47 protein-coding genes, 1 tRNA gene and 1 pseudogene (2 of these 49 cut by a window edge) are annotated in these 57,671 nt (G+C 60.4%); 35 read left to right on the top strand and 14 right to left on the bottom strand.

Annotated elements, in window-relative coordinates:
* A protein-coding gene (locus POF45_RS03525) for an amino acid deaminase (RefSeq protein ID WP_259502694.1) crosses the window boundary here: on the top strand, positions 1-609 show its end. It extends 609 nt beyond the left edge of the window; the window shows 609 of its 1,218 coding nt (coding positions 610-1,218); its start codon lies off the left edge, out of view; its stop codon occupies positions 607-609.
* Positions 610-741: 132 nt separating this feature from the next.
* Entirely contained in the window at positions 742-1,659 is a 918-nt protein-coding gene (locus POF45_RS03520; protein ID WP_282315081.1) for a sugar kinase, read from the top strand.
* Between the two features lie 821 nt (positions 1,660-2,480).
* On the opposite strand, the gene POF45_RS03515 is transcribed toward POF45_RS03520, so the two are convergent.
* Positions 2,481-2,756 (bottom strand): peptidylprolyl isomerase, encoded by a 276-nt coding sequence (locus POF45_RS03515; RefSeq protein WP_007898282.1) that lies wholly within the window; start codon positions 2,754-2,756, stop codon positions 2,481-2,483.
* A 49-nt stretch (positions 2,757-2,805) separates the two neighbouring features.
* Positions 2,806-5,343 (bottom strand): PAS domain-containing hybrid sensor histidine kinase/response regulator, encoded by a 2,538-nt coding sequence (locus POF45_RS03510; RefSeq protein ID WP_259502696.1) that lies wholly within the window; start codon positions 5,341-5,343, stop codon positions 2,806-2,808.
* Between the two features lie 131 nt (positions 5,344-5,474).
* On the opposite strand from POF45_RS03510, the gene POF45_RS03505 reads away from it, so the two are divergent.
* Positions 5,475-6,584 carry a PilT/PilU family type 4a pilus ATPase gene (locus POF45_RS03505; protein ID WP_282315993.1) on the top strand — a complete coding sequence of 370 codons (1,110 nt, stop codon included), beginning with the start codon at positions 5,475-5,477 and terminating at the stop codon, positions 6,582-6,584.
* A 45-nt stretch (positions 6,585-6,629) separates the two neighbouring features.
* Here the strand turns inward: POF45_RS03505 and POF45_RS03500 are convergent, their stop codons facing one another.
* From POF45_RS03500 to POF45_RS03445, 12 genes are all read right to left on the bottom strand, one after another.
* Positions 6,630-8,585, bottom strand: coding sequence for an acetoacetate--CoA ligase (locus tag POF45_RS03500; protein ID WP_282315079.1), 1,956 nt, complete (start codon positions 8,583-8,585; stop codon positions 6,630-6,632).
* A gap of 180 nt (positions 8,586-8,765) precedes the next feature.
* On the bottom strand, positions 8,766-9,539 hold the full coding sequence (gene hbdH / locus POF45_RS03495; protein WP_282315078.1) for a 3-hydroxybutyrate dehydrogenase: 774 nt from the start codon (positions 9,537-9,539) through the stop codon (positions 8,766-8,768).
* Between the two features lie 7 nt (positions 9,540-9,546).
* Complete coding sequence (locus POF45_RS03490) at positions 9,547-10,938, bottom strand: GntP family permease (protein ID WP_282315077.1); 1,392 nt, start codon at positions 10,936-10,938, stop codon at positions 9,547-9,549.
* Positions 10,939-11,225: 287 nt separating this feature from the next.
* The gene (locus tag POF45_RS03485) at positions 11,226-12,641 is read right to left on the bottom strand and encodes a sigma-54 interaction domain-containing protein (RefSeq protein ID WP_282315076.1); all 1,416 of its coding nucleotides are present in this window, start codon (positions 12,639-12,641) and stop codon (positions 11,226-11,228) included.
* A 152-nt stretch (positions 12,642-12,793) separates the two neighbouring features.
* A complete protein-coding gene (locus POF45_RS03480; RefSeq protein ID WP_259502700.1) occupies positions 12,794-14,368 on the bottom strand; it encodes an ABC transporter ATP-binding protein in 1,575 nt (524 codons plus the stop codon).
* A gap of 14 nt (positions 14,369-14,382) precedes the next feature.
* The gene (locus POF45_RS03475) at positions 14,383-15,405 is read right to left on the bottom strand and encodes an ABC transporter permease (protein ID WP_259502701.1); all 1,023 of its coding nucleotides are present in this window, start codon (positions 15,403-15,405) and stop codon (positions 14,383-14,385) included.
* The gene (locus POF45_RS03470) at positions 15,405-16,466 is read right to left on the bottom strand and encodes a microcin C ABC transporter permease YejB (protein WP_282315075.1); all 1,062 of its coding nucleotides are present in this window, start codon (positions 16,464-16,466) and stop codon (positions 15,405-15,407) included. Before POF45_RS03470 ends, POF45_RS03475 begins: the two co-directional genes overlap by 1 nt.
* A complete protein-coding gene (locus POF45_RS03465; RefSeq protein WP_259502703.1) occupies positions 16,466-18,334 on the bottom strand; it encodes an extracellular solute-binding protein in 1,869 nt (622 codons plus the stop codon). The genes POF45_RS03470 and POF45_RS03465 overlap by 1 nt, the downstream gene beginning before the upstream one ends.
* A gap of 136 nt (positions 18,335-18,470) precedes the next feature.
* Positions 18,471-18,752: a peptidylprolyl isomerase gene (locus POF45_RS03460; RefSeq protein ID WP_095058119.1), complete on the bottom strand. Its 282-nt coding sequence runs from the start codon at positions 18,750-18,752 to the stop codon at positions 18,471-18,473.
* Positions 18,753-18,866: 114 nt separating this feature from the next.
* Positions 18,867-19,748, bottom strand: a complete 882-nt coding sequence (locus tag POF45_RS03455; RefSeq protein ID WP_259502704.1) for an esterase/lipase family protein — start codon at positions 19,746-19,748, stop codon at positions 18,867-18,869.
* A 306-nt stretch (positions 19,749-20,054) separates the two neighbouring features.
* A complete protein-coding gene (locus tag POF45_RS03450; RefSeq protein ID WP_282315073.1) occupies positions 20,055-21,143 on the bottom strand; it encodes a 3-deoxy-7-phosphoheptulonate synthase in 1,089 nt (362 codons plus the stop codon).
* Between the two features lie 337 nt (positions 21,144-21,480).
* Entirely contained in the window at positions 21,481-21,609 is a 129-nt protein-coding gene (locus POF45_RS03445; RefSeq protein WP_259502706.1) for a hypothetical protein, read from the bottom strand.
* A gap of 161 nt (positions 21,610-21,770) precedes the next feature.
* Here POF45_RS03445 and POF45_RS03440 point away from each other — a divergent pair, with 161 nt between their 5' ends.
* From POF45_RS03440 to tssE, 32 genes and pseudogenes are all read left to right on the top strand, one after another.
* On the top strand, positions 21,771-22,529 hold the full coding sequence (locus tag POF45_RS03440) for a carbon-nitrogen hydrolase family protein (RefSeq protein ID WP_282315072.1): 759 nt from the start codon (positions 21,771-21,773) through the stop codon (positions 22,527-22,529).
* On the top strand, positions 22,530-22,970 hold the full coding sequence (locus POF45_RS03435) for a GNAT family N-acetyltransferase (protein WP_282315071.1): 441 nt from the start codon (positions 22,530-22,532) through the stop codon (positions 22,968-22,970).
* A 131-nt stretch (positions 22,971-23,101) separates the two neighbouring features.
* Entirely contained in the window at positions 23,102-23,743 is a 642-nt protein-coding gene (gacA, locus tag POF45_RS03430; RefSeq protein ID WP_008015884.1) for a response regulator transcription factor GacA, read from the top strand.
* A gap of 2 nt (positions 23,744-23,745) precedes the next feature.
* Positions 23,746-25,569 (top strand): excinuclease ABC subunit UvrC, encoded by a 1,824-nt coding sequence (uvrC, locus tag POF45_RS03425; RefSeq protein ID WP_259502709.1) that lies wholly within the window; start codon positions 23,746-23,748, stop codon positions 25,567-25,569.
* A 33-nt stretch (positions 25,570-25,602) separates the two neighbouring features.
* Entirely contained in the window at positions 25,603-26,163 is a 561-nt protein-coding gene (gene pgsA / locus POF45_RS03420) for a CDP-diacylglycerol--glycerol-3-phosphate 3-phosphatidyltransferase (RefSeq protein ID WP_259502710.1), read from the top strand.
* 63 nt (positions 26,164-26,226) lie between these two features.
* Positions 26,227-26,302: transfer RNA gene (locus tag POF45_RS03415), tRNA-Gly, on the top strand.
* 753 nt (positions 26,303-27,055) lie between these two features.
* Positions 27,056-27,559 (top strand): type VI secretion system contractile sheath small subunit, encoded by a 504-nt coding sequence (gene tssB, locus POF45_RS03410; RefSeq protein WP_282315069.1) that lies wholly within the window; start codon positions 27,056-27,058, stop codon positions 27,557-27,559.
* 32 nt (positions 27,560-27,591) lie between these two features.
* Complete coding sequence (gene tssC / locus POF45_RS03405; protein WP_282315068.1) at positions 27,592-29,130, top strand: type VI secretion system contractile sheath large subunit; 1,539 nt, start codon at positions 27,592-27,594, stop codon at positions 29,128-29,130.
* A gap of 22 nt (positions 29,131-29,152) precedes the next feature.
* The gene (tssK, locus tag POF45_RS03400) at positions 29,153-30,508 is read left to right on the top strand and encodes a type VI secretion system baseplate subunit TssK (protein WP_282315067.1); all 1,356 of its coding nucleotides are present in this window, start codon (positions 29,153-29,155) and stop codon (positions 30,506-30,508) included.
* Entirely contained in the window at positions 30,505-31,188 is a 684-nt protein-coding gene (gene tssL, locus POF45_RS03395; RefSeq protein WP_282315066.1) for a type VI secretion system protein TssL, short form, read from the top strand. The genes tssK and tssL overlap by 4 nt, the downstream gene beginning before the upstream one ends.
* Before the next feature lie 7 nt (positions 31,189-31,195).
* Positions 31,196-32,911, top strand: a complete 1,716-nt coding sequence (locus POF45_RS03390; protein WP_282315065.1) for an OmpA family protein — start codon at positions 31,196-31,198, stop codon at positions 32,909-32,911.
* A gap of 23 nt (positions 32,912-32,934) precedes the next feature.
* Positions 32,935-33,426 (top strand): Hcp family type VI secretion system effector, encoded by a 492-nt coding sequence (locus POF45_RS03385; protein WP_282315064.1) that lies wholly within the window; start codon positions 32,935-32,937, stop codon positions 33,424-33,426.
* A 155-nt stretch (positions 33,427-33,581) separates the two neighbouring features.
* Positions 33,582-36,248: a type VI secretion system ATPase TssH gene (tssH, locus tag POF45_RS03380; protein ID WP_282315063.1), complete on the top strand. Its 2,667-nt coding sequence runs from the start codon at positions 33,582-33,584 to the stop codon at positions 36,246-36,248.
* Positions 36,249-36,250: 2 nt separating this feature from the next.
* The gene (locus POF45_RS03375; RefSeq protein ID WP_282315062.1) at positions 36,251-38,647 is read left to right on the top strand and encodes a type VI secretion system Vgr family protein; all 2,397 of its coding nucleotides are present in this window, start codon (positions 36,251-36,253) and stop codon (positions 38,645-38,647) included.
* The gene (gene tla1, locus POF45_RS03370; protein WP_282315061.1) at positions 38,644-39,444 is read left to right on the top strand and encodes a toxin Tle1 chaperone Tla1; all 801 of its coding nucleotides are present in this window, start codon (positions 38,644-38,646) and stop codon (positions 39,442-39,444) included. The genes POF45_RS03375 and tla1 overlap by 4 nt, the downstream gene beginning before the upstream one ends.
* 5 nt (positions 39,445-39,449) lie before the next feature.
* Entirely contained in the window at positions 39,450-39,971 is a 522-nt protein-coding gene (gene tli1a / locus POF45_RS03365; protein ID WP_282315060.1) for a Tli1a family immunity protein, read from the top strand.
* Positions 39,959-41,365, top strand: a complete 1,407-nt coding sequence (locus POF45_RS03360; protein WP_282315058.1) for a T6SS phospholipase effector Tle1-like catalytic domain-containing protein — start codon at positions 39,959-39,961, stop codon at positions 41,363-41,365. The genes tli1a (POF45_RS03365) and POF45_RS03360 overlap by 13 nt, the downstream gene beginning before the upstream one ends.
* Before the next feature lie 56 nt (positions 41,366-41,421).
* Complete coding sequence (locus POF45_RS03355) at positions 41,422-42,276, top strand: T6SS phospholipase effector Tle1-like catalytic domain-containing protein (protein WP_282315057.1); 855 nt, start codon at positions 41,422-41,424, stop codon at positions 42,274-42,276.
* A 37-nt stretch (positions 42,277-42,313) separates the two neighbouring features.
* Positions 42,314-42,835, top strand: coding sequence for a Tli1a family immunity protein (gene tli1a, locus POF45_RS03350; protein WP_282315056.1), 522 nt, complete (start codon positions 42,314-42,316; stop codon positions 42,833-42,835).
* Positions 42,823-43,398 (top strand): T6SS phospholipase effector Tle1-like catalytic domain-containing protein, encoded by a 576-nt coding sequence (locus POF45_RS03345; protein WP_282315055.1) that lies wholly within the window; start codon positions 42,823-42,825, stop codon positions 43,396-43,398. Before tli1a (POF45_RS03350) ends, POF45_RS03345 begins: the two co-directional genes overlap by 13 nt.
* Positions 43,399-43,465: 67 nt before the next feature.
* Positions 43,466-43,957: a Tli1a family immunity protein gene (tli1a, locus tag POF45_RS03340; RefSeq protein ID WP_431978600.1), complete on the top strand. Its 492-nt coding sequence runs from the start codon at positions 43,466-43,468 to the stop codon at positions 43,955-43,957.
* A 493-nt stretch (positions 43,958-44,450) separates the two neighbouring features.
* Positions 44,451-44,963 (top strand): Tli1a family immunity protein, encoded by a 513-nt coding sequence (tli1a, locus tag POF45_RS03335; protein ID WP_282315053.1) that lies wholly within the window; start codon positions 44,451-44,453, stop codon positions 44,961-44,963.
* Positions 44,951-47,248, top strand: a complete 2,298-nt coding sequence (locus POF45_RS03330) for a T6SS phospholipase effector Tle1-like catalytic domain-containing protein (RefSeq protein WP_282315052.1) — start codon at positions 44,951-44,953, stop codon at positions 47,246-47,248. Before tli1a (POF45_RS03335) ends, POF45_RS03330 begins: the two co-directional genes overlap by 13 nt.
* A 109-nt stretch (positions 47,249-47,357) precedes the next feature.
* Positions 47,358-47,824 (top strand): annotated as a pseudogene (gene tli1a / locus POF45_RS03325) (Tli1a family immunity protein).
* A 28-nt stretch (positions 47,825-47,852) separates the two neighbouring features.
* Positions 47,853-48,110, top strand: coding sequence for a PAAR domain-containing protein (locus POF45_RS03320; protein WP_282315051.1), 258 nt, complete (start codon positions 47,853-47,855; stop codon positions 48,108-48,110).
* On the top strand, positions 48,107-49,240 hold the full coding sequence (locus POF45_RS03315; protein ID WP_282315049.1) for a hypothetical protein: 1,134 nt from the start codon (positions 48,107-48,109) through the stop codon (positions 49,238-49,240). The genes POF45_RS03320 and POF45_RS03315 overlap by 4 nt, the downstream gene beginning before the upstream one ends.
* Positions 49,224-52,592 carry an ImcF-related family protein gene (locus POF45_RS03310; protein WP_282315048.1) on the top strand — a complete coding sequence of 1,123 codons (3,369 nt, stop codon included), beginning with the start codon at positions 49,224-49,226 and terminating at the stop codon, positions 52,590-52,592. Before POF45_RS03315 ends, POF45_RS03310 begins: the two co-directional genes overlap by 17 nt.
* The gene (tssA, locus tag POF45_RS03305) at positions 52,589-54,175 is read left to right on the top strand and encodes a type VI secretion system protein TssA (protein ID WP_282315047.1); all 1,587 of its coding nucleotides are present in this window, start codon (positions 52,589-52,591) and stop codon (positions 54,173-54,175) included. The genes POF45_RS03310 and tssA overlap by 4 nt, the downstream gene beginning before the upstream one ends.
* A gap of 24 nt (positions 54,176-54,199) precedes the next feature.
* Entirely contained in the window at positions 54,200-55,969 is a 1,770-nt protein-coding gene (gene tssF / locus POF45_RS03300; protein WP_282315046.1) for a type VI secretion system baseplate subunit TssF, read from the top strand.
* Complete coding sequence (gene tssG / locus POF45_RS03295; RefSeq protein WP_282315045.1) at positions 55,933-57,030, top strand: type VI secretion system baseplate subunit TssG; 1,098 nt, start codon at positions 55,933-55,935, stop codon at positions 57,028-57,030. Before tssF ends, tssG begins: the two co-directional genes overlap by 37 nt.
* Complete coding sequence (gene tssJ, locus POF45_RS03290) at positions 57,011-57,547, top strand: type VI secretion system lipoprotein TssJ (protein ID WP_282315044.1); 537 nt, start codon at positions 57,011-57,013, stop codon at positions 57,545-57,547. Before tssG ends, tssJ begins: the two co-directional genes overlap by 20 nt.
* Positions 57,548-57,550: 3 nt before the next feature.
* Positions 57,551-57,671 carry the beginning of a type VI secretion system baseplate subunit TssE gene (gene tssE / locus POF45_RS03285; RefSeq protein WP_282315043.1) on the top strand. Its footprint extends 320 nt past the window's final position, so 121 of the gene's 441 nt are visible here — the first part of the coding sequence; it begins with the start codon at positions 57,551-57,553; its stop codon lies beyond the right edge, outside the window.

The raw sequence follows: 57,671 nt of genomic DNA, 5'->3' as shown, positions 1-57,671 counted from the left end.
CGTGAGTTCGCCTCGTCACTGGTGCGCCTGGCGGTGCAGTTGCAGGACAGCGGCGCCTTTGCGATTGCCAAGCCGATCATCACTGCCTCCGGTTCGGCCTGGTACGACCTGATCGCCGAATCCTTTGAAGCACAGAATGCCAGTGGGCGCTTCCTCAGCGTGCTGCGGCCGGGCAGCTATGTGGCCCATGACCACGGCATCTACAAGCAAGCGCAATGCTGCGTCCTTGATCGGCGCAGCGACCTGCACGAAGGTCTGCGTCCGGCACTGGAAGTCTGGGCGCATGTGCAGTCGTTGCCGGAGCCGGGGTTCGCGGTGATTGCCTTGGGCAAGCGCGATGTGGCGTACGACGCCGGTTTGCCGGTGCCGCTGCTGCGTTACAAGGCCGGCGTGGTGCCCGCCATTGGCGACGACGTGAGTGCCTGCAAGGTGACGGCGGTGATGGACCAGCATGCGTTCATGACCGTGGCGCCGGGGGTTGAGTTGCGGGTCGGGGACATTATCTCGTTCGGCACTTCGCATCCGTGCCTGACGTTCGACAAGTGGCGGGTCGGGTGCCTGGTGGATGAGCAGTTGCAGGTGATCGAGACCATGGATACCTGTTTCTAATCCTCAAGACCGAGGCGCGGCTATCGCGGGCAAGCCCGCTCCCACATTTGGAATGCGATTTTCCTGTGGGAGCGGGCTTGCCCGCGATGGCAACCTTCAGGACAGCATCGCAACACCAGAGACCCCACCACCATGAAAGCCGTAAAGACCCCAAGCATCGCCCTCATCGGCGAATGCATGATCGAGCTGCAACACCGTGCTGATGGCAGCCTGCAACAGAGTTTCGGCGGCGACACCCTGAACACTGCCGTCTACCTGTCCCGTGAACTGGGCGAAGGCGCAAAGGTGGACTACGTCACCGCGCTGGGTGACGACAGTTTCAGCGATGCCATGTGCCAGAGCTGGGCCGGCGAAAACATCGGCCTGAGCAGGGTCCAGCGCTTGCCCGGTCGTCTGCCGGGTTTGTACTGTATCCAGACTGACGCTGCCGGCGAGCGGCGCTTTCTCTACTGGCGCAATGAAGCGGCGGTGCGCGACTGCTTCACCACCCCGGCCGCCGCACCGATCCTCGCGGCGCTGCCGGCGTACGACGTGTTGTATTTCAGCGGCATCACCCTGGCCGTGCTCGGCGCGCTGGGTCGGGAAAAATTGCTCGAAACCCTGATCGCAGCCCGGCAGCGAGGGGCGCAGGTGGTGTTCGACAACAACTATCGGCCACGGCTGTGGGCGTCGGTGGAGGAGGCTCGGGCGGCGTATCGCAGCGTGTTGCCCCATGTCGATCTGGCGTTACTGACGGTGGATGACGAGCAGGCGCTGTTTCATTTCTCTGATTGTGATGCGGTGTTTGCCGCTTACGAGCAGGTTGGCACGCCTGAGGTGGTGCTCAAACGCGGCGCCGAGGCGTGTCTGATCCGCTGCAATGGCGAGGCGTTTGCTGTGCCGGCGCAGAAAGTCGAGCGTGTGGTGGACACTACGGCGGCGGGGGATTCGTTCAGTGCGGCGTATCTGGCGAGCCGGCTCAAGGGCGGCACCCCGGTCGAGGCGGCCGAGGCGGGGCATCGGCTGGCGAGCCGGGTGATTCAGGTGCCGGGGGCATTGATTCCAAGATAGGCAGTGGATGGCCGCTTGCTGCGCAATCGGTTCGCGAGCAGGCTCGCTCCCACAGTGGCCTTTGTGTGTCGCAGGATCTGTGGCAAACACAGGATCCCCGTGGGAACCGGGCTTGCCCGCGATGAGGCCCTCAAGCCAACCCATCAATCCCGATAAAACACCTCCACAGTGGCCTCTGTGTGTCGCAGGATCTGTGGCAAACATGGATCCATGTGGGAGCCGGGCTTGCCCGCGATGAGGCCCTCAAGCCAACCCATCAATCCCGGTAAAACACCTGCACAGTGGCCTTTGTGTGTCGCAGGATCTGTGGCAAACATGGATCCCTGTGGGAGCCGGGCTTGCCCGCGATGAGGCCCTCAAGCCAACCCGTCAATCCCGAAAAAACACCTCCACAGTGGCCTTTGTGTGTCGCAGAATCAGTGGCAAACACAGGATCCCTGTGGGAGCCGGGCTTGCCCGCGATGAGGCCCTCAAGCCACCCATCAATCCCGATAAAACACCTCCACAGTGGCCTTTGTGTGTCGCAGGATCTGTGGCAAACATGGATCCCTGTGGGAGCCGGGCTTGCCCGCGATGAGGCCCTCAAGCCAACCCGTCAATCCCGATAAAACACCTGCACAGTGGCCTTTGTGTGTCGCAGGATCTGTGGCAAACACAGGATCCCTGTGGGAGCCGGGCTTGCCCGCGATGAGGCCCTCAAGCCAACCCGTCAATCCCGGTAAAACACCTGCACAGTGGCCTTTGTGTGTCGCAGGATCTGTGGCAAACATGGATCCCTGTGGGAGCCGGGCTTGCCCGCGATGAGGCCCTCAAGCCACCCATCAATCCCGGTAAAACACCTGCACCAGGTGATAACCGAATTTGCTCTTGATCGGTCCATGCACCACCCGCAGTGGCTTCTTGAAGATCACGGCATCGATCACCCCGACCATCTGCCCCGGCCTTACTTCACCCAGGTCACCGCCGCGTTTGCCGGACGGGCAGGTGGAGTACTTCTTGGCCAGCACATCAAAGGCCTCGCCCTTGGCGATGCGTTGTTTGAGTTGCTCGGCTTCTTCCGAGGTTTTCACCAGAATATGGCGCGCTTGAGCTTTCATTTGAGGCAGACCTTGTAACGGTGGTGACAGCGGGGCGCGGGATTATGCCTCATTGGGCCTGACCGATCATCTCGCGAATCTTGTTGGCCAGCAGGTCGATGGAGAACGGCTTGGCGACCATGTCCATGCCTTCTTCCAGAAAACCCTGACGCTCGGCGGCCTTTTCCGCGTAACCGGTCATGAACAGCACCTTGAGGTCAGGCCGATGCTGGCGGGCAATTTCCGCCAATTGCCGGCCGTTCATCCCCGGCAGCCCGACGTCAGTCACCAGCAGATCGACCCGCAGGCTGGATTCGAGCAAGGGCAGGGCCGCCTTGGCGTCTTGCGCCTCGTGGGCCTGATAACCCAGCTCACTCAGCAGATTGAGCACCAGCATGCGTACCGCCGGATCATCCTCGACCAGCACCACGGTTTCACCGGCAATCGCCGCCGGCGCTTCGCTGGTGAGCGGCAGCAGGGTGTTTTGTGGTGCGCCGAAATACAGGCGCGGCAGGTAAAGACGCACGCTGGTGCCCTGGCCCGGTACGCTGTCGAGGCTGACATGACCACCCGATTGCTGGGCAAAACCATAGATCATCGACAACCCCAGGCCGGTGCCCTGGCCGATGGGTTTGGTGGTGAAGAACGGGTCGAACGCCTTGGCCCGCACCGACGGGCTCATGCCGGTGCCGTTGTCGCTGACGGCGATCATCAGGTAATCGCCAGCCTTGATCGATTCCAGCGTAGTGATGTCGCTGCCGTCGAGGTAGACGTTGGCGGTTTCAATCACCAGCTCGCCGCCGTCGGGCATGGCGTCGCGGGCGTTGATCACCAGGTTGAGCAGGGCGTTTTCCAGCTGGCTGACGTCGGTACTCACCGGCCAGACCTCATCGGCCAGTTGCAGCTTGAGTTCGATGTGATCGCCCTTGGTACGGCTGAGCAGGTCTTCCAGCGAATGCACCAGCTCATTGGCGTTCAGCGGTTTGCGATCCAGCGATTGGCGGCGCGAGAAGGCCAGCAAGCGATGGGTCAGGGAGGCGGCACGGTTGGCCGACGACACCGCCGCTTCCATGAAACGCTCGATCTCGGCGGTGCGGCCGTCGGCAATATAGCGCTGCATCAGGTCGAGGCTGCCGATGATCCCGGTCAGCATGTTGTTGAAGTCATGGGCGATGCCGCCCGTGAGCTGACCGACCGCTTCCATCTTCTGCGCGTGCCGCAGGGCGTCTTCGGCGCGCTCGCGCTCGAACATCTCGTTTTGCAGACGCTGGTTGGCTTCGGCCAGTTGCTGGGTGCGGGCAATCACCCGCTCTTCAAGGGTGTCATTGAGGTTGCGCAGGGCCTCTTCGGTTTGCGTGCGCTCGGTTTCATCAATCACAAAGATATAGAAACCGTTGACCGCGCCGTCCGCTCCGTGGCGCGGCAGGTAGTTCATCAAGGCGTGGCGGGTGCTGCCGTCACGATGCCGGGTATCGATGCTGAAACTGCACGGCTTGCCCGCCAGCGCCTGGGCGATGTACTCGGCGCGCGGCGCATACGCCTCGTCACCCAGCACGTCATGGATGGTGCGACCAAACAGCTCCTGAGGCGTCAGGCCGTACCAGTCCAGGTAGGCGGCGTTGTTCAGGCGAAAGCGTTCTTCGCGGTCCACGTAGCTGATCAGGATCGGCATGGCGTTGATGATCAGTTGCAGCTCGGTCTGGCTCTGGCGCAACGCCTGTTCGGTGTGTTTTCGCTCGGTCAGGTCCAGTGCGGCACCGAGAAAACGCATCGGCCGGCCATGGTGGTCCTTGTAGCAGCGACCCCGGGCAAACACCCAGCGCAACTGGCCGTCTGGTTGCAGCAGGCGGTATTCCTCGGCGTATTCGGTGCCGTGGGTGATGCAGTGCTTGATGCTGCGGGCAACCATCGCCCGGTCTTCCGGGTGCACCCCATGCAGGTAATCGCTGATGGGCAATTGACTGGCCCGCGCCGGGTCGATGCCGTGCAACTGGGCGAAGTGGGCGTCGGCGATGAAGCGGTCTTCGCCGATGTCCCAGTCCCAGGTGCCAACGGCATCGGTGGCGGCCAGGGCCAGTTGCAGGCGCTGTTCGGTTTCGTGCTGGGCCTTGAGGCTGGCGTCCGAGCGCTGCCGCAGTTCCAGGGCGATGCGTCGGCGTTCGTTGGTTTCGATGGCCGTGACCAGAATTCCGGCCACCTTGGCGCTTTCGTCACGGATGGGGCTGTAGGTCAAGTCCAGCCAAAAGTCGGAATCATGCCCGTCACGCTGCAAGGTAAAGCGTCGTTCGCTGTAGGACCGCACCTGACCTTGTAGGACTGCGCTGAAAATGGGCGCAGTAAAGTCCTGGAATTCAGGCCATACCTGGTGTGTCGGCTGTCCGAAAGCGTCCGGATGTTTGCTGCCCGACAGCACGGCGAAGCCGTCATTGTAGATTTGCGTGAGTTGCGGCCCCCACAACAGGAGCATCGGCATTGGCGAGTGAATCACGATGTCCACCGCGGTGCGCAGGCTCTGTGGCCAGGTGCTGGCGGCGCCCAGAGGGCTATGGCTCCAGTCCAGTCGGGCGATCAGGGTCTGGGCATCGTTGCCGGTCGGTGATGGGTTCATCAAGTTGTCCTGCACTCAAGTCGGTGTGGCGGCGTCTACTATCCTTGCAGAACACTAGACGCTGAATGAACCGACGCGTCACTGAATCGGTTCATGTCTGTTCATTGAATGCCTTGCGGGTGCTTTTTGCCATGGAAATCGACGTGTTGTTGCGCCAGTTGGCCAGTCAGGATGGCTCTGATCTTTACCTTGCTACCGGTGCGCCGCCCAGTGCGCGGTTCGACGGCGTACTCAGGGCCTTGAGTGAAGAACGGTTCAAACCGGGCGAAATCGCCGCCATCGCGGCGTCGATCATGGATGCCGAACAGCGTCTGACGTTCGACCGGGAGCTGGAAATGAACCTGGCGATTTCCCTGGCCGGCATCGGGCGCTTCCGGATCAACATCTTCAGGCAGCGTAACGACGTGTCGATCGTGGCGCGCAACGTCAAGCTGGACGTGCCGCGTTTCGAAGACCTCAAGTTGCCGTCGATACTGCTTGAGAGCGTGATGCTCAAACAAGGGCTGATCCTGTTCGTCGGCGCCACCGATTCGGGTAAATCGACCTCGCTGGCGGCGTTGATCGATTACCGCAACCGCCACAGTAGCGGCCATATCATCACCATCGAAGACCCGGTGGAGTACATCCATCGGCACAAGCGCTCGATCATCAATCAGCGGGAAGTGGGTGTCGACACCCGCAGTTTTCACGCGGCGTTGAAGAACACCCTGCGCCAGGCACCGGACGTGGTACTGATCGGCGAAATTCGCGACCGCGAAACCATGGAGCACGCGCTGGCGTTTGCCGATACTGGCCATCTGGTGATTTCCACCCTGCATGCGCACAACGCCAACCAGGCGCTGGACCGCATCCTCAACTTCTTTCCCGAAGAACGTCGTGCGCAGTTGCTGCATGACCTGGCCAACAACCTCAAGGCCTTTGTGTCCCAGCGCCTGGTACGCACCCTCGACGGCCAGCGCCGGGCGGCGGTAGAGGTGATGCTGGGGACCCCGACCATCGCCGACCTGATCTTGCGCAACGAGTTTGGCGAGCTCAAGACCATCATGGAAAAATCGCTGGAACTGGGGATGCAGACGTTTGACGGGGCGCTGTTCGGGCTGGTGGTGGAGGGCGCGATCAGCGAGGCGGAGGCGTTGAAGCATGCCGATTCGGTGAATAATCTGCGGTTGCGATTGAAGCTGTACGCGGATTCGTCACCGACATCCCAGCGCCCGCCCGGCGACTGGGATCTGATGGATTGACACAGTTCAAAAAAATGTGGGAGCGAGGGGGCTAGGAGGGTGGGGTCAGTCAGCCAATTCCGGGCGATTGCGAAATTGCTCCAGCGCCTGGGGATTGGCCAGCGCATCGGTATTTTTCACCGCCAGGCCATGCACCACATTCCTCACCGCCAACTCCACCACCTTGCCGCTGATGGTGCGTGGAATGTCGGTCACCGCGACAATCTTCGCCGGCGCATGCCGAGGTGTGGTGCTGGCGCGGATCGTCTGGCGGATCTGCTGTTCCAGTGCGGCATCCAGCACGATGCCGTCGTGCAGTTTTACAAAAAGCACCACCCGCACGTCGTCCTGCCATTGTTGGCCGATGGCGACGCTGTCCGCCACTTGCGGGACTTTTTCCACCTGCCGATAAATCTCCGCCGTACCGATGCGCACGCCACCGGGATTGAGCACGGCGTCGGAGCGGCCGTGGATCATCATCGCGCCGTGGGGCAATTGTTCGGCGTAGTCGCCCTGGGCCCAGACGCCGGGAAACAGGCTGAAATAAGAGGCCCGCAGTTTTTCGCCGTCGGGATCATGCCACAGGCCGATGGGCATGGCGGGGAAGTGCCGGGTGCAGACCAGTTCACCTTTTTCGCCGATCACCGGTTGCCCCGCGTCGTTCCACACTTCGACCGCCATGCCCAGGCTCTTGCCCTGGATTTCACCGCGACGTACCGGGCTCAACGGGTTGCCATTCACGAAACAGGAGACGACGTCGGTGCCACCGGACATCGAGGCCAGGCACAGGTCGGCCTTGAGGTCCCGATAGACATAGTCGTAACTCTGCGGCGACAGTGCCGAGCCGGTGCACAGCAGGGTTTTCAGGCTGCTTAGGTCGCGGCTGTGGCGCGGCTTGATGCCGCCGCTTTCCAGGGTCGCGAGGTACTTGGGGCTGGTGCCGAAGACGCTGATGCGCTCGTCTTCGATCAGCGCCATCAAGCGCTCGGGGCCGGGGTGAAACGGCGAGCCGTCGTACAGCACCACGGCGCTGCCCACGGCCAGCGCCGAGACCAGCCAGTTCCACATCATCCAGCCGCAGGTGGTGTAGTAGAACAGCCGGTCGCCGGGGCCGAGGTCGACGTGCAGGCCGTGTTCCTTGACATGTTGCAGCAGCACGCCGCCGGTGCTGTGGATGATGCACTTGGGCACGCCGGTGGTGCCGCTGGAGTACAGGATGTACAGCGGATGCGCGAAGGGCACGGCGACGAATTCGGGCTCGCCGCCGGGACGGTAGAAGTTGTCCCAGAGCGTGACGGTGGCTTGGCTGTGGAAATCGTCGATCTGCGCTTCGGACCTGGCATAAGGCACTACGATCAGTTGTTGCAGCGATGGCAGGCGGTCGAGGATTTCGTTGATTTTGGTGGTCTGGTCGATGTGCTTGCCGGCGTAGCGATAACCGGCGCAGGTGATCAGCACTTTCGGCTCGATCTGGCCGAAGCGGTCGATCACCCCCTGAGTGCCGAAGTCCGGCGACGAACAGGACCAGACTGCGCCCAGGCTGGTGGTCGCGAGCATCGCCACCAGGGTCTGCCAGGTGTTGGGCATGCACGCCGCGACCCGGTCGCCGAGGCCGATGCCGGCGGCTTTCAGGCTGGTTTGAAAGCCGGCGACATGGTTGGCCAGCTCCGCCCAGGTCAGCTGTTCACGCTGGCCGTCTTCACCGACGGCTATCACCGCCGCGGCTTCGTCGCGGCGGCGCAGCAGGTGTTCGGCGAAGTTCAAGGTGGCGTCGGGAAACCATTGGGCGCTGGGCATTTGCGCGCCTTCGCGCAGCACGGCACTGGGTGGGTCGCGGAACTGGATGTCGAAGAAATTGACAATGGCTTGCCAGAAAGCCTCGCGCCGGTCGATGGACCATTGGTGCAGGGCCGGGTAGTCGGCGATTTCAAGGTCATGCCGCTGATTGATGAAGCGCCGAAAGGCGTCCATGCGGGTCTTGCTGATGCGCTCGGCGCTGGGTTGCCAGAGGATGTCGGACATGGCTTGCCTCTTTTTCTCGTTCCCACGCAGAGCATGGGAGTATCACTAACCTGTGGGAGCGAGCCTGCTCGCGAAGGCGGCGGGTCAGCGAGTTCAATGTTGCCTGATTCACCGCTTTCGCGAGCAGGCTCGCTCCCACAATGGTTGCCCGGGGTTGCTTGTTCTGATCATCCGGGGCAGTTATTGCGCCAACCACCCGCCATCAATATTCCACGCCGCGCCCCGCACCTGGCTGCCAGCCTCGCTGCACAGAAACAGCACCAGTTCCCCCAATTGCGGCGGCGTGACGAACGCCAGCGAAGGCTGTTTTTCAGCCAGCAAATCATGCTGGGCCTGTTGCGGGTCGATGCCGGTGGCGGCGCGATCATCGATCTGCTTCTGCACCAGTGGTGTCAGCACCCAGCCGGGGCAGATGGCATTGCAGGTCACCTGGGTGGTCGCGGTTTCCAGGCCGACCACTTTGGTCAGCCCGATCACCCCGTGCTTGGCGGCGACGTAGGCAGCTTTGCCCACCGAGCCCACCTGCCCATGCACCGAGGCAATGTTGATGATCCGCCCCCAATTTTCGGCACGCATGCGCGGCAGGCACAGGCGCGTGCTGTGGAACACCGAGGACAGGTTGATCGCGATGATCGAGTCCCAGCGTTCCACCGGAAAGTCCTCCACCGCCGCCACATGCTGAATGCCGGCGTTGTTCACCAGAATGTCCACGCCGCCGAACTCGCGCTCGGCGTAGGCGATCATCTCGGCGATTTGCAACGGGTCGCTGACGTCCGCCGGGTGGTGGCCGACCCTGGTGCCGAACTGCTGCACGTCGGCGATCACTTTGGAGGCGTCGCCGAAGCCGTTGAGCACTACATTGGCGCCGGCCTTGGCCAGGCTGACGGCGATGCCCAGGCCGATGCCGCTGGTGGAACCGGTGACCAGTGCGGTCTTGCCGCTAAGAGTTGTCATCAATACCTCACACAATGCCAGTGGCGTAGAACGTGCCGATCACGACGAAGACCGCCAGGGTCTTGATCAGCGTAATACAGAAAATGTCTTTATAGGCTTCGCGGTGGGTCAGGCCGGTGACTGCCAGCAAGGTAATCACCGCGCCGTTGTGCGGCAGGGTGTCCATGCCGCCGCTGGCCATCGCCGCGACCCGGTGCAGCACTTCCAGCGGAATGTTGGCGGCGTGGGCGGCGCTGATGAAACTCTCGGACATCGCGGCCAGCGCAATGCTCATGCCGCCCGAGGCGGAACCGGTGATGCCCGCCAGCAGGGTGACGGTAATCGCTTCGTTGACCAGCGGGTTGGGGATGCTCTTGAGCCAGTCTGCCAGCACCAGAAAACCGGGCAACGAGGCGATCACCGCGCCAAAGCCGTATTCGGATGCGGTGTTCATTGCCGCCAGCAAGGCCCCGCTGACCGCACTTTTGCTGCCTTCGGCGAGCTTGCTGCGAATTGCCCCGAAGCCAAACGCCAGCACCATCAGGATGCCGATCAACAGCGCCGCCTGAACCGCCCAGATCGCCGTGAGTTTGGCGATTTCGGTGGTCACCGGCGTGGCCATGCCCGGCAGCGCGAGGCTGTGGGTCTTGCCGTACCACAGCGGAATCCAGTGGGTGAACAACAGGTTCATGACGCCCACCATCAACAGCGGTGATAGCGCGATCCACGGGTTGGGCAGTTTGATGTCTGGCGCGGTTTCCGGCTCGTTACGCAGCTCGGTGCCATAGCCTTCGCCAGCCCGTTGCGCCTTGTTGCGCTGGCGCTGGAGAAACAGCATGCCGGCGCAGAACACGAAGATCGTGCCGATCAACCCCAGCCACGGCGCCGCCCAGGCGGTGGTGTTGAAGAACGTGCTGGGAATGATGTTCTGGATCTGCGGGGTGCCGGGCAGGGCGTCCATGGTGAATGAGAACGCACCGAGGGCGATGGTCGCCGGCATCAGGCGCTTGGGGATGTTGCTCTGGCGGAACATCTCGGCGGCAAACGGGTACACCGCGAACACCACCACAAACAGCGACACGCCGCCGTAGGTGAGCAGGGCGCAGACCAGCACGATCACCAGCATCGCCTGGCGAGTGCCGAGCAAACGAATCGCCGCTGCAACGATGGAACGCGAGAAACCCGACAGCTCGATCAGCTTGCCGAACACCGCGCCGAGCAGGAACACCGGGAAATACAGTTTGATGAAGCCGACCATTTTCTCCATGAACACCCCGGTGAAGGCAGGGGCGACGGCGGACGGGTCGGTGAGCAGCACGGCGCCGAGGGCGGCAATCGGGGCAAAAAGGATAACGCTGTAGCCACGGTAGGCAGCCAGCATCAGCAGCGCGAGGGCTGCCAAGGCAATGATCACACTCATGGTGTGTCTCTCCTGGATTGTTATTGTTGTAGGGTGAAGCTTGGTGGGAGAGGGCTTTAGCGGGAATCGTGCCATCAATTTAAGTTGTTGAAATATCAGGATATATTTTTATTTTCTGGTTCGAATTCTTAATTCTTGTCTTGAATCCGAGACTTTCTCGGACAGGAATGGCCCTGTCGCGAGCAAGCTCGCTCCCACAGTTGACCGAGTTGGGCCGGAAAATACGATTCTCTGTGGGAGCGAGCTTGCTCGCGATGGTCTATCTAACAACGGAGACATCAGTCTCTTTATAGAGACTCGACAATCCCCAACGCCACCATCTTCTTGTACAAAGTGGACCGCCCCAGCCCCAATCTCGCCGCCGCCTCAATCACCTTCCCCCCGCATTGCGCAAGGGTGGCTTCAATCAGCTGCCGGTCAAACCGCTCCCGCGCCGCGCTGAACGTCTCATGGGCGACGGGCTCGATACGCGGTGCCATCAGCCGCTCAACCGGGCTGAATGTGCCAATCGCAGCCCGAATATCCGCCGCATTCAGCCTCAGGTCATCGCTGAGCAACGCCGCCCGCTCCAGCACGTTGCGCAGCTCGCGGATATTCCCCGGCCAGGCATGTTGCCCCAGCAGGTCCAGCGCTTCGCGATTCAATTCGTGCTGGCTGCGCAGCTCTTCAAGGATTGCTTCACAGAGGGCCGGAATGTCGTCGAGGCGCTCACGCAGCGGCGGCACCTGGATCGGCAGCACGTTGAGCCGGTAATACAGATCGGCGCGAAACTCGCCGCGTTTGATCGCCGCTTCAAGGTCAGTGGAGGTGGCGGCAATCACCCGCACATCGCTCTGGATCACTTCGTTGGAGCCGACCGGTTCGAACTCCTTTTCCTGCAACACCCGCAATAGTTTGCTTTGCAGCGGCAAGGGCATGTCGCCGATTTCATCGAGAAACAGCGTGCCGCCCTGGGCGATGTGCAGTTTGCCGACCCGGCCCTTGCGATCCGCGCCGGTGAACGCCCCCGGTGCGGTGCCGAAGAATTCGGCTTCCAGCAGGGCTTCTGGAATTGCTGCGCTATTGATGCTGACGAAGGCTTTATGCGCCCGTGGCGAAGCGCCGTGGATGGCCTGGGCCAGCAGCTCTTTGCCGGTGCCGGTTTCGCCCAGCAGCAATACCGGGGATTCGGCGCTGGCGCTGCGTCGGGCACGGCGTTTGACTTCCAGGCTGGCGGCGCTGGTGCCGATGAAGTGCGCGAAGTTGTATTTGGTCTGGCGTGCGCGCAGCAGGGAGCGCGTGGAGGCCAGCTCTTCCTGCATGCTCTGGTAGCGCTTGAGCATCGGTGACAGGCTGCGCAATTCGTCGAACAGGGCAAAGCCGATGGCGCCGATCACCGCGCCGGCGTCGTCATGGATCGGCAGGCGCATCACCACCAGCGGCTCCTTGGGGGTGTCCTGCATGTCCAGCAGGATGGGCCGGCCGGTACGCACCACCTCGCGCAGCAGGCTGCCGGGGATCACACTTTCACAGGCTTTGCCAATGGCCACTTCGGCGGACTCGAGACCGAAACGCCGGGCATAGCGCTCGTTGATCCAGACGATGTTGGCGTCACGGTCGACAATCACCGTACCTTCACTCGATTGCTCGATGATCTCGAACAGCGAGCGGATCGCCAGGGTGCGAACCCGTTGGTAGTCCTTCAGGCTTTCGGTGGTGTTCATGTGCACAGTCCTGATTATGTATTGCCTGGGCGGGCGCCATCGCGGGCAAGCCCGGCTCCCACAGGTTAGTGGTGTGACAACCCTATTTGTGAGCACCGCAGAGCCTGTGGGAGCCGGGCTTGCCCGCGATGGGCGCGACGCGGTCCAAGGGCCTACGCCAATTGAGCCGCCGCCAACAACTCTTTGGTATACGGATGCTGCGGCGCATCGAACACTGCATGGCTGGCGCCACGTTCTACCACCTTGCCATCCTTGATCACGATCATGTCGTGGGCCAGCGCTCGCACCACCGCCAGGTCATGGCTGATGAACAGGTAAGTCAGGCCATGTTTTTCCTGAAGCTGGCGCAGCAGGGCGACCACCTGTTTCTGCACCGTGCGGTCCAGCGCCGAGGTCGGCTCATCCAGCAGGATCAACGCCGGCTTGAGCACCAGCGCCCGGGCGATGGCGATGCGTTGGCGCTGACCACCGGAGAATTCGTGGGGGTAGCGGTGACGGCTTTGCGGGTCGAGGCCGACTTCCTCCAGGGCGCGGATCACCTGCGCCTCACACTCATCGGCTGTGGACTGGCTGTGCACCTCCAGCCCTTCGCTGATGATCTGCGCCACGGACATGCGCGGGCTCAGGCTGCCAAACGGGTCCTGGAACACCACCTGCATTTTCTTGCGCCAGGGCCGCAGCTGGTTTTGCGTGAGGCCATCCAGTGCCTCGCCCTGAAAACGGATGCTGCCTTTGGAGTCAAGCAAACGAAGGATCGCCTGGCCGAGGGTCGATTTGCCGGAACCGGATTCGCCGACGATGCCCAGCGTCTTGCCGCGCTGGACGTTGAGGCTGATGCCGTCCACCGCCTGCAAATAAGTCTTGCGCTGAAACAGTCCGCCGCCGAGCGCAAACCGGACCCGCAGATCGTCCACTTCCAGCACGTTTTCGCGCTCATCACGGGCCAGCGCTTCGCCTTCCGGTTCGGCATTCAACAGCACGCAGCTATAGGGGTGTTTCGGCGCGCTGAACAGGGTTTCGCAGGTCGCCTGTTCGACGATCTCCCCGGACTTCATCACGCATACGCGCTGGGCGATGCTGCGCACCAGATTGAGGTCGTGGCTGATCAGCAGCAGTGACATGCCGAGCCGTTGTTGCAAGGACTTGAGCAGCAGCAGGATCTTGCGCTGCACGGTCACGTCCAGCGCCGTGGTCGGCTCATCAGCGATCAACAGTTCCGGCTCGCAGGCCAGGGCCATGGCGATCATCACCCGTTGTCGCTGCCCGCCGGACAGCTGATGCGGATAGGCCTTGAGCCGCTCCCTGGGTTTCTGGATGCCCACCAGTTCCAGCAGTTCGAGGATCCGTGCCTGGGCGACTTTGCCGGTCAGGCCCTTGTGCAGCAGCAGGGTTTCGCCGATCTGCTTTTCGATGCTGTGCAAGGGGTTCAGCGAGGTCATCGGCTCCTGGAAGATCATCGCGATCCGGTTGCCTCGCAGCTCGCGAAGCACCTTGGGCGGGGCGCCGAGCAGCTCCCGATTGCGATAACGAATGCTGCCACCGGTTTGGGTGCCGATCTCCGGCAGCAGTTGCAGGATCGAGTGCGCGGTCACCGACTTGCCGGAACCCGACTCGCCGACCAGTGCCAGGCATTCGCCGGGGCGGATATCGAGGCACAGGTTGCGTACCACCGTCTGGCCATTGAAGGCCACGCTGAGGTCGCGGATTTCGATCAGGTTTTCACTCATTTCAACTGTCCGGCTCATGAACGAGGATCAAAGGCATCGCGCAACGCTTCGCCGATAAATACCAATAGGGAAAGAATCAGTGCCAGGGTGAAAAACGCCGTCAGGCCCAGCCATGGCGCTTGCAGGTTCTGCTTGCCCTGACCAATCAATTCACCTAGAGACGCGCTGCCAGCCGGCATGCCGAAACCGAGAAAATCCAGCGCGGTCAGCGTTGATATCGCGCCCGTGAGGATGAAGGGCAAGTAGCTCAACGTCGCGTTCATGGCGTTGGGCAGAATGTGCCGCACGATGATTTTGCGGTCGGTCAGGCCCAGCGCTCGGGCGGCCTTGACGTATTCCAGGTTGCGCCCGCGCAGGAACTCGGCGCGCACCACGTCCACCAACGCCAACCAGGAAAACAGCGCCATGATCCCCAGCAGCCACCAGAAATTCGGTTCGACGAAACCCGACAGGATGATCAACAGGTACAGCACCGGCAGCCCCGACCAGACTTCCAGCAGGCGCTGGCCCAGCAAGTCGACCCAGCCACCGTAATAGCCTTGCAAGGCGCCTGCGGCAATGCCGATCAGGGCGCTGACAAAGGTCAGCATCAGGGCAAACAGGATTGACACCCGTGCGCCGAAAATCACCCGGGCCAGCACGTCCCGAGCCTGATCGTCAGTGCCCAGCCAGTTGACCGAAGTCGGCGGGCTGGGGGCGGGTTGGTTGAGGTCGTAATTGGGCGTGTCGTCGCTGAACGGGATCGGCGGGAACAGCATCCAGCCACCGTCCTTGCGGATCAGGTTCTGCACGTAGTCGCTGCGGTAATCGGCCTGGAACGGCAGTTGGCCGCCAAATTCCTGCTCGGTGTAGCGCTTGAACGCAGGGAAATACAGCGAGCCCTGATAGCTGACGATCAAGGGCTTGTCGTTGGCGATCATCTCGCCGCCCAGGGTCATCAGGAACAAGCCGATAAACAGCCACAGCGACCACCAGCCCCGGCGGTTTTTCTTGAAACGCTCGAAACGGCGACGGCCCAAAGGCGAGAGCTTGAACATCAGGCGTTCCTCGCGGCGAAGTCGATGCGCGGGTCGACCAGGGTGTAGCACAGGTCGCCGATCAGTTTTATCAGCAGGCCGAACAGGGTAAAGATGAACAACGAACCGAACACCACTGGATAGTCGCGCGAGACGGCGGCTTCGTAGCTCATGCGGCCCAGGCCGTCGAGGGAGAAAATCACCTCGATCAGCAGGGAGCCGGCGAAGAACACGCTGATGAATGCCTGGGGAATGCCCGACACCACCAGCAACATCGCGTTGCGGAACACATGGCCGTACAACACACGGCGTTCGCTCATGCCCTTGGCCCTGGCCGTGACCACGTATTGGCGGGTGATTTCATTGAGGAACGAGTTTTTGGTGAGGATTGTCAGGGTGGCGAAGCCGCCGATCACCAGTGCGGTGACCGGCAGCACCAGATGCCAGAAGTAGTCGGCGATCTTGCCCACGGTCGACAACGAGTCGAAGTTGTCGGACATCAGGCCGCGCACCGGGAACCAGTTAAGCGCCGTGCCACCGGCAAACACCACGATCAGAAACATCGCGAACAGAAACGCCGGCATGGCGTAGCCGATGACGATGGCGGTGCTGCTCCAGATGTCGAAATGGCTGCCGTGGTGCACGGCTTTGCGGATGCCCAGTGGAATCGATACCAGGTAGGTGATCAGCGTCGCCCAGAGCCCGAGGGAGATGGTCACCGGCATTTTTTCCAGAATCAGGTCGGTGACCGTGGCGCCACGGAAAAAGCTTTTGCCAAAATCCAGGTGCGCGTAGTTCTTGAGCATCAGCCACAGGCGTTCCGGCGCCGGCTTGTCGAAGCCATACTGCTTTTCGATTTCCTTGATAAGCAACGGGTCCAGACCACGGCTGGCGCGAGAACTGCCACTCATGGTTTCACTGGAGCTGCCGCCCACCGTGGCCCCGCCAATGCCTTGCAGATGGGCGATGGCCTGCTCGACCGGGCCGCCCGGCGCGGCCTGCACAATGACGAAGTTGACCAGCAGAATGATCACCAGCGTCGGGATGATCAGCAACAGCCGGCGCAGTATATAAGCCCACATCAGTGCGACCCTCCGGTGTTGCCGCGCTTGATCAGTTCGGCGGTCATCTGTTCGTTGGTCAGGGGCGTGGGGCTGACTTCCCACCAGCTCTCGATGGCTTCGTCATTGCTTGCCTGCACACTGGGAATGCCGAAGCGGTTCCACCACACGGTGGAGCTGCCGGGCGGGTAATAGTTGGGGATCCAGTAGTAGTTCCATTGCAGCACCCGGTCCAGGGCATGGGCGTAGCGCAGCATGTCGGCCTGGGTGGAGGCGCGGATCAGGCCGTTGATCAGGGTGTCGACGGCCGGGTTTTTCAGCACCATGTAGTTGTTGGCGCCGGGGTCGTTGGCCGAGGCCGAGCCGAAGTAGTTGAGCAGTTCGCCGCCCGGGGACGTGGTGACCGGGTAGCCGGTGATGATCATGTCGTAGTCGCGCGACATCAGGCGGTTGACGTACTGGGAGGAGTCGATGCGGCGGATGTTCAGGTCGATGCCGATCTGTTTGAGCGTGCGTTTGTACGGCAGCAGCAGCTTGTCCATTCCGTTCTGACTGGTCAGGAAAGTGAAATTCAGCGGCTCGCCGGCGGCATTCACCAGTTGGTCGCCATCGGGTTTCCAGCCGGCCTGCTCCAGCAGATCCAGGGCCTGCAGCTGTTTGTCGCGGATCAGGCCGCTGCCGTCGGTCTTGGGCGCTTCGAAGACCTGGGTAAAGGCTTCGTCGGGGATTTGCCCGCGCAGTGGTTCGAGAATCGCCAGTTCGCCGGCATCAGGCAGCTTGCGGGCCGCCAGGTCGGTGTTGGAGAAGAAACTCTGCTGGCGGATGTACATGTTGCGCATCATCTGCCGGTTGCTCCATTCGAAATCCCAGAGCATGGCCAGGGCCTGACGCACGCGGCGGTCCTGGAACATCGGCTTTTGCAGGTTGAACACAAAACCCTGGGCCGGTTGCGGCGCCTGCGTGGCCAGGTGGGCTTTTTGCAGGCGGCCATCGCTCAGGGCCGGGCTGTCGTAGCGAATCGTATAACCGGTGGCGGAAAACTCGCGGTTGTAGTCGTAGGCGCCGCCCAGCAGGATCTGGCGAGCGACATCGGTATCGCCGAAATACTCGATGCTGAAATGATCGAAGTTGTACAAGCCACGGCTGACCGGCAGGTCCTTGCCCCACCAGTCGGCGTTCCGTTCGAAGGTGATGCTGCGCCCGGAGTCCACCTTGCTCACGCGGTACGGGCCGCTGCCCAGAGGCGGTTCGTAACCGCCGCCACCGGCGAAGTCGCGGGTTTTCCACCAGTGCTCGGGGAGCACCGGCAACGTGGCGATATCCAGCGGCAGGGTGCGGTTTTCGTTGCTTTTGAAATCGAAGCGGATAACCAGCGGCGACTCCACTTCGACACCTTTGACGTCGGCGAACTGGGTGCGGTAACGCAGGCTGGCCTGGGTCATCAGCAGGTCGAAGGTGTAACGCACGTCTTCGGCGGTGATGGGTTTGCCATCGGCAAAACGCGCCTTGGGATTGAGGAAGAACCGCAGGGCCAGGCCGTCCTCGCTGCGCTCCATCTTCTGCGCCACCAGGCCGTAAACGGTATAGGGCTCGTCCTGCGAGCGCTGCGCCAGCGGCGAATACAGCATGCCGTCGATCTGGGAGACGCCGATGCCTTTGTCGATGTATGGCAGCAGATGGTCGAAATGCCCGATTTCGATCGCCGAGCGTCGCATCGTTCCGCCTTTGGGCGCTTGCGGGTTGGCGTAGTCGAAATGAGAGAAGCCGGCGGGGTACCTGGCGGGTTCGCCGTACACGGTCAACGCCTGTTGGGGTGCAGCGTTCACACCGGCGACGCCTGTCAGCAGGGCCACGGCAGTGAACATCAAAGTCGGGAAAGCCAGTCGCATTGTCAGCCTTGGAGACGGGGAGTCGATAAGCACAATTTGTACGCGAGCGGCGCGTGACTCGCCAGTCCGTTCACGTCGCCCAAACACAACGGCCCACCAAAAGGCGGGCCGTTGTGTTGAAAGCTCAAGGGACGGATCAGTCCTGACGGCTGGTCACTTCCAGCAGGTGATAACCGAACTGGGTCTTGACCGGGCCTTGCACCACGTTGATCGGTGCGCTGAAAACCACGGTGTCGAATTCCTTGACCATCTGGCCTGGACCGAACGAACCCAGATCACCGCCCTGGCGGCTGGACGGGCAGGTGGAGTTGGCTTTGGCAACGTCGGCGAAATCGGCGCCGCCTTCGATCTGGGCCTTGAGTTCGTTGCACTTGTCTTCGCTGGCAACGAGGATGTGACGGGCAGTGGCTTTAGCCATGGGAAAATTCTCCATTCAATGTTCGGTAAAGAGTGTTCAGTAAAGTGCGGAGCCTACCGGATTCAGTGACCTATTTCTCGCCAAAGTTCCATCCGATTGTTGTCGCGCAGGGCACTACAGCCCGGCATTCCTCAAGCGCTCGGCGTGCTGCACATATAAAGTGGTCGAATCGATGCCCTTTCGGCCCAGGCCGTTGGTCCGCCGGATGCTGCTGAGGTGGTCCATCGGATAGTCGGAACGGATGACTTTGCCCAGGTGCGAACTGTAGCGACCCACCATGCCGTCGTTCTGCCCGGCTTCAGTGGTGAAATACTCGGAAAACGCCCGGCAGAAACCGTGCAACGGATCGAACGCCTCAAGGCCCTGATCCAGTATGTTTTGCGTCAGTATGCCGCTCCAGGAGTAGTAACGAACGCCATTGACCTGTTCCGAGCCTTTGCCTCCCCAGTTTTTTGGCAGCCCCTGGGGGTATTTGTCGTTGAAGGCGCCCACGCCCTCGGTGGTCAGTGCGTTAAGCGCGGCGATTGCATGCTGTGGCAAACGGGTATTGCCGCTCAGCAGCGATATGAAGTCGGCGAACAGGGTGGCGATTTTCCCTGCCACCTGCTCCGGCAGGCGCCCGGGTGTCAGGGCCTTGCGCAAGAAGTCGGCCAGCTCGGAGCCGTGATTCGGTCCGCTGACGGACGTCACCGATGCCACCATCTGCGGTTCTGTCGCTGCCGCATAGCGGGCGGCCAGCGCACCTTGGCTGTGGCCGATCAGGTTGACCTGGTCGGCGCCGGTGCCTTCCAGCACCCGTTCAATTTGCGCCAATAATTGCTCGCCACGGGTTTCATTGCAGTGAGTGGCCGACAGATGAGGAATGAAGACCCTGGCCCCCGCTGATCGCAACGCTTGCTTGACGTCGTGAAACAGCTCGAATTTGCCGATGCGATCGAAACCGAAGAGTCCGTGTACCAGCAGAATTGGGTATTGTGTTGTTGCATTCCGTTGCATGTTCGTACCTTTTTCTCAGAAGTTCTTGGGTGTGCGTTCAGCCCCACTCTAAAACACTCCCGCAGGCCGCCGGTGTATGACAAAGCCGCTGTGATTCATGGAAAACGGCATAGCAAAGGTACGAATCTTCGGATGTGGACGCGGCTTGAATCGGAACGCTTCGACATCCTTTCAGGCATTCGCGCGTATTTCCCGGCGGTGGCCTACTGCTTGATCTCCATTGTCCCTGTCGCCCGCAGCGCCGGGCTGACAACGTGGGTGGGCAGCCTTTGAGCCCTGGTTGCCAGGGTCAAAGGCCGCAATCGGTCATGCCGGTTGCCGTTCGGGGCGTTGCGTCCGCAGTTGGCCAGCGGCCTGACGCAGCAGTTGCTCGGTGCCGGTCCAGCCCAGGCAGCCGTCAGTAATCGAAACGCCGTATTGCAAAGCGCTACCCAGCGGCTGGCAACCTTCGAACAGATGGCTTTCGATCATCATGCCGATCAACGAGCGATCGCCTTGCAAGCGTTGCTCAAGCACGTCATTGAACACGGCTGGTTGGCGCAGCGGGTCTTTGCCACTGTTGGCGTGGCTGCAATCGACCATGATCCGCGCTGGAATCGCGAGCTTGTGCAAATCCCGATTGATCCTGGCGACGCTGTCGCGATCGTAGTTCGGGCCGCCATGGCCGCCGCGCAATACCAGATGGGTGTCCGGGTTGCCTGGGGTCTGGATGATTGCCGGATGGCCCTGGCTGTCTACGCCGAAATGCCGGTGCGGGTGCGCCGCCGAGCGCATCGCGTCGCTGGCAACGGTGACGCCGCCATCGGTGCCGTTCTTGAAGCCGACCGGCATGCCCAGGCCGCTGGCCATTTCCCGGTGGATCTGCGACTCGGTGGTGCGGGCGCCAATGGCGACCCAGCTGAGCAAATCGTCGAAGTAGCCGGCGGCCATCGGTTGCAACAGCTCGGTGGCGACCGGCAGGCCCATGTCGATCATTTCACGCATCAAGTGGCGGGACAGGCTCAAACCGGCGGCCATGTCATCACTGCCATCCAGGTGCGGATCGTAGGCCAGGCCTTTCCAGCCCACCGTGGTGCGGGGTTTTTCGACGTAGGCGCGCATCACCAGCAGCATTTCGTCGCTGACCTCGGCGGCCAGGCGGGCGAGGTTGCCGGCGTATTCGAGGGCGCACTGGGGATCGTGAATAGAGCAGGGGCCGACAATGACCAGCAGGCGGGAGTCTTCGCCATCGAGAATCGCGCGGACCGCCTGGCGGTGGTCAGCGACTTGCCGGGTCAGGGCGTTGCTGAGAGGCAATTGCTGTTTGAGCTGCAAGGAGCTTGGCAGACGCAGGGTCAGCGCTTCATTGGCTGGGCTCAGGGTGGACAGTGGCAGAGCAGAGACGGACGAGTTCATATTCGGGCTTCCTGGGCTGGCGGCGGGTTCGTTCCCGCGCGCTCGGCCCTACTGGGGTGTTCGACAATTGGCCGTGTTGACGGTATGTGCGTGCTTGCCACCTGTGGGTGACCGATCGGAGGCGGCAGGCTGTCCCGAGCGGAGGCTGGTAAATCGCCAGGCGGTAAAGCTGTCGTAACGGTAATAAGTGGCGTAGTTCATGTCGTAAATCCTCAAGTTGTCTGGTGTGTTGCTAAAAAGTCGGGGCCTGAAAAAAACAAAACCCCCGGTCGGGAGGCCGACCGGGGGTTGAGAATTCTCTGGTGGCGACCCGTTTGAAGTGGGCGCCATGTGGGTATCAGGCGCGCCAGTGGCTAAACCAATACCCAAAATAAAAGCTGACCGGAGCACAGACGTTTTTTACCCGCACAGCCGCAACCGAGCGCGAGGCGCTGGTGGCAAGAAGCTGTGAATGGGCGTTGAACATGGTCTGTCTCCGATGAATGCGCCGAGCTTACTAGAGGCCGGCAGGGGTATTCAATCAGAAAATGCTATCGGCCAGCGCTGGCGATGGCTATCGCTTGAGTGTGTCGCCGGTTATGACACACTTTGTGCCTCGCCACTCTCACCACTCACCCAGGAAGAATCATGCCGACACTGACCATCGCCGCCGCCCAGTCTGCTTCCATCGCCGGGGATCTTGCCGCTAACATCCGCGAGCATCAGCGCTTCATGCAGGCGGCGGCGGAGCAGGGCGTGCAGTTGCTGGTTTTTCCGGAGTTGTCGTTGACCGGGTATGAACGTGGACTGGCGGCCGAGCTGGCCATTCTCCCGGACGCGGCGGTCTTGCAGTCGTTGAGAGACTTCGCCCGCGAAGTGGGCGTGACGACGGTGGTCGGTATGCCGATTCGCCTGTCGCATGATTCGCCGGTGTTGATCGGTGCATTGGTGCTGGGCGCAGACGGTTCTCTCGGGGTCTACAGCAAGCAGCACCTGCACGATGGCGAGGAGCTCGCGTTTGCACCGGGAACGGGCGGTTCGACGCTGACGATTGGCACCGACACCGTAGCACTGGCGGTGTGCGCGGATTTCTCACACGCCAGCCATGCGGCAGCGGCGGCGGAGCAGGGCGCGGACATCTATGCGGCAGGCGTGCTGATTACCGAGGGCGGCTATGCGCCCGACACCTCGTTGTTGCAGGGCTATGCCGGCGAGCATTCGATGGTGGTGCTGATGGCCAATCACGGTGGCGTTACCGGTGGCTGGGCGTCCGCCGGGCGCAGTGCGATCTGGGCGGCGGACGGCTCGCTGATTGCCGCGGCACCGGGGGCGGGCAACCTGGTGGTGATGGCTCGCCGTGATGCCGCTGGCTGGCAAGGACAAGTCATTGCAGTGACGGAGGAATGAATGAGTTTTCAATGGCGCCCGGCGACGTCCGCTGATCTGGATTTTGCCCGTGAGCTGACCTGTCGGAACATGCTGCGCTATTACATCGCCCACGATTTGCTGTGGCAGAACGAGGCGTTCGACGTCGCCTGGGCCGGGCGCGACAACCGGCTGATCATGTGTGATGACCGGGCGGCGGGTTATGTCAGCCTGAGTCGTGATGCCAGAGCCCTGTACATCCGCGAATTGCACATGCTCGAAGGGTGCCGTGACCGGGGAGCCGGTTCCTGGGTGATCGGTCAGGTATTGACCCTGGCCGCGCTTGAGCGAAAATCCGCCTTGCGCCTGACAGTGTTCAAAAATAATCCGGCGCGGGTGCTGTATCAGCGTCTGGGGCTGCAAGTGGTCGGCGAGGACGAGTGTTTCCTGAGAATGCAGCGTGATATTGGCTCCGCCATTTAGCTGAAACTCACAGGCGGCAAGCCCTCAATGACGAATTGAAACTTTTATATGACGCTTGCTGCTAGGTCTGCCTGTCGCTTTTTTGCTAAGGTGTCCAGCAACCCAATAAGACCATATCGCGAGGTGTCTGCTTGATTAGGGTGCTAGTAGTCGATGACCATGATCTCGTTCGTACGGGCATTACACGAATGCTGGCTGACATCGATGGCCTGCAAGTAGTCGGACAGGCCGAGTCAGGGGAGGAATCCCTGTTGAAGGCGCGTGAGTTGAAACCCGATGTGGTGTTGATGGACGTCAAGATGCCCGGGATCGGCGGTCTTGAAGCCACGCGCAAATTATTGCGCAGTCATCCCGACATCAAAGTCGTCGCCGTCACTGTGTGTGAAGAAGACCCGTTTCCTACCCGGCTGTTGCAGGCGGGTGCGGCGGGCTATCTGACCAAGGGTGCCGGTTTGCCGGAAATGGTCCAGGCCATCAGGCTGGTATTTGCCGGGCAACGCTACATCAGCCCGCAGATTGCGCAGCAACTGGCGATCAAGTCTTTCCAGCCGACCAACGATTCGCCATTCGACGCGTTGTCGGAGCGTGAAATCCAGATTGCCTTGATGATTGTCGGCTGTCAGAAGGTTCAGATCATTTCCGACAAGCTTTGCCTGTCGCCAAAGACCGTGAACACTTATCGGTATCGCATTTTCGAAAAGCTTTCGATCAGCAGCGATGTCGAGTTGACGCTGCTGGCGGTTCGTCACGGCATGGTTGATGCCAGTCTCTGAAAATGACCGAAGTCTTTGATCCGAGTGCATTTCTGTCGACCGTGAGCGGGCGCCCCGGCGTCTACCGCATGTTCGACAGCGATGCGCGCTTGCTGTACGTCGGCAAGGCCAAGAATCTCAAGAAGCGTCTGGCCAGCTATTTCCGCAAGACCGGTCTGGCGCCCAAGACCGCAGCGCTGGTGGCTCGTATCGCCCAGGTCGAAACCACGATCACGTCGAACGAAACCGAGGCGTTGCTGCTTGAGCAGACACTGATCAAGGAATGGCGTCCGCCGTACAACATTCTGCTGCGCGACGACAAATCCTATCCGTATGTCTTTCTTTCCGATGGGCAGTTTCCACGCCTGAGCATTCATCGTGGCGCAAAAAAGGCCAAGGGCAAGTACTTCGGCCCTTATCCCAGCGCCGGCGCGATACGTGAAAGCCTGAGCCTGCTGCAAAAGACTTTTTTCGTTCGCCAGTGCGAAGACAGCTACTACAAGAACCGCACCCGGCCTTGCCTGCAATACCAGATCAAACGCTGCAAAGCGCCGTGTGTCGGCCTGGTCGAGCCCGAGGTGTATGCCGAGGACGTTCGGCACTCGGTGATGTTCCTCGAAGGGCGCAGCAACGCGCTGACCGACGAACTGTCGGCGGGGATGGAAGAGGCGGCGATCAACCTCGAATTCGAGCGCGCTGCCGAACTGCGCGACCAGATTTCCCTGCTGCGCCGGGTCCAGGACCAGCAAAGCATGGAAGGTGGCACGGGCGACATCGACGTGATCGCCGCCTTCGTCAATCCGGGTGGCGCTTGCGTGCACCTGATCAGCGTACGCGGCGGGCGGGTCCTGGGCAGCAAGAACTTCTTCCCGCAGGTGGGGATTGAAGAGGACGTTTCGGAGGTCATGGCGGCGTTTCTGGGCCAGTACTTCATCAGCAGCCCGGAACGCGATCTGCCAAGTGAACTGATCGTCAACGTGGTCCACGAAGACTTTGCGACCCTGATTGCGGCCATTGACGAGTTGCGCGGTCGTGAGTTGAGCATCAGTCACCGGGTGCGGGGCACTCGGGCGCGCTGGCAGCAACTGGCCGTGACCAACGCCGAACAGGCGCTGGGCGCACGCCTGGCCAACCGTCAGCACGTGGCGGCGCGTTTCGATGCGCTGGCCGACGTGTTGAACCTGGATGAACCACCGCAGCGTCTTGAGTGCTACGACATCAGTCACTCCAGCGGCGAGGCCACGGTGGCGTCCTGCGTGGTGTTTGGTCCTGAAGGGCCGATCAAGTCCGACTATCGTCGCTACAACATCGAGGGCGTGACGCCAGGCGATGACTACGCGGCGATGCATCAGGCGCTGACGCGGCGTTTCAGCAAGCTCAAGGAAGGCGAGGGCAAGTTGCCGGACATTCTGTTGGTGGACGGCGGCAAGGGGCAATTGTCCATGGCCCGCGACGTCCTCAACGAACTGGCCGTGCCGGATCTGATTCTGCTGGGCGTGGCCAAGGGCGCGACGCGCAAGGCCGGTTTTGAAACCTTGTACCTTAATGATGCTGCTCATGAATTCACCCTGCGTGGCGACTCGCCGGCCTTGCACCTGATCCAGCAGATTCGCGATGAAGCTCACCGCTTTGCCATTACCGGGCACCGCGCCCGACGCGGCAAAACCCGCCGCACGTCTACTCTTGAGGGCGTAGCGGGGGTCGGGCCGACACGTCGACGCGATTTATTGAAACATTTTGGTGGATTGCAGGAGCTGTCTCGTGCCAGCATCGAAGAGATCGCCAAAGCACCCGGGATCAGTAAAAAGCTCGCTGAGTCGATTTATGCAAACCTGCACAGCGAGTAGAATGCCCAACTCACCTCGTAGCCAGTTGTGCCGATGAATATCCCTAATCTGATTACCGTTCTACGCGTCCTGCTCATCCCGATCTTCATTTTACTGTTCTACCTGCCTTACCAGTGGAGCTACATGGCCTCCGCTTCGGTCTTCGCATTCGCTGCCGCCACCGACTGGCTGGACGGCTACCTGGCGCGCCGCCTGGAGCAAAGTACGCCGTTCGGGGCCTTCCTCGATCCAGTGGCTGACAAGCTGATGGTCGCGGTGGCGCTGGTACTGCTGGTGCAGGAACACGGCAACCTGTGGCTGACGCTGCCGGCCGCAGTGATCATTGGCCGCGAAATCGTCGTCTCGGCGCTCCGGGAGTGGATGGCCGAACTCGGCGCCCGCGCTCACGTCGCCGTGTCGAACCTGGGCAAATGGAAAACCGCCGCTCAAATGCTGGCGCTGGTGATCCTGTTGGCCAACCCTTCGGCCCTCAGCTTCTGGGTGATCGTGGGTTACACCCTGTTGCTGGTATCGGCGGGGCTGACATTGTGGTCCATGGTCCAATACCTGCGGGCTGCATGGCCGCACTTGAAGACCGACGTTGAAAAGAAATAAAACTTTTTTGAATCAAGGGGTTGACGTGTGTTCCAGATTCTATAGAATGCGCATCACCAAGACGCGGGAATAGCTCAGTTGGTAGAGCACGACCTTGCCAAGGTCGGGGTCGCGAGTTCGAGTCTCGTTTCCCGCTCCAAATACACAAAAACGCCACTCAATCGAGTGGCGTTTTTGTTTGTCTGCGATTTGTGTTTTTACATCAGGGAAAGGGGCTTCGGCCTAATGCCGGTCAGTTAAGGATTTGAACACCGCAAACCTTGTGGGAGCGAGCCTGCTCGCGAAGGCGGTCTGATATTCGACATCAATGTTGAATGTGCTGGCCCTTTCGCTAGCGGGCTCGCTCCCACAGGTTTTGCGTCTTAACTGATCGGTATGAGGCTTCGGCCTCTTTTTTTGTACCCAAAAGAGGCTGGCGGGGTGTGCAGCGTGCTGCGGCAGGAGCGGTGGGTGGCAAGCGCTTCGGCTATCCCAAGAATTGGAACGATGCTCAGCTGTCCCATGCCGATCCCGATCAAGTCAGCGCAACGTTCGCCTTTCGACGTCAATGACAGTCCCTCGAAGCCTGACCCGGAAATCTCCGTCATCCATGGATGATAGCTTGAGAGCTAACCCGCTAACTTGTAGGAAATATCCTTGGCGCACCGTCGAAACTTCCCTTTCGTGATCTGGGGGCGACAAAAATAATTTGAACTACTCCATGAGTAACCCATTGTAGTGAGGGAGGGCATGAGCACGCCTCTTTTATGCGTTTTTATGTTCTTTGAACAAAAAATGGAATTCATGTGCTGTTGTTGGCGGGCTCCAGTAGCAAGCCAGAGGGTGGTATGGAATTAATTTTTTCATTACCTCGCAGCGTTCTACTGCAGTAAATGCCAGGGGGGGAGGGGTTATGGGTTCAAGCAGTTTCCAAAATGAGGTGCCTAAGGCGCGGGTTAATATCAAGCTTGATCTGCATACCGGGGGCGCTCAGAAACAAGTCGAGTTGCCGCTGAAGTTGATGGTGCTGGGTGACTACAGTAATGGGAAAGAACAGCGTCCGCTCTCTGGAAGGGAGAAGATTGACATCAATAAGAACAACTTTGACAGCGTCCTTGATGAATTCTCGCCTGGCTTGAAACTCGCCGTAAATAACACCTTGACCGACAACGCGTCTGATATCGCTGTCGAGCTGAATTTCCAGAGCATGAAGGACTTCGAACCCGAGCAGGTGGCGCGCCAGATTCCGCAACTGCGTGCGTTGTTGGCCATGCGCAATCTGTTGCGCGACCTCAAATCGAACCTACTGGATAACGTGACCTTCCGTCATGAATTGGAGCGCATCCTCAAGGATGACGCGCTCAGTGACGAGCTGCGCACTGAGTTGGCTGCGTTGGCGCCTGAACAAGAACGTTAATTTGTATCGGTAGTATCAAGGGAAGTTCAATCATGTCCGTAGAAAATTCCAGCGTGCAAATGCGCGACGCTACAGTATTGTCCGAAGATCGAGACAGTGTGTATGGCGCCTTGTTTAACAAAATCAATCTAAACCCTGTTACTGAGTTGGGTAGCATTGATGCTTTTCAAAATGCGGAGGCTCTGTCTGAAGTTTCGGTCGATGAGCGGGTAACAGCTGCTGTTAGTGTGCTGCTGAAGTTGCTTGAGCGATCACCGCAAAAAGTCGAACGTTTGGATAAAGTCCTGCTGGACGAACATATCGCTTCATTGGACATGCAAATCAGCCGTCAACTGGATGCAGTCATGCACGATCCGGACTTTCAACGAGTCGAGTCAACTTGGCGTGGTGTGAAGTCGCTGATTGACCAGACGGATTTTCGTCAGAACGTCCGTATAGAGCTGTTGGATATCCGCAAGGATCACCTGGTGCAGGATTTCGAGGACGCGCCGGAGATCGCCCAGAGTGGCTTGTACTTTCATACCTACACCCAGGATTACGACACCCCAGGTGGCGAACCGATTGCGGCGGCTATCTCTAACTTCGAATTCGACCGCAGCCCTCAGGATATCGCGCTCCTGCGCAATATTTCGAAAGTGTCCGCAGCAGCCCATATGCCATTTATCGGTTCCGTAGGTCCGGCTTTCTTTGGCAAAGAGTCCATGGAGGAGGTGGCGGCGATCAAGGACATCGGTAACTACTTTGACCGTGCCGAATACATCAAGTGGAAGGCGTTCCGTGACAGTGACGATGCGCGTTACATCGGTCTGACCATGCCGCGCGTCCTGGGTCGTTTGCCCTATGGGCCTGACACCGTTCCAGTGCGCAGTTTCAATTACATTGAAAGCGTCAAAGGACCGGATCACGACAGGTACCTGTGGACCAACGCGTCGTTTGCCTTCGCTGCCAACATGGTCAAGAGCTTCATTAACAATGGTTGGTGTGTGCAGATTCGGGGGCCGCAGTCGGGTGGAGCAGTCACCGAGTTGCCGATCCACCTGTATGACCTGGGCACCGGTAATCAGGTTAAAATCCCTTCCGAAGTGATGATCCCGGAAACGCGCGAGTTCGAATTCGCCAACTTGGGCTTCATTCCTCTTTCGTACTATAAAAACCGCGACTACGCGTGTTTCTTCTCGGCCAACTCCGCGCAGAAACCGGCGCTTTACGACACGACCGACGCCACTGCCAACAGTCGGATCAATGCGCGCCTGCCCTATATCTTTCTGCTTTCACGCATTGCCCATTATCTGAAGCTGATCCAGCGCGAAAACATCGGCACGACCAAGGACCGTCGTTTACTGGAGCTGGAACTGAACAAATGGATTGGCGGGTTGGTCACCGAAATGACAGATCCGGGCGATGACTTGCAAGCCTCACATCCGCTGCGGGATGCAAAGGTGACGGTCGAAGACATTGAAGACAATCCCGGTTTCTTTCGGGTCAAGTTGTATGCCGTGCCGCACTTTCAGGTCGAGGGCATGGACGTGAACCTGTCGCTGGTTTCGCAGATGCCCAAGGCAAAAGCCTGATAAGTCCCAGGGAAACGATGCCATGAAGATCGATCGCCCTCTATGGGCCGCCGGGGCGTTACTGTCTCCGCAGCAATTCCAGCAGCAGGCACGCTGGGAGGCTTGGACTAACGAACAGCTCGCTTATTTGACCCTGGCGCACCCTTGGGGTGTCCAGGCCGTGGGGTTTGACCTGGAGGCTTTGCGACTGGGCAAACTCAAGGCGACTCAACTGCGTGTGCGAATGCCCGACGGCACTTGGGTCGACACAGAGCAGGTGGACCGTCTGCCCCCCGCCCTGGAGCTGGCACAACTACTGGTGGACGATGATCAGGAAGCGATTTTGCACTTGGCTTTGGCTCTGGAGCAGGCCAACGGCAACAACTGCCTGTTTGAGGGGGGTAAGGCTGATAGACCGACCCGCTATCGTCAGTCCTGGCGCGAGGTCCAGGACATCTATGCGGATGAGGTGCAATCGATCGGCGTGTTGGAGCATGCGCTAAGCCTGCGTTGGCAGCATGATGACAATGCGGATTACGTGACTTGCCCGGTCGCGCGTCTGGTGCGCGATGGGCAGGGCGCCTGGTGCCTCGACCCGGCCTATGTACCGCCGTTGCTGAGCTTCGCTGCGCACCCTGGGTTGTTGAACCAGTTGGACAACCTGTTGACGCAATTATCCACCAAGCGCCAAAGGCTCATGGGGATGCGTCGTGAGAGCAATCAGCGCATGGCCGACTTTGCCGTGGCCGATGTGTCGCTGTTCTGGCTGCTCAATGCCTTGAATACCTATCAGCCAGTATTGGCGGATCTACGGGAGTTTCCCGCGCGGCACCCCGAGCAGGTCTATCAGGAGCTGATCAAGCTGGCCGGCAGCCTGCTGACGTTCTCGTTGGAACACGACATCGACAAGGTTCCAGGTTACCGCCACGCCTCGTTGGGGGAGGTGTTCCCGCCGCTGATGCAGACCATCTCCCAATTGCTGGAAGCCAGTCTGCCGTCGCGGGTCATCGCCTTGATTCTGGAGGAGCATGGGGCCAATCGTTGGCAGGTCGCGCTGAATGACCCTCGCTTGCGCGAACGTGATGGTGCCGACTTCTATCTCTCGGTGCGCTGTCGCCTGGCTGCGGCGCAGTTGCAAGATCAGTTTCCGCGCCTGTGCAAGATCGGTACGCCGGACGATGTCGACTACCTGATCAACGCGGCGCTCGACGGTGTTCCGCTGCAGTCCCTCAGCCATGTGCCAGCGGCGATTCCGTTGCGTCTGGAAAATCAGTACTTCGCGCTTGACCTCGGTCATTCCAAGGGGCGTGCGGTGCTGGACGCAGGGGTCTGCGCTTTCTACGTTCCAAGCACCTTGGTCGACGTGAAGCTTGAAATGTTTGCGGTGCTGCGCTCATGAACCTGACCGCTTCCAAGGCACAAACCGTAGCGGCGGTGGATATTGATGCACTGTTGCAGGACACCTATCTGTTAGTGGTTGAGTTACGCCAGGGTGCCTCGGTGCAGCACAGCCTGAAGCTGTCTCGGTTTTGCGTCGAGCAGGTAGAGCAGGTGCGGCATCGGCTCAAGCTGGCGGGCCTGAATCAGCGCAGCATCGATCACATCAGCCATGCCCAATGCGCGTTGCTCGACGAGGCCGTGCTGACCTGCGCCAAAGGTGACGAGCACGCGTCATGGGCCAGCAAACCGTTGCAGGCCAGGTTTTTCAATCGCCATCAGGCGGGCAAATTTCTGTATGAGGACATGCGAGAAGTCTTGCGCGAGGCTGCGCCGGATCGCCAGGTGCTGACGGTATTCCAGCGGGTGCTGATGTTGGGTTTTCGCGGTCGTTACAGTGATCTGGCCGACCCCGAGCGTGAGCAATTACTGGACGCTCTCAACGCACAAGTGGCACCACTCAAAGTCAGCCAAGAGCTGATAACACAGCCGGGCGGCAGCGACCTGATTGCAGGCCTGGCCTGGCTGCGATCACCTCTGATGCATGTGCTGGCAGTGGCTTTGTTGCTCGCGGCTACGTGGTGGGGAATGGATCATTTGTTGAGCGGCGCGATTGCCTCGCTCTTGCCTGATCAGGTGTGAGGGTCCGATGACTTTCACACTGCAAAGAGCGCTTTGGCTGTGGGCGGGTGCACTGATCCTTGCCTTGCTGACCATTATTCCGCTCACTGTCTGGGTGCGCGCCGTCGCGGGGCTGGCCACGCTGTGCGGTGTGGTGCTGGCTTGTGTCCTGGCGAGCCGCCATGCGGCGCATCAACGTGGATCGGTAAGGCTGGTCGATGCCATGTCGTTACCTGCAACGTCGTTTCGTCAGCCGGTGATATTGATCTGTGGTGATGGCCTGGATGGACTCTTCGGCACGGTACCCGCAGACCAGATTGTCCTGCGTGTGACGAAGCAAGGGTGCTATGTGCGCGTGCCGAGCCTGGAGCAACTGGCAGCCGTCACCGATGGTATCCTGGCTTTGCGTCCTGGCTGGGGCGGGCAACTCGGTGTGATGCTCATCGTCAATCCAGGCGCGCACAGCGACGGCGGCGTACTTGCCGGCCAGGTGCGCGCCTTCAGTCACCAGGTGGCCGTGGCGCGCAAGCGCGGAATCGAACTGCCGCTGTTACTGGTGAGCTACCTGCAAACCTCGCAAGGCGAGCCGCCATGGTTCAGTTGGGGCAACGGCCAGACCGACGCGCTTGTGTGTGACGCGGGTGCGTGCGTGAGCCTGGCTGAGTGGCAGCAGCAAACTACAGACTCGTCCATGCAAGCCGCCCGGATGCACACCAGCATCCAACTGAACAGTGTTGTGGCCTGGCTGAATGACGCGGTGCTGCCACACCTCGTCATTCGCAACGCTCTTGGTCTGGCCACGGTTTGCGCAGTCAAACTGATACCGGCGCTGCCTCATGCCGTCAAGGAGAACCTGTGGCAGCAATGGTTGCACAACAAAGTGGCCCTGGCTGACAACAGGAAGTTCGTGACGGACGCGGTCTTGCCGTTCCCGGACCCGTTGCTCAACCTGCTCCCGCTCGGCCCACTGCGCTCTGCGGTAAAACGCGCAAGCCTCACTGCATTGTGGCTGTTCGCGGTGGCGGGTGTCGTCGCCGTCGCCAGCTCGGCGTGGCAGAACACTTTACTGGTGCGCCAGATCAGTGACGACCTGCGCCGTTATGCCGCCATCGCGCAACCGGCCCAGCGTGATCAACGCGAATTTCTTCGGCGCGAAGAGGCCGTGACCGTACTTCGTCAAGACGCCCAGCGTCTGGACGCTTATTACCGACACGGTGAACCCCTGGCGTTCGGTTTCGGCTTGTATCGGGGCGAGCGCCTGCGCGCACCATTGCAGGCGGTGCTGGCCAACCATGTTGAGCCTGCGGCGGCACTACCCACGCGAATTGCCGGCCCGGTACGGCTTGACAGCCTTTCGCTGTTCGCGATCGGCAGTGCCCAACTCAAGCCGGACTCGACCAGAGTCCTGATCAATGCGTTGGTCGATATCAAGGCACAGCCAGGCTGGCTGATTGTTATCGCGGGGCATACCGATGCCACCGGAGACGCTGAGAACAACCTTCGGCTATCTCATGCCCGAGCGACAGCTGTGCATGACTGGATGCAGCACATGGGCGGGATTCCCGACAGTTGTTTTGCGGTGCAGGGCTTCGGCGCAAGCCAGCCGATCGCCAGCAACGACACCGAGACGGGGCGTGCTACCAACCGCCGCGTTGATATCCGTTTGGTGCCGGAGGCGGGGGCCTGTGCGCTCCCGACCGCTGGGCCGCAAAGGCAACCTCCTGTCGCATCCCGCGACATTTAAATCTTCGAGAAAAGGAGCTTCACATGGCAATTCCCGTTTACCTCTGGCTGCAAGACGATGGCGGCGCGGCCATCAAAGGTTCGGTGGACGTGCAAAAACGCGAAGGCAGCATCGAAGTGGTCGCCCAGGACCACAGCCTGTACATCCCTACCGACAACAACACCGGAAAGTTGACCGGTACAAGGGTCCACACCCCCTTTCTGTTTTCCAAGGAAATCGACGCGTCCAGTCCATACCTCTACAAGGCGGTGACGACTGGTCAGACCCTCAAGAGTGCCGAGTTCAAGTGGTATCGCATCGATGATGCCGGGCAGGAAGTCGAGTACTTCGTCACCAAGCTGGAAAACGTCAAGGTGGTGAAAGTCGCGCCGAAAATGCACGACATCAAAGATCCGAACAAGGAAAAACACAACCATCTTGAGGAGATCGAGTTGCGCTACGAGAAGGTCACCTGGACCTACAAGGAAGGCAACATCATTCACTCCGACGCCTGGAACGAGCGCCAGAGCGCTTGATGTACAGGGGACAGCAGGTGAGCTTTCGCCTGCTGGCTCCTGATGTGTTCGGCTGAACGTCCGTTCGCGGACGTTCAGCCGAACACATCGAGTTTCGACCTCACGACTGGCTTTATCGACGACCTACCAAGATCCCAGAACAAGGATGTAACCGCATGGCACAGAGTTCCAGCCGCTTGCTTCGCCGTCTCAACCCTTATTGCGCTCAAGCGTTGAGTGCGGCGGCCTCCCTGTGCCAAAACCGAGCGCACGCGCAGATCACGATTGAGCACTGGTTACTCAAGTTGCTGGGACAGGGTGAAGGTGATCTGACCGTGATTGCGCGCCGTTACGAGTGGAATCTGGAGACGCTTTGGCACGGACTGCTCGAACATATCGATCGCCTGCCACGCAGTGTGCAGAGCAAGCCGCAACTGTCGGACCCGCTGCAGCAACTGATTAAAAATGCCTGGTTGCTTGCCTCGCTGGACGATAACAACGACAGCCTGCGCTCTGTGCACCTGCTGAGCGCGTTGAAGGAGACACCCGGCTTGCTGGTGTGTGAAGCCGCATGGCCGTTACTCAGCCTCAGTGAGGCCCAGTTGCAGCGTCTGTCGGTGTTGCTGGATCAAACGTCCGAAGAACGTCCCGAGGCGCAGGCGTCAGCCGCATTGAGCCGCGCCGCTGCGTCTTCAAGTGAGCTCGCCATGCTTCCATTCCGCGACCCGAAGGATGATGTGCTGCAGGCGGTGCTGGACAGGTTCACCCAGGATCTCACCGCCAAGGCAGCAGAAGGGCAGCTCGACCCCGTGTTTGGCCGCGACGACGAAATCCGCCAGGTCATCGATATCCTCAGTCGCCGACGCAAGAATAATCCGATCCTGGTAGGCGAGCCTGGTGTTGGCAAGACTGCACTGGTTGAAGGGCTGGCGTTGAGCATTGCCCAGGGCAAGGTGCCCGACAGCCTCAAGTCCGTCAGTGTGCGTGCTCTTGACCTGGGGTTATTACAAGCCGGTGCAGGTGTCAAAGGCGAGTTCGAACAACGCCTGAAAAACGTGATCGACGCCGTGCAGCGGTCTGAAAAACCGGTGCTGTTGTTTATCGATGAGGCCCATACCCTGATTGGCGCCGGCAACCAGGCCGGTGGCGCCGACGCGGCCAATTTGCTCAAGCCTGCCTTGGCCCGTGGCGAGTTGCGCACCATCGCCGCTACCACCTGGGGCGAGTACAAGCAGTATTTCGAGCGTGACGCGGCTTTGGAGCGGCGCTTCCAGATGGTCAAGGTTGACGAGCCGGATGACGACAATGCCTGCCTTATGTTGCGCGGTCTCAAGGCGCGCTACGCCAGCCATCATGGTGTTCATATTCAGGATGAAGCGGTGCAGGCAGCGGTCAGTCTATCGCGGCGCTACCTTACGGGCCGTCAATTGCCAGACAAAGCCGTCGACTTACTCGATACAGCCAGTGCACGAGTTCGTATGAGCCTGGATTGCGAACCGCAGGCGTTGGTCCGCCTGAAAGCCCGACAGATCTCCCTGGAGTTGGAGTGCCAGGCTTTGGAAGAAGATCAGGCGCTCAGCGGCAGCAGCGCTGACGAACGTCTGGCGATGATCGCGGCGCAACTCGCTGAACTGAAACTGCGGCAAATCGACTTGGTGCGTCAATACCGGCACGAACTCGACCTGAGCCAGCAATTGCTCGATGCACGCGAGGCGCAACCACCGCAGCGCGATACCTGTGCGCAAGTACAACGACGGCTAGACCATATACAGGGCAATCAACCGTTGCAGTCTATGGAGGTCAATGCACGTAGCGTGGCCGAAGTGATTGCTGACTGGACCGGCGTGCCGCTGGGCAGTTTGCTCAAGGACGAACAGTCGAACCTGCTGGCACTGGAGCAGCAATTAGGAGAGCGTGTGATTGGGCAGGCTCCAGCTCTGAGCGCAATGGCCCAGCGCCTGCGTGCAGCCAAAACCGGGCTCACCGATGACAAGGCGCCGCTGGGGGTGTTCTTGCTGGTCGGCACCAGCGGCGTCGGCAAGACCGAAACAGCCCTGGCCCTGGCCGACAGCCTGTTCGGTGGCGAAAAATCGCTGATCACCCTCAATTTTTCCGAGTACCAGGAAGCCCACACCGTCAGCCAACTCAAAGGCTCGCCGCCGGGTTATGTCGGCTACGGCCAAGGCGGCGTACTGACCGAAGCCGTGCGTCAACGGCCCTACAGCGTTGTGCTGCTCGACGAGGTGGAAAAGGCTCATGGCGATGTCCTCAATTTGTTCTATCAGGTTTTTGATCGCGGCTTCATGCGCGATGGCGAAGGGCGCGAGATCGACTTTCGCAACACCGTCATTCTCATGACCTCCAACCTCGGCAGCGACCTGCTGCAGATGTGTTTACAGGAACACAGTGATGCCCCGGACAGCGTGCTGCATGAGCTGCTGCGGCCGATCCTGCGCGAACATTTTCAACCGGCGTTGCTGGCACGCTTTCAGACCCTGATCTATCGCCCCCTGCAATCCGATGCGCTCAAGCGCATCGTCGCGATCAAACTCGCTCAGGTCGCCAAGCGCCTGCGCCGCCATTATGGTCTGGATTGTCAGATTGACGACGCGCTGAATGAAGCCTTGGTTGCCGCGTGCCTACTGCCCGACTCAGGGGCGCGCAACATCGATAGCTTGCTCAATGAGCAAATCCTGCCAGTCCTCAGCCAACAACTGCTTGAACGTCGGGCGGCGCAGCAGCGCACCCAAGGCGTGCACCTGGGCTACTGCGTCGATGAGGGCATCCGCCTGCATTTCACAGAGGGTCAGGAAACGGCTCAGTCCGTCGCGGTGGAGGCATGAGTATGCTCAACGGATTACAGACGTTTTTCGACCACAGCCGGCACACGCTGAGTGTGCGTAACCTCGAGGCCCAACTTGACGTCCTGACGTTTGAAGGCGAAGAGCGGTTGAGCCAACCCTTCGTTTATCGCGTGGAGTTCACCTGCACCGAGCGTGACCTGCCCGCCGCCGACCTGCTTGGCCAGGACGCCCGTTTCAGCCTGCACGCTGCGCCGCAAAAACTGCTGCTCGCCAGACTGAACGCAACATCGGTCAAACCGCTGCGCACGCTGCATGGCGTGGTTACTGGCTTCAAACGACAGTCCGGCTCCAACGACGAGGCCTGTTATGAAATCACCTTGCAGCCACGTCTGGCCCTGCTCGGTCGCGGCCAACAATTGCGTATCTACCAGCATCAGTCGGTGCCGGAAATTGTTGAAAACATCCTGCGCAGCCGCCACGGCTTTGAAGGCCAGGACTTCCTGTTCAGCCTGCAACGCGATTACCCCAAACGCGAGCAGGTCATGCAATACGGTGAAAGCGACCTGAGCTTTATCACCCGTCTGCTGGCCGAGGTCGGCATCTGGTATCGCTTTACCAGCGACGAGCGCTTGAGCATCGACGTCGTCGAGTTTTGCGACGATCAACGCCAGTACCAGTTCGACGTCGAGCTGCCGTATCGCCCGCAATCCGGACTGGCCAGCAGTGGGCAGGACGCTGTGTGGCAACTGCAATCGCAGCACAAAGTGGTCGAGCGGCAGGTGCACATCCGCGCCTACCAGCACCGCGATGCCAGCGCCCACCTGAGCGGGGAGATCGACCAAAGCCGTGGCGCGACCACTACCTACGGTGAGGCCTATCACTACGCCGAACCGTACCGCGTGCTCGGTGACGCCCAGGCCCAGGACGAAGACCTGCACAGCGAAAGCGGTTATTTCTATGCGCGCCTGCGTCATGAGCGCTACCTCAACGATCAGGCGCAACTGAGCGGCATCAGCAGCAGCACCGTCCTGGCGCCGGGGCAGGTGCTCAAAATCTCTGGCGGTGCGCCGCAGGCCTTCACACCGGGAGCGGTGATCACCTGCCTGACCACCCGGGCCGCGCGCGATCGCAGCTTCGAGGCCACCTTCCAGGCCATGCCCTATTCAGAGACGGTGTGCTTTCGCCCGGCTCTGGCGTCCAAGCCGCAAATCGCCGGCACCGTACCGGCCCGCGTCACCAGCCCACAGGCCAACGATCCTTATGCCCATATCGACCTGGAAGGGCGCTACCGAGTGAATTTTCTGTTTGACCGCGACACCTGGAAACCCGGCGAAGAAAGCCTCTGGCTACGCCTGGCCCGACCCTATGCCGGCGACACCCACGGCCTGCACCTGCCGCTGATTCCCGGCACCGAAGTGGCCATCGCCTTCGAACAAGGCGACCCGGACCGCCCCTACATCGCCCACGCCCTGCACGACAGCCAGCACGTCGACCACGTGACCTTGCGCAACTACAAACGCAACGTGCTGCGTACGCCTGCCAATAACAAACTGCGCATGGACGACACGCGGGGGCAGGAGCACGTCAAGCTCAGTACTGAGCACAGTGGTAAGAGCCAGTTGAATCTGGGGCATTTGGTGGATGCCGAGCGTAAGAAGCGAGGGGAGGGGTTTGAGCTGCGCACGGATGGTTGGGGGAGCATTCGCGGCGGCAAGGGTTTGTTCATCAGTGCCGATGAACAGGCAAAGGCCTCGGGTGACGTGCTCAGCATGGCGCCAGCCTCCGATCTGGTCGCGGGTGCAAAGAAGCAAATCGCTGACTGGCAGGAAATCGCTCAGTCCCACCGCAGTCGTCAGCCGGCCATTGACGGCTTGCAACAGCTTCAGGACAGCGCCAAGGACCTGAGCGCGTCGGCCATTCTGCTCAGTGCTCCCAAAGGTATCGGCGCGGTGACTCCTGCTAGCGTGCTGCTGAAAAGCGGCAAGGCGCTGTATGTGCAAAGCAACGACGAGATCAACCTGGCCGCCGGCAAACGTCTGTCCATCAACGCGAGCAAGGCCATCTCCCTGTTGGCTCAACAGGAAGGCGTGCGCCTAGTGTCGGGCAAGGGCCCCGTGGAAATCGAATCCCACGGCGACGTGATGAATCTGATTGCCCAGCAAGACATCACCATGCAGTCGGTGCAGGGTCATCTGCAACTGACCGCCAAGAATGGCATCACCCTGGGTTGTGGTGGCGCCTATATCCGTATTACGCCGCAAGGCGAGATCCAGATTCATGGCCCGGGCCTGATCAGCATTAAAGGGCAGCACCGGTTGAATCCGGCAACCAGTGAAGATTTCCCCCTTCCTGAATTACCCGGCTCGGTGTGCAAGGAGTGCCTGAAGAAGGCACAGGCTGCTGCTCAGGGCTTCGTGCCCAGAGGGGCACAAGCATGAGCGCTGTTCCTCGCGGTACCTGGATAGAGCTGTTGGACGTTTCCTGCTCAGAAGTCTCCGTTACGTGCCTGGATATCATCATTGATCAGGCCGGCAGCGACTCCCCATTACTGCCCAGTGTTCTCAGCGTCGAGCCTGCACTGCCATGGTATTCATTATTCACCGGGTTGCCGGAGGCTGGTGCCGACGAGCTGGCGCCATTACTGGTGCGTGTCGATCTGACGCAGCCCCTTCAGCGGCAGTGGCTCATTGGCCTAATGAAAGCGCTGAATGGCCGCTCGCAATTGCTGGTATTGGCTTCGCTTTGGCCTTTTCAATCCTTGGCTGAGCATCTCAGTCGATGCTTGGAAGCAAGTAATGGCGGCTATCCGGGCCTGCTGCGCTACTACGACCCGCGTCTCTTCCCGTTGCTGTTTAGTCATGTGCTTGAACCCGAGCAGCAGCAACCGTTGTTACGTCCGGCTGTTTTCTGGAGCTGGCTGGATCGCGACGGTCTTCCCAAACGGCTTGTGGGTACCGCCGATACGGACGAGTTGCCCGAAGATTTTACCCCTATCGAACTGAGCGACAGCCAGCTGGAAACGCTTAGCTGCGCCAGTGATGCCATGGTGGCGATAGTGAGTCTGGCCGAGGCATTACCTTCGCAGTGGAGCCCCGAGCAGCACTTTCAGGCGTGCTACGCGGCAATGATTGAAGCCACTCAGGACGGGTTATTACTCACTCATCAGCGTGAAGCCCACACCCTCGACAGGTTACGCAACGCCTGCGCGACCCTCTCCAGCGAAGCCAGGAATTGAACATCATGCCCAGATCCTCGAACGGCATTTATCGCGTCGCCCTGCTCGGTACTCTTGTTGGCGTTTTGCTTGGGCAAAACGCCTTGGCCAGCACACTTGAAGCCATTAACCACACCCACTGGGCGATCAACCGCTTCAGCGTCGACGGTCGTTCGGGGATCGACATCATCGGCCCGTATCAGGGTGGTGGGGGCGGTTGCTGTTACGTCGCCCCGTCGCGCTGGAGCCCAGACATGACCGTGCGCGTTGATTGGGAAACAGGAGCGGGTAGTTCAGAAGGCTTTCCCGGTTTTGCAGATCGAGACAAATACTATGCTTGGCTTGACAAAATCGATGCCCAAAAACGCCAGCACAGCAAGGTAGTCCCCGTCCCGGACTACACCGGCCAGAAAGTCTGCGGCCTCACCGTGCACTTCCTGCCCTGCGATGAACTCCAGGTCACCACCTCCTGCTACGCCTACGGCAGCCCCGAATACCCGATCAAGACCCCATTGCACTTGCCGGAGCCTCAGTCATGTCCGAAGTGAAACATGCCAGTGTCTGGCTCCCACCGGAGTTTCCTATGGAGGGGCGTTTGCCTCGCCGCGTCGGACAGGTCCAACAAAATATCCTGCGCCAGTGCGAGCAGGAGCGCGGCTACCACGATGCCCTGTGCCTGGCGGCCGGTCGCCGGGTGATGCCTCCGTGTTGCAAGACCGTGCACATCAGCCTGTTCTTCGACGGTACCGGCAATAACCTGAACGATGATTTGTACATATCCACTACACCGCATCCGACCAATATCGCCCGGCTGTTTCGCGCCACTGTCGGGGACGGGTATGCTGGAGGTACCGCACACAGCGAAGCGGCCCAGCGGTTGACCGATGCGACAGGCACTGGCAACGGCCAATACTTCAAGTACTACATGCCCGGCGTCGGCACGCCTTTCGCGGAAGTGGGTGACCTGGACTACACCACTGCTGGGCTGGCCGGTGCATGGTTCGGCGAAGAGCGGATCAACTGGGGCTTGCTGATGCTCATCGATGCCCTGCGGCGCACGCTGGGCCAGCCGCGGCTGGACAACGCGGGCCTGAAGGCGGCGGTCGAGGCCATGGGCACGTTGCCAGGGCTGGAGTTTATCAAGGGCCAGGCCAACCGTGCTGGTGTGTTCAGCAAGCAGCTCAAGGCGATTGAAAAGCCGTTGCGCCTCGCTCTGGCACAGCCAAATCCCGGCACATCGAAGCTGTTGGGCATCAAGCTGTATGTCTATGGCTTTTCCCGTGGCGCGGCGGCGGCACGGGCCTTTGTCAGTTGGTTGAACGAGCTGATGCGTTACCGACCGTTCCTGAAACTGGATGATCTGGAAATTCCCCTGAGCGTGGAATACCTGGGGCTGCTGGACACGGTGGCCTCGGTGGGTATCGCCGATATCTTGCCAGGAGCAGATGGCCATATGGCCTGGGCCGATGGCAATCAGGAATTGCCCGGTGGTGGGCTGGTCAAGCGTTGCCTGCATCTTGCTGCGGGCTTTGAGCAGCGTCTGTGTTTTCCGCTGGAGTCGATTCGTCGCGAGAGCGGCAGTTATCCGGTGAACAGTGTGGAAGTGATCTATCCGGGGGTGCACTCGGATTTGGGTGGGGGGTATCCGCCTGGGGATCAGGGGAAGGCGTTCAGCCAAGATGTTCGTGTAGGGGACGCACTTCTGCTATCGCAGATTGCCTTGAACGATCTATACGCTGATGCCTTCGCTCACGGCGCGCCCCTGAAAGTCCCGAAAGATTCGTTACCAATAGGGTTGCGGCATGAGCTGTGGCGGGCGATGGAGCCTGAAATAGTTCGAGCGTTTGATGTCACATCAGAGCTTGTTACTCGATTCAACGCTTGGCGTCAGATGACTCTGGGTCTGCCCCCGTCTCCCAACCGTTATCCACTGAACAGATAGAGCGTTATCAACCCCTCACATCCACCACCACGTTGGAACAGGCAGCGCGCGAGCAGTTGGGCTGGATCACCGCCTGGCGCATCGACCGTTATGCCTTCGCCAGCTTGAAGCAGAAAACGTTCTACCTTCAGGCGACCGATACCGAAGCCGACGCGGTAGTACGTAAGCAAGCCGAGTCAGACCGGAACAAAAAACAGGCAGCTGTTAAATCAAGGCGCAAAGAGCAACTAGCCCTTGAACGCAGTGGCCGAGCGCAGCTAAAGCCACAGGAACCCGGCGTTAAGGACTTCGACGCGGACATGGGGCAAACCCAATTGCGCGAAGCCGCCGAGGAATTCGGTGACGCCTACCGTGACCCCGATCACTTAGCCTCCAGCCTGAGTCGAGTATTACCGGCGAACGCTCCGCCCGTGGTGGTGTTGCGCATCATCACTGCCGATGCACGCGTCGAGGGCAGGCAGATGAAAGCGGCGGGACGGGCCAGGGTCAGCCAGCTGTTTCCGCCGCCGGCTGGTCAGCGTAATCACTGGGACGAAAAGACCCGGGGCCCCGTGGACGAAACCAGCAACGCCTCGCAGCCTGCGGGGCTATTGCGAGCGCTGTTTGATGACCAAGTCCACGATTCCCGCGCCTGGTTCCTCTACTCATTCGGGCGTGAGCCGATGGGCAGCTATTTCCGTGAGCGCATGGTGTTTTTCGGCGAAGCCAGCCGAAGGGAGCTGGCACTAAATCATGGAACGCAAGCGACGATGCTCGCTGCTGGCACGCCTTTGCCCGCCTCGGAACCTGTCGTTGCGGCTCACCCTCCCGTCATGGACGCCCAACGTATGGCAGAAGCGCAGCAAGCCATCGATGCGCACTGGGACGCCTATTACGCCAAGGTCAGCGAGGAGAACAATGCGCCAGCCTGATCCTGCTTTTCGACGCCCTGTTTCAGGGATAAAACGCATGTCCAACCCTATTTCGTATCAAGTGCTGATGGGGGCCCTCTGCGGCCTGGTTGGGGCTGTGCTTGCGCAGAGCGCTCAGGCCAGCACCCTTGAAGCCATTAATCACACCCACTGGGCGATCAATCGTTTCAGTGTCGATGGCCGTTCGGGGATCGACATTATTGGGGCATACCAAGGAGGCGGCGGAGGTTGCTGTTACGTCGCCCCGTCGCGCTGGCAGCCGGGGATGACGGTACGTGTTGATTGGGAAACGGGAGCTGGTAGCTCAGAAGGTTTTCCCGGTACTGGAGATTGGCCTAAGTTCTTAGCTTGGGAGAAAGAAATAAAAGCCCAAAAACGCCAGCACAGCAAACTAGTTCCCGTGCCGGACTACACCGGCCAAAAAGTCTGCGGCCTCACCGTGCATTTCCTGCCCTGCGATGACCTCCAGGTCACCACCTCCTGCTACGCCTATGGCAGCCCCGAATACCCGATCAAAACCCCATTGCACTTGCCGGAGCCTCAGACATGTCCGAAGTGAAACATGCCAGTGTCTGGGTCCCGCCGCCGTTTCCGCTGCAAGGTCGTTTGCCCAGCCGAGTGGAGCAGGGTCAGCAAAATATCCTGCGTCAGTGCGAGCAGGAGCGGGGTTATCAGGATGCCCTGTGCCTGGCGGCCGGTTATCGGGTCACGCCACCGTGTTGCAGACCATCAGCCTGTTCTTCGACGGTACCGGCAATGGACGAAACCGGCAACGCCATGCAACCGGCGGGACTGTTGCGTGCGCTGTTTGATGACCAGGTCCACGATTCCCGCGCCTGGTTCCTCTACTCACCATTATTTGGGCGTGAGCCGATAGGCAGCTATTTCCGTGAGCGCATGGTGTTTTTCGGCGAAGCCAGCCGAAGGGAGCTGGCACTTAACCCTGAAGCGAAAGCGACGATGCTCGCTGCTGGCACGCCTTTGCCCGCCTCGGAATCTGTCGTTGCGGCTCACCCTCCCGTCATGGACGCCCAACGTATGGCAGAAGCGCAGCAAGCCATTAAGGCGCATTGGGACGCCTATTACGCCAAGGTCGGCGAGGTGAACAATGCGCGGGCCTGAGCCTGTCTTTCAACGTCCTGATTCAGGAGTTAAACCCATGCCCGATCTCATTTCGTGCCGTGTGCTGATGGCTGCCCTCTGCGGCCTGGTGGGGGCTGTGCTGGTGCAAGGCGCTCAGGCCAGCACCCTTGAAGCCATCAATCACACCCACTGGGCGATCAACCGCTTCAGCGTCGATGGACGCTCGGGTATCGACATCATCGGCCCGTATCAGGGGGGTGGGGGCGGTTGCTGTTATATCGCTCCGTCGCTCTGGCAGCCGGGGATGACGGTGCGTGTTGATTGGGAAAGCGGGGTGGCTTATTCCGATGACTTTCCTGGTTTTGCTGACGAGCCGAAGTATTTAGCTTGGCGAAATAAAAGTAGAGCGCAAAAACGCCAGCACAGCAAAGTAGTCCCCGTCCCGGACTACACCGGCCAAAAAGTCTGCGGCCTCACCGTGCACTTCCTGCCCTGCGATGACATCCAGGTCACCACCTCCTGCTACGCCTACGGCAGCCCCGAGTATCCAATCAAGACCCCGTTGCACCTGCCGGAACCACAGTCATGCCCGAAATAAGCGACGCCGTATGACGGGTGATGAAACGATGTAACCACAGGTACATCAAGGCGACATGCCAAGTGATGGCGTGGGTACCCCGTAGGGCTACGGAAACCAAGGTGTTGGACAAGCTGAAAACGACCAAGACCAACGACGAGTTCTTCTTGTCGATGAAGCGTAAGTAAGACGAAGTACGCTTCACAAAAAAGGGCGCCCCTGACAGGGCGCCCTTTTTTTGTGCGCCATAGGTTTGTCTCCTGTGAGGCCTTACCACGCAACTGACTTCTCCTGCCTGAGCCGATCACCCGCAAAAACGTAGGAAAACGAATATTTTCCTTGAGGGAAATTTCCTGTTCGTCCCGATGACCCTGGCATTGGGGCGGCAGTCGTTGACTGCCCACTGCATCATTTGTTTTCCAGTGTTGCTGTTTCTCGAGCGCGAGGGCCACGCGTTCGGCGAATTGTCTGGTTTTTTGAATGACAGGACTTCAATGAAAAGGAAAATGACTTCATGCCCACGTTTTCGACGGCCAGGTGCCTTGTCGCAACGCTCGTGGGGGCCTTGTTAACTCAAGGCGCCCAGGCCAGCACACTTGAAGCCATCAACCACACCCATTGGGCGATCAACCGCTTCAGCGTCGACGGTCGTTCGGGGATCGACATCATCGGCCCGTATCAGGGTGGTGGGGGCGGTTGTTGTTATATCGCTCCGTCGCGCTGGAGCCCAGACATGACCGTGCGTGTCGATTGGGAAACAGGTGTGGCCTATCCCGATGGCTTTCCCGGTTTTGCTGACGAGGCCAAGTACGACGCCTGGCTAGACAAAATCGATGCCCAAAAACGCCAGCACAGCAAGGTAGTCCCCGTCCCGGACTACACCGGCCAGAAAGTCTGCGGCCTCACCGTGCACTTCCTGCCCTGCGATGAACTCCAGGTCACCACCTCCTGCTACGCCTACGGCAGCCCCGAATACCCGATCAAAACCCCATTGCACTTGCCGGAGCCTCAGTCATGTCCGAAGTGAAACATGCCAGTGTCTGGGTCCCACCGGAGTTTCCTATGGAGGGGCGTTTGCCTCGCCGCGTCGGCCAGGTCCAACAAAATATCCTGCGCCAGTGCGAGCAGGAGCGCGGCTACCACGATGCCCTTTGCCTGGCGGCCGGTCGCCGGGTGATGCCTCCGTGTTGCAAGACCGTGCACATCAGCCTGTTCTTCGACGGTACCGGCAATAACCTGAACGATGATTTGTACATATCCAGTACACCGCACCCGACCAATATCGCCCGGCTGTTTCGCGCCACCGTCGGGGACGGGTATGCCGGTGGTACCGGACACAGTGACAAGGCCCAGCGTTTGACCGACGCGGCGGGCACTGGCAATGGCCAGTACTTCAAGTACTACATGCCCGGCGTCGGTACGCCGTTTGCGGAAGTGGGCGACCTGGATTACACCGCTGCCGGGCTGGCGGGCGCCTGGTTCGGCGAAGAACGGATCAACTGGGGCCTGTTGATGCTCATCGACGCCCTGCGGCGCACGCTGGGGCTGCCCCGGCTGGACAACGCGAGCCTGAAGGCGGCGGTCCAGGCCATGGGCACGTTGCCAAGCCTGGAATTCAACGGCCAGGCCAACCGTGCTGGTGTGTTCAGCAAGCAGCTCAAGGCGATTGAAAAGCCGCTGCGCCTTGCGCTGGCACAACCAAACCCCGGTACGTCTAAGCTGTTGGGCATCAAGCTGTATGTCTATGGTTTTTCCCGTGGTGCAGCGGCAGCACGGGCCTTTGTCAGTTGGTTGAACGAGCTGATGCGTTACCGGCCGTTCCTGAAACTGGATGATCTGGAGATTCCCCTGAGCGTGGAGTACCTGGGGCTGCTGGACACCGTAGCTTCGGTGGGCATCGCTGATATCTTTCCAGGAGCAGATGGCCATATGGCCTGGGCCGATGGCAATCAGGAACTGCCCGGTGGTGGGCTGGTCAAGCGTTGCTTGCACCTTACGGCAAGCTATGAGCAGCGCCTGTGTTTTCCGCTGGAATCGATTCGTCGCGAGAGTGGCAGTTACCCGGTGAATAGTGTGGAGGTGGTTTATCCGGGGGTGCACTCGGATTTGGGTGGGGGGTATCCGCCAGGGGATCAGGGAAAGGGTATTAGCGATGATGATCGTTTGCTGTTATCACAAATTGCCTTGAACGATCTATATGCTGACGCCTTTGCTCACGGTGCGCCCTTAAAAGTGCCGAAGAATACATTACCAATTGGGCTACTCCATGAACTGTGGCGGGCAATGGAAGATGATGTGACTGAGGCGTTTGGTGTTTCTCAGACCTTGGTCAACCGCTTCAACGCCTGGCGTCAGATAACTCTGGGTCTGCCCCTCGTTTCCCAACCGCTGCCCACTGAACAGATAGAACGTTACCAACCTCTCACATTCACCACCACGTTGGAACAGGCAGCGCGCGAGCAGTTGGGCTGGATCACCGCTTGGCGCATCGACCGCTATGCCTTCGCCAGCTTGAAGCAGAAAACCTTCTACCTACAGGCGACCGATACCGAAGCAGACCCAGCCGTACGTAAGCAAGCCGAGTCTGACCGTAACAAGAAGCAGGCAACGATTAAATCAAATCGCAAGATGCAACTCGCCCTTGAGCGCAGTGGCCGAGCGCAGCCAAAACCACCGGAGCCCGGGGTTAAGGATTTCGACGCTGACATGGCGCAAACCCAACTGCGCGAAGCCGCCGAAGAGTTCGGTGCAGCCTACCGCGACCCCGATCACCTGGCCTCCAGCCTGAGTCGAGTATTACCGGCCAACGCTCCGCCCGTGGTGGTCTTGCGCATCATCACCGCCGACGCACGCGTTGAAGGCCGGCAAATGAAAGCGGCGGGACGGGCGAGGGTCAGCCAGCTGTTTCCGCCTCCGGCTGGCCAGCGTAATCACTGGGACGAAAAGAGCCGGGGGACCGTAGATGAAACCGGCAACGCCACGCAGCCGGCAGGGCTACTGCGTGCGCTGTTTGATGACCAGGTCCACGATTCCCGCGCCTGGTTCCTCTACTCATTCGGGCGTGAGCCGATGGGCAGCTATTTCCGGGAGCGCATGGTGTTCTTCGGCGAAGCCAGCCGAAGGGAACTGGCACTGAATCATGAAACGCAAGAGGCGATGCTCGCGGCGGGCACACTTTTGCCAGCCTCGATACCTGCCGTTGCGGCTCAACCTCCCGTCATGAATGCCCAGCGTATGGCAGAAGCTCAGCAAGCCATCGATGCGCACTGGGATGCCTATTACGCCAAGGTCGGCGAGGTGAACAATGCATAGGCCTGACCCTGTCTTTCGACGCGCTGCTTCAGGAGTAAAAACCATGCCCAACCTCATTTCGCGCCGTGTGCTGATTACTGCCCTCTGCGGCCTGGTTGGGGCTGTGCTGATGCAGAGCGCTATGGCCAGCACCCTTGAAGCCATTAACCACACCCACTGGGCGATCAATCGCTTCAGTGTCGATGGTCGTTCGGGTATCGACATTATCGGTCCGTACCAAGGGGGCGGGGGGGGTGCTGTTACGTCGCCCCGTCGCGCTGGAAATCGGGGATGACGGTGCGTGTTGATTGGGAAACCGGAGCTAGTGGCATGAGTGATCTCGCCGATGAGTTTCCCGGTTTTGCAGATGAGGCCAAGTACGATGCTTGGCTGGACAAAGTCGCAGCGCAAAAACGCCAACTCAGCAAAGTAGTCCCCGTCCCCGACTACACCGGCCAAAAAGTCTGCGGCCTCACCGTGCACTTCCTGCCCTGCGATGAACTCCAGGTCACCACCTCCTGCTACGCCTACGGCAGCCCCGAATACCCGATCAAGACCCCATTGCACTTGCCGGAGCCTCAGTCATGTCCGAAGTAATGTACGACCTCTATCTGGAGGTGTGGCGATGAAACCGGTGATTCGTCAGGGCGACACGCTGGAAGAATATGGCGGCGAAGTGCTGGAGGGGCATTACGAGTGTCACGGCAAGCCCATGGCCTGTCAGGGTGACGCCGTGCACTGCAACCTGCACGGTCGGACCGAGATCGCCGAAGGCACCGACCTGTTGCATCTCGACGGCCGACCGGCGGCGCTGCATGGCCACCGCTGCCAATGCGGATGTACGCTGGTCAGCTCAATGCCCGACTCACTGGTGGCATTTTGATCACCGCACCTGAGTTCGCCCCCTACCCGTTGGTTCAGGCACCCGTGTATTCACGCTGGATGATCAGCGGTGTAGCCATGCTGGTTTTTTTGAGCGGTGTCAGCGTGGTATTGCGATCGGTCATTGAGCTGCATCTGACGGTTACCGGTGTGGCTTGTGCATCACTGGTCTGGTTGCTGGCGCTGCTGTTGCGCGTCTTGTACTTCCGCCTCAACCGGCATAACGCACAGAGCTATTGCGAGGCGGCGGAGCAGGTACAGCAGGCGTGGTGGATGCACCATCGGCAGAACGTCGCGCTGGTCGGCTCTGTGCTGGTATCAGCGGCATGCACTACACCGGAACACGGACAACTGCTCTTCAGCCCAGATCATCAACCTCCCAAGCCACAGGAAACGCTCGAAGGGCGCACGATTCACCTTTTTCAGGTGTTTGGGAGTGATGTCGCCGAACGCGAGCGTAATTTAGCGATTTTGCTCGCGCTACAGTGGCAGAAACAGTGTGTTGAAGATTCAGTCGTGCAGCCGCTACGTAGCTACTGGCAGGGTTCACTGGCGGCCTGGCAAGCGTTTGTCGAACAAATGGCGCTGTGTTCTCCGCAGGTTCAACTGCCCGAACAGCCCGAGCCTTGGCAGGGAATTCGTACTCTGGATTCGGTCATTGATCAATTGCAGGGTGCTCCCGAAACGGCCCGCATTCTCTGTGCCGGTTGCCAATCCTCGCCTACCCAGCAGGAGAGTCGCTTGCCGACAGGGGAAGCGGCGGTGCTCTGGTTATTCGGCCCCGAAGGTGGCGTGCGTTTTTCTCGGGGTGAATGGTTTTCGGCTGATACCGAGCACCTCCCAACGGTAGCTAAGCGAGTTCTACAACAGAGCGAACTAACAGCCCCCACTCAAATCTGCGTGTCGTTCTCTCAGCCGAATGTGCCTGATCTGCCTGCCATTGGCTGGAACACCAGACAGCACGCGCAAGACGCCAACTTTGGCGACCTGGAAAGTCTGCAGGCCATGGTCGTACAAACCCTGGCTGCCTGGTACGCCGAACAGCATCAAAGGCCTTGCGCCTGGTTGGCAAACGATCCTCACCACACACTGACCCTTGGAATCATTGAACCCGATGACTCAAATAGTTGAATCTCCAAAAATATCCCTTGGGAAAACGGCGTTATTACTGGCGGTGATCCTGGCGCTGCTGGTCGCGGTGGGGGCTGTGATCTGGTGGTTGTTGATGGAACCTCGGCTCCTCAGTCGTGCCTTGATGCAAGATGTCCTACTCAAGGGCGTATTACTGTGGGCAGTGTTGTTCGGTATGGCGCTTATGACTTGGCAGATTGTCCAGATCGGGATCCGCAGGTTGATCATCGGTTCTCGGTCGCCAGTGTCCACGCCCTACGAGCCCGATAGGAAGGAAAAGCAGTCAGAGATAATTCAACGCTTACGTGCCCACCACGGCATCTTCTGGCGCCACAAAGTCCGCCTGCTTCTAGTCCTCGGCGAACCCGCCGAAATCGACGCCATCGCCCCGACCCTGGCTGAGCAGTTCTGGCTGGAAGGTCAGGGCGTCGTCCTGCTGTTGGGCGGCAGTGCGCAAGCGATGCTGGATCAATCATTCCTTGAGCAATGGAGTGGGCTCAGCCGCTGGCGCGGCTTGGACGGCGTGGTCTGGGCCTTGAACAAAGAACAGAGCGCCGATGAGGGGGTGATGAGTCGTGGCGTCAATCATCTGCTGGACCTTGCCCGTACACAGCGCTGGCAGTTGCCGCTGTACCTGTGGCAGGTGTGCGACAGCGCGGGGGATCAGGAAAAACGCAAGGCTCAACCGGTCGGTTGCCTGCTGCCCTCGCGCGTGACTGCGACGGTGTTGGCGTCCTGTCTGGACCGCCTGCTGGAGCGCTTGCGCCGTGAGGGGCTGGCGCAGGTGAGCGGTGTGATGGGCCATGATTTTCTGCTGCGCTTGTCTCGGGATTTGCAGGCCGAAGGCATTGCCCGTTGGCGTCAAGCGCTGGTGCCATTGTCCGGAAAGTTCGCCCAGGGCGTGCGGTTGCGAGGGCTGTGGTTCAGCCTGCCGTTGTCGGCGGCCAGTCAGGCCCCCGCCAATAATCATTGGCACGCCGCTCCGGCCTGGGATGGCGTGCTCGGCGACAAGGCTTTTTCTCATCGTCGCCTGGGCTGGAACGCCACGCGCATCAGTTATGCGCTGGTACTGGGTTTGGCGCTGGTGTGGGGCGCAGGGCTGCTGCTGTCGTTCCTCAGCGACCGTGTGCAGATCGCCCAGGTACAAACCTCACTGGCGGCGTTGCAACAGTCATCGCAAGGCGACGAGCAACTCAGCGCGCTCAACGATCTGGTGCGCGAACTGGCGCGTCTGGATTACCGCGCCGCACACAGCGTGCCTTGGTATCAGCGCTTCGGCCTGAATCAAAATCAAGCATTGCTTGAAGCGCTGTGGCCGCGTTATGTCGAGGCCAACAATCGCCTGATTCGTGACCCGGCCGCGACTCGTTTGCAGCAGCAGCTCAGCGCGCTGGTCAAGTTGTCTCCGGACAGCCCGCAACGGGTCGAGCACGCCCACGACGCGTATAACCAGCTCAAGGCTTATCTGATGATGGCGCGCCCGGAAAAAACGGATGCCGCGCTTCTGGTCAAGACCCTCAGCGATATCGAGCCCAGGCGAGCAGGAATATCGCCGGGACTCTGGCAAAGCCTGGCACCCAATCTGTGGCAGTTCTACGGCGAACACCTGGCCGAGAATCCGGCTTGGCGGATCGAGGCCGATCCGAGGCTGGTCGCGCAAGTCCGACAGGTACTGCTTGGCCAGTTGGGGCAACGTAATGCCGAGGCCAGCCTGTACCAGCAACTGCTCGATGAGGCTGCCAATCACTACTCAGACGTGGGCCTGCAGCAACTGGTGGGCGACACCGATGCGCCGGCGTTGTTTTCCAGCGATGCCAGCGTGCCGGGCGTGTTCACCCGCCAGGCCTGGGAGGGCCAGGTGCGCCACGCCATTGATGCGATCGCCGAGGCGCGGCGCGAGGAAATCGACTGGGTACTCAGCGACAAGCCCACCGACATCGACACCCGGTTGAGCCCGGACCAGCTGCGTGAACGTCTCACCGAACGCTACTTTCAGGACTATGCCAGCGCCTGGCTGAATCTGCTTAATGGCCTGCGCTGGAAGGAGGCCGGGAGTCTCGACGAGGTGATCGATCAGTTGACGCTGATGAGCGATGTGCGCCAATCCCCGCTGATTGCACTGATGAATACCCTGGCCTATCAGGGTCAGGCGGGCACCCGAACCCAGGCCCTGACCGACTCGCTGGTGAAGTCCGCGCAAAAGCTGATTGGGCAGGACAAGGCCCCGGTGATCGATCAACTGGCCCACATGCCGAGCAGTCCACTGGATGCGACCTTCAGCCCGTTGTTGGCGTTGTTGGGTAAGGGGCCTGAAGGCAAAAACAGCCATGACGATCTGAGTCTCCAGGCATTCCTGACCCGGGTGACACGGGTGCGCCTGAAGTTGCAGCAAGTCAGCACAGCGCCCGATCCGCTGGAAATGACTCAGGCACTGGCGCAAACCGTATTTCAAGGGCGCAGGATCGACCTGACCGACACCCAATCCTACGGCAGCCTGATGGCCGCCAGCCTGGGAGCCGAGTGGGGCGGGGCGGCACAAACCCTTTTTGTACAGCCGCTGGAACAAGCCTGGCAACGGGTCTTGCAACCGTCGGCCGCTGGGCTCAACAGCCAGTGGCAGCGCTCGATTGTCAGCCATTGGAACGATGCCTTCGCCAGCCGTTACCCATTTTCGGCAACCGCCAGCGACGCCTCCTTGCCGATGTTGGGGCAGATGATTCGGGCTGATTCTGGACGCATCGAGCAGTTTTTACAGCGGCAATTGAGCGGCGTGTTGCGTAAGGAGGGCCGCCGTTGGGTGGCGGACCCGCACCATGCTCAAGGCTTGCGTTTCAACCCGCAGTTTCTCGGCGCTATCAATCAGCTCAGCGACCTGGCCGATGTGCTTTACACCGACGGTGGCATGGGCCTGAGCTTTGAACTGCAAGGCAAGCCCGTGCGCGATGTGGTGCAAACCACCTTCATCCTCAATGGCGACAAGCACCAGTACTTCAACCAGAAGGAAAGCTGGCAGCGCTTCAACTGGCCGGGGCGCAGCGACTATCCCGGCGTGAGCCTGAGCTGGACCAGCCTGCTGGCCGGCGAACGGCTGTTCGGCGACTACCCAGGTACATGGGGCCTGATCCGCCTGCTGGAGAAAGCCCAGGTCACGCCGTTGGACGACGGTGACAGCCGCTACCGCATGGTGCTCAAGGCCCCCGATGGCTTGAACCTGATCTGGCACCTGCGCACCGAGCTGGATGCGGGGCCGTTGGCGTTGCTCAAGCTGCGTGACTTTACGTTGCCTCAGCAGATATTTCTCAGCGAGAACGCCGCTGACAGGCCTTCCGCGCGCAATGGGGGTTTTCAATGAGCTTGCGTGCTTTGATCGCCCGTTGTCTGGGTGCGCGTGATGCGCTGTCCGTTGCACGCGAACAAGCTTCCCACTGGCAACCTTGGTTGTTACCTGTCAGCGCCGATTCCCCCGTCGGCGAAGACCCCGGCTACGATGATGACTTCCAGCGCATGCGCGAAGAGGTCAATAAGCTGTCGGGCGCCGATGCCGAGCGGGTGGTGCAACTGGCGCAGAAACTGTTGACCCACCGCTGCAAGGACCTGCGGGTCGCCACCTACTATCTGTGGGCGCGCTTGCACAGGGACGGCGAAGTGGGGCTGGCCGATGGCCTGAGCCTGTTGGCGGCGCTGGTTGAGCGCTTCGCCAACGAGGTGCTGCCAACCCGCCCCAACAGCCGCAAGATGGCCCTGGAATGGTTGGCCAGCGGCAAGGTGCTGGACACGCTGTCGTTGTACCCGGAAGTGGTCAAGACTGAGGCCGAGCGTACCGCCGCGGCACTCGCTTGGCTGGAACACGGGTTGAGTGCCTGGCCGCAGGATCAGCGTCCCGCCCTGGGGCCATTGTATGCCGCCTTGTCCGCGAGATTGGCGCAGTCCGGTGGCATGGACGCGCTGGTTCCGCAGAACACCGCCAGCCATGAGTCGACTGCGCAGGCCAACGCATCGCCTGCAACGGCAATCAAGTCCGGGCGCGACCTGTTGGACAGCGGCCGGGCCTTGGCGGGGTACCTGCGTGACCAACCTTTGGGCTGGCTGGCGGCCCACCGCCTGATGAAGAGCTTGCGTTGGGACACGGTGCACCAGGCCCCTCCGCAAGATACGAACAACAACACGCGCCTGACGCCGCCGCGGAGTGACTATCGGGCACTGCTCAAACGTTTGTACCTGCAACAGAACTGGACGGAGTTGATCGAGCAGGTCGAGCGGATCTATGCCGAGGGCGTGAACCATTTCTGGCTCGACTTGCAGTGGTACCTGTATCAGGCGCTGAGCAAACAACCCGTGCCGCAGGATCGCTGGGCCGATATCGCCAAGCGTGACCTGGGCATGTTCCTTGAGCGCCTGCCGGGTCTGGATGTGCTGTGCTGGAGCGACGGCAGCCCCTTCGCTGATGAGACCACACGCGAGTGGATTGCCCAGCATGTCAGCGGCAACCAGCCCCAGCAATGGTTACCCGTACCCTCGATGGCACCGTCCACCGGCGATACCGACATCCTGTCCCTGGAAGGCGAGGCCGTGACCCAGGCTGACAGCGACGGCGTGGACCAGGCACTGGCCTGGCTGGCTGCACGCCCCGGCATCCATACCGGGCGCCAACGCTGGTTGCTGCGCCTGTTGATGGCGCGCGTGGCCGAGCAGTACGGCAAGAGCGACCTGGCCATCCATCTGTTGGCCGAACTGGACGCCACGGCGCAACGCCAGGCCTTGGCCGAGTGGGAGCCCGAGCTGAACTTCGAGGTCAAGGCGCGGCTGCTCAAACTGCTGCGCTTGAAAGCTCAGCGCAACGACGTCGACAAACTCGCTCTGGCGCGGCGGATGGAAACCTTGTTGGCCGCACTGGTGGCCATCGACCCGGTACGCGCCGCAGTGCTCTGCGGCTGACCCTCACTCATCAGGACTCTTTCTTTGAGCATGGACAATCTGACATTGCGCTATTTCGATGCCGAAATGAGCTACCTGCGCGAGGCCGGCAAGGAGTTCGCGGACGCGTTCCCGGATCGGGCCGCGCAGCTCAACCTGGACAAACCGGGGGCGCAGGATCCCTATGTGGAGCGCCTGTTCGAGGGCTTCGCATTTCTGATGGGCCGCCTGCGGGAAAAGCTCGACGATGACCTGCCGGAATTGACTGAAGGTCTGGTCAGCCTGCTTTGGCCGCATTACCTGCGCACCATTCCATCATTGTCGGTTATCGAACTGGAGCCCGAACTTGAGCAGATGAAGCGCAGCGAATTGGTTGCTCAGGGTTTTGAGGTGCTGTCTCAACCGATCGGATCGCAACGCACCCGTTGTCGTTACACCACTACACAGGATCTGACGCTGCGACCACTGGCCCTGGCGTCGGTAGGGCGGGGTTTTGAGGCGGATGGTCGTTCGCTGCTGCGTCTGCGCTTTGCCTGTGGAGCGTTGACCGATTGGAGCCAGATCGATCTGAGCCGCTTGCCGCTGTACCTGAATGCCGATACGCCGTTGGCCAGCGCGCTGCATCAGGCGCTGACCCTCAATGTGCAAGCGTTGTATGTGCGTTGGCCTGGCCAAACCGAACGCCGGCCATTGATCGGGCATTTTGCCCCCAAGGGGTTTGCCGATGAGGACCGGCTGTGGCCAAAGGGCGACAGCGCTTTCAGCGGCTATCAGTTGTTGCTGGAGTACTTCACCTTCCGCGAAAAATTCATGTTCGTGACCCTGTGTGGGTTGGAGCAATTGGAGATTGCGCCCGGCACCCCTTGGTTCGACCTCGAAGTCGTGCTGCGTGAGCCCTGGCCGCCTGACTTCGACTTGAGCCGCGAGCACATCCGTCTGCACGCCGTGCCGGTGATCAATCTGTTCCCGATGGAGGCCGACCCGCTGACACTGGCGCCTTTGCAAACCGACTACTTGCTGCGTCCCATGCGATTGCAGGATGGCCATACGGAGATCTATTCGGTGGACCGGGTTACGGCCTCGAAGAACGCTGAACGTCAGGATTACGTGCCGTTCACCAGCTTTCGCCATAAGGGCGGCATGCTGCGCGACGAGGCACCTGAGCGTTACTTTCATACGCGCCTGAAGCGGGCAGCGAATGGCTTGCACGACACCTGGTTGATCCTGGGCGGCGAGGGCTTTGATAAGGACCGTTTGCGCGAGCGCGAAAGCCTGTCGTTGCGCTTGACCGGTACTCACGGTCAGTTGCCGCGCAAGGCGCTGCAAAGCACCTTGCTCGATACGGTGGTGCAGTCCACCCAGGCCGGTTTGCGTGTGCGCAACCTGTGTGCGCCGACGATGCCGTGCTATCCGCCGAACCGCGATCGCTTTCATTGGCGGGTGCTCAGCCATCTGGGCTCTAACTTCCTGCCGATGCTCGACAACGCTGAAGTGTTGCGAGGCACGCTGGCGTTGTACGACTGGACGGGCAGCGAGCTCAACCGCCGCCGCCTGGCCGCGATCGTCGACGTCAGTCATCACCTGATCCAGCGTTTCGAGAAAGGCTTTCTGCTGCGCGGGGTGGATATAGAAATCACTCTGGATGCCAATGGTTTTTCGGGGGAGGGCGATATCAGCCTGTTCGGCGAAATGCTCAACCGTTTCTTTTCCTTGTACGCCGACATTCATTTGTACACCCAGCTCACGCTGATCCTGCAACCTACTGGAAAGTGCCTGCGATGGAACGAGAACCACAGTCAGCGTATTCCCGGCTGAAAGCCGGCGGTTTGCTGGACGCCCTGCGCGGGCAGGTGGCAGAAGCCAATCTGTACCGCTTTTGCCAATTGCTGGAGCAGGCCTTGCCCGATCACCCGCCCTTGGGCAGTACTGCGCACCCGGCTGATGACGCCGTACGCTTCCGGCCCGATCCGGGTATGGGGTTTCCCGCGGGCGAGTTGAAGGCCATTGAAACGGATGAAGATCACCCGCAACGTCCGGCGACGGTACGCACCCGATTGCTTGGGTTGTACGGGGTCGACTCGCCCATGCCCACCGTGTTTCTGGATGACATCGCGCAGCGTCGGGAAGGGCATGAAGCGCTGGAATCTTTCCTGGATATTTTCAATCACCGGATCTTCACTCAGTTTTACCGAATCTGGCGCAAGTATTCCTACCCGGCGACGTTCGAAGCGGGTGGCACCGATGCGACTTCGCAATGCCTGCTAGGCCTGATCGGCCTGGGCATTCCCGGCACCGCCCGGCACATCGGCACGCCTGTTTCACGTTTTCTGGCCTTGCTCAGTGTCATGCGCCTGCCCACGCGTAATGCTGAAGGCATCATCGCGCTGGTCAAATTACTGGCCCCCAACACCGTGGCGCAGGTGACCCCGCATTGGCCGCAAAGTATTGCGTTGGCATGCCCGGCCAGTCTTTGCGCCCAGAGCCCGGTGAGCCTGTCCCAGGGCACACCGCTGGGCGCCGTCGGCCAAGACGCCAACAGTCAACTGTGCCTGGTGCTTTTTACCGAAGACACGCAGGAAGCCAGTGGCTGGTTACCCGGCGGGCCGTTGCACGGCGACCTGTTGGTGCTGCTGCGCGTGTACCTGGGGTGGCGCTGCACGGCGAAACTCAAGTTGTCGTTGCCGGTGCACAGCTTGCCTGCGCCGGTGCTGGGGCAAACGCCCATTCGGCTGGGCATGACCGGTGTCCTGGGCTTGGGTGGCGATGCCTGGCGGGCGACGGAACACGACACAATTACGATCAACCTGGGCCGTTACCAAGGTCTTTCGATTAATTCCCGGAACAGGGAGACACAGCATGTCGCGTACCGTTTTTAGTCTTTTGATGCTGGCAGCGTTTGCGCTACCACTCGGTGGTTGTGGGTTGGCCCAGACCTTGGCGGACGGCACGTCATCCACGGCCAAGGCGATCTTCTATAAACAGGTGAAAACCCTGCACCTGGATTTCAGCGCGCGCACGGCGTTGAACACCGATGCCACGGACATGAGCGCATTGTCGGTGCCAACCTTGGTGCGGGTGTACCAGTTGCGCGACAACAAAGCGGTGGAGCAGGCGACCTACGACGGTTTGCTGGGTAATGACGATCATCTGTTGGCCAGCGCGTTGCTGGGCAAGCGCTCGGTGGTGGTGAAACCCGAAGAGGGCGCGCAGTTGAACGTGCCAATGCACAAGGATGCGCGATTTGTCACGGTGGTGGCATTGTTCCGCAGCCCCGATACCCGGCTGAACACTTGGCGTCTGACGCTGACGCGTGATGATCTGGATCCGGATCGGGCGCGGGTGATCGAGCTGGGAGATAACCGCGTGACCCTGCGGCCCTTGGCGAAGGAGTGACCCATGACCGAGTACAACCCTTCGCTGTATGAAATGCTGCTGCAAAATTTCGAGGGTGAATTGGACCTGTATCGCGTCAACGAGGAAGACCAGCACATCCTGTCCGTACTGGACAATCTGCAGC

The sequence above is a fragment of the Pseudomonas fungipugnans genome (assembly GCF_029955235.1).
In the GTDB taxonomy this organism is placed as follows: Bacteria; Pseudomonadota; Gammaproteobacteria; order Pseudomonadales; family Pseudomonadaceae; genus Aquipseudomonas; species Aquipseudomonas fungipugnans.
Note: the sequence above shows the minus strand (reverse complement) of the source record. Positions and strands in the feature narration are given on the sequence as shown.

What these genes read in the sequence shown, in the direction of transcription:
- POF45_RS03520 (WP_282315081.1), top strand. Translation starts at nt 742, where the DNA reads ATGAAAGCCGTAAAGACCCCAAGCATCGCCCTCATCGGCGAATGCATG.
- POF45_RS03515 (WP_007898282.1), bottom strand. Translation starts at nt 2,756, where the DNA reads ATGAAAGCTCAAGCGCGCCATATTCTGGTGAAAACCTCGGAAGAAGCC.
- POF45_RS03510 (WP_259502696.1), bottom strand. Translation starts at nt 5,343, where the DNA reads ATGAACCCATCACCGACCGGCAACGATGCCCAGACCCTGATCGCCCGA.
- POF45_RS03505 (WP_282315993.1), top strand. Translation starts at nt 5,475, where the DNA reads ATGGAAATCGACGTGTTGTTGCGCCAGTTGGCCAGTCAGGATGGCTCT.
- POF45_RS03500 (WP_282315079.1), bottom strand. Translation starts at nt 8,585, where the DNA reads ATGTCCGACATCCTCTGGCAACCCAGCGCCGAGCGCATCAGCAAGACC.
- hbdH (WP_282315078.1), bottom strand. Translation starts at nt 9,539, where the DNA reads ATGACAACTCTTAGCGGCAAGACCGCACTGGTCACCGGTTCCACCAGC.
- POF45_RS03490 (WP_282315077.1), bottom strand. Translation starts at nt 10,938, where the DNA reads ATGAGTGTGATCATTGCCTTGGCAGCCCTCGCGCTGCTGATGCTGGCT.
- POF45_RS03485 (WP_282315076.1), bottom strand. Translation starts at nt 12,641, where the DNA reads ATGAACACCACCGAAAGCCTGAAGGACTACCAACGGGTTCGCACCCTG.
- POF45_RS03480 (WP_259502700.1), bottom strand. Translation starts at nt 14,368, where the DNA reads ATGAGTGAAAACCTGATCGAAATCCGCGACCTCAGCGTGGCCTTCAAT.
- POF45_RS03475 (WP_259502701.1), bottom strand. Translation starts at nt 15,405, where the DNA reads ATGTTCAAGCTCTCGCCTTTGGGCCGTCGCCGTTTCGAGCGTTTCAAG.
- POF45_RS03470 (WP_282315075.1), bottom strand. Translation starts at nt 16,466, where the DNA reads ATGTGGGCTTATATACTGCGCCGGCTGTTGCTGATCATCCCGACGCTG.
- POF45_RS03465 (WP_259502703.1), bottom strand. Translation starts at nt 18,334, where the DNA reads ATGCGACTGGCTTTCCCGACTTTGATGTTCACTGCCGTGGCCCTGCTG.
- POF45_RS03460 (WP_095058119.1), bottom strand. Translation starts at nt 18,752, where the DNA reads ATGGCTAAAGCCACTGCCCGTCACATCCTCGTTGCCAGCGAAGACAAG.
- POF45_RS03455 (WP_259502704.1), bottom strand. Translation starts at nt 19,748, where the DNA reads ATGCAACGGAATGCAACAACACAATACCCAATTCTGCTGGTACACGGA.
- POF45_RS03450 (WP_282315073.1), bottom strand. Translation starts at nt 21,143, where the DNA reads ATGAACTCGTCCGTCTCTGCTCTGCCACTGTCCACCCTGAGCCCAGCC.
- POF45_RS03445 (WP_259502706.1), bottom strand. Translation starts at nt 21,609, where the DNA reads ATGTTCAACGCCCATTCACAGCTTCTTGCCACCAGCGCCTCGCGCTCG.
- POF45_RS03440 (WP_282315072.1), top strand. Translation starts at nt 21,771, where the DNA reads ATGCCGACACTGACCATCGCCGCCGCCCAGTCTGCTTCCATCGCCGGG.
- POF45_RS03435 (WP_282315071.1), top strand. Translation starts at nt 22,530, where the DNA reads ATGAGTTTTCAATGGCGCCCGGCGACGTCCGCTGATCTGGATTTTGCC.
- uvrC (WP_259502709.1), top strand. Translation starts at nt 23,746, where the DNA reads ATGACCGAAGTCTTTGATCCGAGTGCATTTCTGTCGACCGTGAGCGGG.
- pgsA (WP_259502710.1), top strand. Translation starts at nt 25,603, where the DNA reads ATGAATATCCCTAATCTGATTACCGTTCTACGCGTCCTGCTCATCCCG.
- tssB (WP_282315069.1), top strand. Translation starts at nt 27,056, where the DNA reads ATGGGTTCAAGCAGTTTCCAAAATGAGGTGCCTAAGGCGCGGGTTAAT.
- tssC (WP_282315068.1), top strand. Translation starts at nt 27,592, where the DNA reads ATGTCCGTAGAAAATTCCAGCGTGCAAATGCGCGACGCTACAGTATTG.
- tssK (WP_282315067.1), top strand. Translation starts at nt 29,153, where the DNA reads ATGAAGATCGATCGCCCTCTATGGGCCGCCGGGGCGTTACTGTCTCCG.
- tssL (WP_282315066.1), top strand. Translation starts at nt 30,505, where the DNA reads ATGAACCTGACCGCTTCCAAGGCACAAACCGTAGCGGCGGTGGATATT.
- POF45_RS03390 (WP_282315065.1), top strand. Translation starts at nt 31,196, where the DNA reads ATGACTTTCACACTGCAAAGAGCGCTTTGGCTGTGGGCGGGTGCACTG.
- POF45_RS03385 (WP_282315064.1), top strand. Translation starts at nt 32,935, where the DNA reads ATGGCAATTCCCGTTTACCTCTGGCTGCAAGACGATGGCGGCGCGGCC.
- tssH (WP_282315063.1), top strand. Translation starts at nt 33,582, where the DNA reads ATGGCACAGAGTTCCAGCCGCTTGCTTCGCCGTCTCAACCCTTATTGC.
- POF45_RS03375 (WP_282315062.1), top strand. Translation starts at nt 36,251, where the DNA reads ATGCTCAACGGATTACAGACGTTTTTCGACCACAGCCGGCACACGCTG.
- tla1 (WP_282315061.1), top strand. Translation starts at nt 38,644, where the DNA reads ATGAGCGCTGTTCCTCGCGGTACCTGGATAGAGCTGTTGGACGTTTCC.
- tli1a (WP_282315060.1), top strand. Translation starts at nt 39,450, where the DNA reads ATGCCCAGATCCTCGAACGGCATTTATCGCGTCGCCCTGCTCGGTACT.
- POF45_RS03360 (WP_282315058.1), top strand. Translation starts at nt 39,959, where the DNA reads ATGTCCGAAGTGAAACATGCCAGTGTCTGGCTCCCACCGGAGTTTCCT.
- tli1a (WP_282315056.1), top strand. Translation starts at nt 42,314, where the DNA reads ATGTCCAACCCTATTTCGTATCAAGTGCTGATGGGGGCCCTCTGCGGC.
- POF45_RS03345 (WP_282315055.1), top strand. Translation starts at nt 42,823, where the DNA reads ATGTCCGAAGTGAAACATGCCAGTGTCTGGGTCCCGCCGCCGTTTCCG.
- tli1a (WP_431978600.1), top strand. Translation starts at nt 43,466, where the DNA reads ATGGCTGCCCTCTGCGGCCTGGTGGGGGCTGTGCTGGTGCAAGGCGCT.
- tli1a (WP_282315053.1), top strand. Translation starts at nt 44,451, where the DNA reads ATGCCCACGTTTTCGACGGCCAGGTGCCTTGTCGCAACGCTCGTGGGG.
- POF45_RS03330 (WP_282315052.1), top strand. Translation starts at nt 44,951, where the DNA reads ATGTCCGAAGTGAAACATGCCAGTGTCTGGGTCCCACCGGAGTTTCCT.
- POF45_RS03320 (WP_282315051.1), top strand. Translation starts at nt 47,853, where the DNA reads ATGAAACCGGTGATTCGTCAGGGCGACACGCTGGAAGAATATGGCGGC.
- POF45_RS03310 (WP_282315048.1), top strand. Translation starts at nt 49,224, where the DNA reads ATGACTCAAATAGTTGAATCTCCAAAAATATCCCTTGGGAAAACGGCG.
- tssA (WP_282315047.1), top strand. Translation starts at nt 52,589, where the DNA reads ATGAGCTTGCGTGCTTTGATCGCCCGTTGTCTGGGTGCGCGTGATGCG.
- tssG (WP_282315045.1), top strand. Translation starts at nt 55,933, where the DNA reads ATGGAACGAGAACCACAGTCAGCGTATTCCCGGCTGAAAGCCGGCGGT.
- tssJ (WP_282315044.1), top strand. Translation starts at nt 57,011, where the DNA reads ATGTCGCGTACCGTTTTTAGTCTTTTGATGCTGGCAGCGTTTGCGCTA.